The organism is Streptomyces sp. Ru73, assembly GCF_002920575.1.
Lineage (GTDB): Bacteria > Actinomycetota > Actinomycetes > Streptomycetales > Streptomycetaceae > Streptomyces.
The window spans coordinates 56,413-113,439 of record NZ_PQSQ01000002.1 but is presented as its reverse complement, the minus strand read 5'-3'; the positions used below and the strand labels follow the sequence as shown (position 1 = coordinate 113,439).

At 72.3% G+C, this 57,027-nt stretch carries 50 protein-coding genes and 3 pseudogenes (2 of these 53 cut by a window edge); 22 read left to right on the top strand and 31 right to left on the bottom strand.

What is annotated here, in order from left to right; genetic code table 11:
- The 3 genes from C3486_RS01570 to C3486_RS01560 all read right to left on the bottom strand — a co-directional run.
- A protein-coding gene (locus C3486_RS01570; protein ID WP_103830678.1) for a mechanosensitive ion channel family protein crosses the window boundary here: on the bottom strand, positions 1-916 show its 5' portion. Its footprint begins 107 nt before the window's first position; only the first 916 of its 1,023 coding nucleotides appear in the window; its start codon is at positions 914-916; its stop codon lies beyond the left edge, outside the window.
- 119 nt (positions 917-1,035) lie between these two features.
- Positions 1,036-3,192, bottom strand: coding sequence for an NB-ARC domain-containing protein (locus tag C3486_RS01565; protein WP_107501205.1), 2,157 nt, complete (start codon positions 3,190-3,192; stop codon positions 1,036-1,038).
- A 170-nt stretch (positions 3,193-3,362) separates the two neighbouring features.
- Positions 3,363-3,965, bottom strand: a complete 603-nt coding sequence (locus tag C3486_RS01560; RefSeq protein ID WP_103830676.1) for a TetR/AcrR family transcriptional regulator — start codon at positions 3,963-3,965, stop codon at positions 3,363-3,365.
- A 70-nt stretch (positions 3,966-4,035) separates the two neighbouring features.
- Between C3486_RS01560 and C3486_RS01555 the strand changes: the two are divergent.
- Positions 4,036-4,928: pseudogene (locus C3486_RS01555) on the top strand (NADP-dependent oxidoreductase).
- Positions 4,929-5,016: 88 nt separating this feature from the next.
- On the opposite strand, the gene C3486_RS01550 reads toward C3486_RS01555, so the two are convergent.
- The 6 genes from C3486_RS01550 to C3486_RS01525 form a co-directional block, all read right to left on the bottom strand.
- Entirely contained in the window at positions 5,017-6,180 is a 1,164-nt protein-coding gene (locus C3486_RS01550; protein WP_103830675.1) for an NAD(P)/FAD-dependent oxidoreductase, read from the bottom strand.
- Positions 6,181-6,558: 378 nt separating this feature from the next.
- A complete protein-coding gene (locus tag C3486_RS01545) occupies positions 6,559-7,836 on the bottom strand; it encodes a Gfo/Idh/MocA family protein (RefSeq protein ID WP_103830674.1) in 1,278 nt (425 codons plus the stop codon).
- A gap of 6 nt (positions 7,837-7,842) precedes the next feature.
- The gene (locus C3486_RS01540; protein ID WP_103830673.1) at positions 7,843-8,742 is read right to left on the bottom strand and encodes a carbohydrate ABC transporter permease; all 900 of its coding nucleotides are present in this window, start codon (positions 8,740-8,742) and stop codon (positions 7,843-7,845) included.
- Between the two features lie 19 nt (positions 8,743-8,761).
- Positions 8,762-9,760 (bottom strand): carbohydrate ABC transporter permease, encoded by a 999-nt coding sequence (locus C3486_RS01535; protein ID WP_103830672.1) that lies wholly within the window; start codon positions 9,758-9,760, stop codon positions 8,762-8,764.
- Positions 9,757-11,052: a sugar ABC transporter substrate-binding protein gene (locus C3486_RS01530; RefSeq protein WP_103830671.1), complete on the bottom strand. Its 1,296-nt coding sequence runs from the start codon at positions 11,050-11,052 to the stop codon at positions 9,757-9,759. The genes C3486_RS01535 and C3486_RS01530 overlap by 4 nt, the downstream gene beginning before the upstream one ends.
- A gap of 263 nt (positions 11,053-11,315) precedes the next feature.
- On the bottom strand, positions 11,316-12,668 hold the full coding sequence (locus C3486_RS01525; RefSeq protein ID WP_103830670.1) for an APC family permease: 1,353 nt from the start codon (positions 12,666-12,668) through the stop codon (positions 11,316-11,318).
- A 229-nt stretch (positions 12,669-12,897) separates the two neighbouring features.
- Here C3486_RS01525 and C3486_RS01520 point away from each other — a divergent pair, with 229 nt between their 5' ends.
- From C3486_RS01520 to C3486_RS01505, 4 genes are all read left to right on the top strand, one after another.
- Positions 12,898-14,010, top strand: a complete 1,113-nt coding sequence (locus tag C3486_RS01520; protein WP_103830669.1) for a hypothetical protein — start codon at positions 12,898-12,900, stop codon at positions 14,008-14,010.
- Positions 14,011-14,365: 355 nt separating this feature from the next.
- On the top strand, positions 14,366-14,854 hold the full coding sequence (locus C3486_RS01515) for a DedA family protein (RefSeq protein WP_103830668.1): 489 nt from the start codon (positions 14,366-14,368) through the stop codon (positions 14,852-14,854).
- Between the two features lie 353 nt (positions 14,855-15,207).
- Positions 15,208-16,314: a tryptophan dimethylallyltransferase family protein gene (locus C3486_RS01510; protein WP_258052529.1), complete on the top strand. Its 1,107-nt coding sequence runs from the start codon at positions 15,208-15,210 to the stop codon at positions 16,312-16,314.
- 19 nt (positions 16,315-16,333) lie between these two features.
- A complete protein-coding gene (locus C3486_RS01505) occupies positions 16,334-17,521 on the top strand; it encodes a pyridoxal phosphate-dependent aminotransferase (RefSeq protein ID WP_258052528.1) in 1,188 nt (395 codons plus the stop codon).
- Between the two features lie 44 nt (positions 17,522-17,565).
- Here C3486_RS01505 and C3486_RS01500 read toward each other — a convergent pair whose 3' ends face one another.
- The 7 genes from C3486_RS01500 to C3486_RS01470 form a co-directional block, all read right to left on the bottom strand.
- Positions 17,566-19,056: a cytochrome P450 gene (locus tag C3486_RS01500; RefSeq protein ID WP_103830665.1), complete on the bottom strand. Its 1,491-nt coding sequence runs from the start codon at positions 19,054-19,056 to the stop codon at positions 17,566-17,568.
- Entirely contained in the window at positions 19,050-19,673 is a 624-nt protein-coding gene (locus tag C3486_RS01495) for an ATP/GTP-binding protein (RefSeq protein WP_103830664.1), read from the bottom strand. Before C3486_RS01495 ends, C3486_RS01500 begins: the two co-directional genes overlap by 7 nt.
- Positions 19,654-20,025: a DUF742 domain-containing protein gene (locus tag C3486_RS01490; RefSeq protein ID WP_103830663.1), complete on the bottom strand. Its 372-nt coding sequence runs from the start codon at positions 20,023-20,025 to the stop codon at positions 19,654-19,656. Before C3486_RS01490 ends, C3486_RS01495 begins: the two co-directional genes overlap by 20 nt.
- On the bottom strand, positions 20,022-20,408 hold the full coding sequence (locus C3486_RS01485) for a roadblock/LC7 domain-containing protein (RefSeq protein ID WP_181138404.1): 387 nt from the start codon (positions 20,406-20,408) through the stop codon (positions 20,022-20,024). The genes C3486_RS01490 and C3486_RS01485 overlap by 4 nt, the downstream gene beginning before the upstream one ends.
- Before the next feature lie 54 nt (positions 20,409-20,462).
- Complete coding sequence (locus tag C3486_RS01480; protein ID WP_258052526.1) at positions 20,463-21,905, bottom strand: sensor histidine kinase KdpD; 1,443 nt, start codon at positions 21,903-21,905, stop codon at positions 20,463-20,465.
- 580 nt (positions 21,906-22,485) lie between these two features.
- Positions 22,486-22,695 carry a hypothetical protein gene (locus tag C3486_RS01475; protein WP_103830660.1) on the bottom strand — a complete coding sequence of 70 codons (210 nt, stop codon included), beginning with the start codon at positions 22,693-22,695 and terminating at the stop codon, positions 22,486-22,488.
- 500 nt (positions 22,696-23,195) lie between these two features.
- Complete coding sequence (locus C3486_RS01470) at positions 23,196-23,597, bottom strand: DUF5997 family protein (RefSeq protein WP_181138402.1); 402 nt, start codon at positions 23,595-23,597, stop codon at positions 23,196-23,198.
- 58 nt (positions 23,598-23,655) lie between these two features.
- On the opposite strand from C3486_RS01470, the gene C3486_RS01465 reads away from it, so the two are divergent.
- Entirely contained in the window at positions 23,656-24,513 is an 858-nt protein-coding gene (locus C3486_RS01465) for a LysR family substrate-binding domain-containing protein (RefSeq protein WP_103830658.1), read from the top strand.
- 57 nt (positions 24,514-24,570) lie between these two features.
- Here C3486_RS01465 and C3486_RS01460 read toward each other — a convergent pair whose 3' ends face one another.
- The gene (locus tag C3486_RS01460) at positions 24,571-25,125 is read right to left on the bottom strand and encodes a TetR/AcrR family transcriptional regulator (RefSeq protein WP_103830741.1); all 555 of its coding nucleotides are present in this window, start codon (positions 25,123-25,125) and stop codon (positions 24,571-24,573) included.
- Positions 25,126-25,791: 666 nt separating this feature from the next.
- Between C3486_RS01460 and C3486_RS01455 the strand changes: the two genes are divergently transcribed.
- The 5 genes from C3486_RS01455 to C3486_RS01435 all read left to right on the top strand — a co-directional run bounded on the left by C3486_RS01455 (position 25,792) and on the right by C3486_RS01435 (position 31,564).
- The gene (locus tag C3486_RS01455) at positions 25,792-26,364 is read left to right on the top strand and encodes a (2Fe-2S)-binding protein (RefSeq protein ID WP_103830657.1); all 573 of its coding nucleotides are present in this window, start codon (positions 25,792-25,794) and stop codon (positions 26,362-26,364) included.
- On the top strand, positions 26,361-27,353 hold the full coding sequence (locus tag C3486_RS01450) for a xanthine dehydrogenase family protein subunit M (RefSeq protein WP_103830656.1): 993 nt from the start codon (positions 26,361-26,363) through the stop codon (positions 27,351-27,353). Before C3486_RS01455 ends, C3486_RS01450 begins: the two co-directional genes overlap by 4 nt.
- Positions 27,350-29,485: a xanthine dehydrogenase family protein molybdopterin-binding subunit gene (locus C3486_RS01445; protein ID WP_103830655.1), complete on the top strand. Its 2,136-nt coding sequence runs from the start codon at positions 27,350-27,352 to the stop codon at positions 29,483-29,485. The genes C3486_RS01450 and C3486_RS01445 overlap by 4 nt, the downstream gene beginning before the upstream one ends.
- 139 nt (positions 29,486-29,624) lie before the next feature.
- On the top strand, positions 29,625-30,887 hold the full coding sequence (locus C3486_RS01440) for an XdhC/CoxI family protein (RefSeq protein WP_103830740.1): 1,263 nt from the start codon (positions 29,625-29,627) through the stop codon (positions 30,885-30,887).
- 218 nt (positions 30,888-31,105) lie between these two features.
- Positions 31,106-31,564: a Pycsar system effector family protein gene (locus tag C3486_RS01435; protein ID WP_103830739.1), complete on the top strand. Its 459-nt coding sequence runs from the start codon at positions 31,106-31,108 to the stop codon at positions 31,562-31,564.
- 28 nt (positions 31,565-31,592) lie between these two features.
- Here the strand turns inward: C3486_RS01435 and C3486_RS37800 are convergent, their stop codons facing one another.
- On the bottom strand, positions 31,593-32,063 hold the full coding sequence (locus C3486_RS37800) for a carboxyl transferase domain-containing protein (RefSeq protein WP_258052524.1): 471 nt from the start codon (positions 32,061-32,063) through the stop codon (positions 31,593-31,595).
- A 62-nt stretch (positions 32,064-32,125) separates the two neighbouring features.
- Positions 32,126-34,942 (bottom strand): annotated as a pseudogene (locus C3486_RS37105) (carboxyl transferase domain-containing protein); the annotation flags it as partial.
- Between C3486_RS37105 and C3486_RS01415 the strand changes: the two are divergent.
- Both C3486_RS01415 and C3486_RS01410 read left to right on the top strand, forming a co-directional pair.
- Complete coding sequence (locus C3486_RS01415) at positions 34,888-35,646, top strand: TetR/AcrR family transcriptional regulator (RefSeq protein ID WP_103830654.1); 759 nt, start codon at positions 34,888-34,890, stop codon at positions 35,644-35,646. The pseudogene C3486_RS37105 and the gene C3486_RS01415 overlap by 55 nt on opposite strands.
- A gap of 2 nt (positions 35,647-35,648) precedes the next feature.
- Entirely contained in the window at positions 35,649-37,301 is a 1,653-nt protein-coding gene (locus C3486_RS01410; RefSeq protein ID WP_103830653.1) for an AMP-binding protein, read from the top strand.
- Here the strand turns inward: C3486_RS01410 and C3486_RS01405 are convergent.
- Together C3486_RS01405 and C3486_RS01400 are read right to left on the bottom strand one after the other, a co-directional pair.
- Positions 37,249-37,947: an HAD family phosphatase gene (locus C3486_RS01405; protein WP_103830652.1), complete on the bottom strand. Its 699-nt coding sequence runs from the start codon at positions 37,945-37,947 to the stop codon at positions 37,249-37,251. The genes C3486_RS01410 and C3486_RS01405 overlap by 53 nt on opposite strands.
- 24 nt (positions 37,948-37,971) lie before the next feature.
- Positions 37,972-38,451, bottom strand: a complete 480-nt coding sequence (locus C3486_RS01400) for an Lrp/AsnC family transcriptional regulator (RefSeq protein ID WP_103830651.1) — start codon at positions 38,449-38,451, stop codon at positions 37,972-37,974.
- A 310-nt stretch (positions 38,452-38,761) separates the two neighbouring features.
- Here C3486_RS01400 and C3486_RS37100 point away from each other — a divergent pair, with 310 nt between their 5' ends.
- A complete protein-coding gene (locus tag C3486_RS37100) occupies positions 38,762-38,899 on the top strand; it encodes a hypothetical protein (RefSeq protein WP_181138401.1) in 138 nt (45 codons plus the stop codon).
- Between the two features lie 7 nt (positions 38,900-38,906).
- On the opposite strand, the gene C3486_RS01395 is transcribed toward C3486_RS37100, so the two are convergent.
- The 9 genes from C3486_RS01395 to C3486_RS01360 form a co-directional block, all read right to left on the bottom strand.
- Positions 38,907-40,265 (bottom strand): MFS transporter, encoded by a 1,359-nt coding sequence (locus tag C3486_RS01395; RefSeq protein ID WP_103830650.1) that lies wholly within the window; start codon positions 40,263-40,265, stop codon positions 38,907-38,909.
- Between the two features lie 5 nt (positions 40,266-40,270).
- A complete protein-coding gene (locus C3486_RS01390) occupies positions 40,271-41,422 on the bottom strand; it encodes an LLM class flavin-dependent oxidoreductase (protein WP_103830649.1) in 1,152 nt (383 codons plus the stop codon).
- A gap of 195 nt (positions 41,423-41,617) precedes the next feature.
- The gene (locus C3486_RS38690) at positions 41,618-41,698 is read right to left on the bottom strand and encodes a putative leader peptide (RefSeq protein WP_374936830.1); all 81 of its coding nucleotides are present in this window, start codon (positions 41,696-41,698) and stop codon (positions 41,618-41,620) included.
- 84 nt (positions 41,699-41,782) lie between these two features.
- Positions 41,783-42,439, bottom strand: coding sequence for a lipoyl(octanoyl) transferase LipB (gene lipB / locus C3486_RS01385; protein WP_258052523.1), 657 nt, complete (start codon positions 42,437-42,439; stop codon positions 41,783-41,785).
- 101 nt (positions 42,440-42,540) lie between these two features.
- Entirely contained in the window at positions 42,541-42,819 is a 279-nt protein-coding gene (locus tag C3486_RS01380; RefSeq protein ID WP_103830648.1) for a Rieske 2Fe-2S domain-containing protein, read from the bottom strand.
- On the bottom strand, positions 42,819-43,649 hold the full coding sequence (locus C3486_RS01375; protein ID WP_103830647.1) for an iron-containing redox enzyme family protein: 831 nt from the start codon (positions 43,647-43,649) through the stop codon (positions 42,819-42,821). The genes C3486_RS01380 and C3486_RS01375 overlap by 1 nt, the downstream gene beginning before the upstream one ends.
- Before the next feature lie 72 nt (positions 43,650-43,721).
- On the bottom strand, positions 43,722-44,558 hold the full coding sequence (locus C3486_RS01370; RefSeq protein ID WP_103830646.1) for a dihydrodipicolinate synthase family protein: 837 nt from the start codon (positions 44,556-44,558) through the stop codon (positions 43,722-43,724).
- The gene (locus tag C3486_RS01365; protein WP_103830645.1) at positions 44,545-45,057 is read right to left on the bottom strand and encodes a DUF6190 family protein; all 513 of its coding nucleotides are present in this window, start codon (positions 45,055-45,057) and stop codon (positions 44,545-44,547) included. Before C3486_RS01365 ends, C3486_RS01370 begins: the two co-directional genes overlap by 14 nt.
- Positions 45,047-46,201: a pyridoxal phosphate-dependent aminotransferase gene (locus C3486_RS01360; protein ID WP_103830644.1), complete on the bottom strand. Its 1,155-nt coding sequence runs from the start codon at positions 46,199-46,201 to the stop codon at positions 45,047-45,049. The genes C3486_RS01365 and C3486_RS01360 overlap by 11 nt, the downstream gene beginning before the upstream one ends.
- A gap of 262 nt (positions 46,202-46,463) precedes the next feature.
- On the opposite strand from C3486_RS01360, the gene C3486_RS01355 reads away from it, so the two are divergent.
- From C3486_RS01355 to C3486_RS01330, 6 genes and pseudogenes are all read left to right on the top strand, one after another.
- Positions 46,464-47,135 (top strand): GntR family transcriptional regulator, encoded by a 672-nt coding sequence (locus tag C3486_RS01355; protein ID WP_103830643.1) that lies wholly within the window; start codon positions 46,464-46,466, stop codon positions 47,133-47,135.
- The gene (locus C3486_RS01350; RefSeq protein WP_103830642.1) at positions 47,132-47,830 is read left to right on the top strand and encodes a DsbA family protein; all 699 of its coding nucleotides are present in this window, start codon (positions 47,132-47,134) and stop codon (positions 47,828-47,830) included. Before C3486_RS01355 ends, C3486_RS01350 begins: the two co-directional genes overlap by 4 nt.
- 287 nt (positions 47,831-48,117) lie before the next feature.
- Positions 48,118-50,775 (top strand): pyruvate dehydrogenase (acetyl-transferring), homodimeric type, encoded by a 2,658-nt coding sequence (aceE, locus tag C3486_RS01345; protein WP_103830641.1) that lies wholly within the window; start codon positions 48,118-48,120, stop codon positions 50,773-50,775.
- Positions 50,775-52,172: pseudogene (gene sucB, locus C3486_RS01340) on the top strand (2-oxoglutarate dehydrogenase, E2 component, dihydrolipoamide succinyltransferase); the annotation flags it as partial. The gene aceE and the pseudogene sucB, both read left to right, overlap by 1 nt.
- 138 nt (positions 52,173-52,310) lie before the next feature.
- Complete coding sequence (locus tag C3486_RS01335) at positions 52,311-52,832, top strand: toxin-antitoxin system HicB family antitoxin (RefSeq protein WP_103830640.1); 522 nt, start codon at positions 52,311-52,313, stop codon at positions 52,830-52,832.
- A gap of 106 nt (positions 52,833-52,938) precedes the next feature.
- The gene (locus C3486_RS01330; RefSeq protein ID WP_103830639.1) at positions 52,939-53,781 is read left to right on the top strand and encodes a DUF4097 family beta strand repeat-containing protein; all 843 of its coding nucleotides are present in this window, start codon (positions 52,939-52,941) and stop codon (positions 53,779-53,781) included.
- Positions 53,782-53,858: 77 nt separating this feature from the next.
- Here C3486_RS01330 and C3486_RS01325 read toward each other — a convergent pair whose 3' ends face one another.
- Positions 53,859-54,659, bottom strand: coding sequence for a DUF4097 family beta strand repeat-containing protein (locus C3486_RS01325; RefSeq protein ID WP_103830638.1), 801 nt, complete (start codon positions 54,657-54,659; stop codon positions 53,859-53,861).
- Positions 54,660-55,018: 359 nt separating this feature from the next.
- Here C3486_RS01325 and C3486_RS01320 point away from each other — a divergent pair, with 359 nt between their 5' ends.
- The gene (locus C3486_RS01320) at positions 55,019-56,533 is read left to right on the top strand and encodes an FUSC family protein (RefSeq protein ID WP_103830637.1); all 1,515 of its coding nucleotides are present in this window, start codon (positions 55,019-55,021) and stop codon (positions 56,531-56,533) included.
- A gap of 109 nt (positions 56,534-56,642) precedes the next feature.
- On the top strand, positions 56,643-57,027 hold the start of the coding sequence (locus C3486_RS01315; protein WP_103830636.1) for a lactonase family protein. Its footprint extends 674 nt past the window's final position; the window shows 385 of its 1,059 coding nt (coding positions 1-385); it begins with the start codon at positions 56,643-56,645; its stop codon lies off the right edge, out of view.

The window sequence follows — 57,027 nt, the reverse complement described above, 5'->3', positions numbered from 1 at the left end:
CGGCATCGAGGGCTTCCTTGGCGCGGCGGCGCAGTTCGCGGGTGACGGCCCACTGCTTGAGGGGGGCGGTCTTGACGGCGACGCGTACGACGACACCGTCGGCGTCCATGGCCTGCACACCCCAGACCGACGGCTCCTCCAGGAGGACGTCCTTGAACTCCGGGTCCTGGCGCATGGCGTGACCCGTCTCCTCCAGAACGCTGTAGACCGTGTCCAGGTTGGACTCGTAGGCCACGGAGACGTCGAGGACCGCGCGGGCCCATTCCTGGCTGTCGTTCCGCACCCGCCGGATCTCGCCGTTGCGGATGTGCCACAGACCGCCGTTGAGGTCGCGGACCTGAGTGAGGCGGAGGCCGACGTGCTCGACCTCACCGATGGCCTCGCCCAGGTCCACGGAGTCACCGACGCCGTACTGGTCCTCGATCATGATGAGCATGCCGGACAGGTAGTCCGCGACCAGGTTCTGCGCGCCGAAGCCGATCGCCAGGCCCACCACGCCCGCGCTGGCCAGGATCGGGCCGAGGGCGATGCCGATCTGGTCGAGCACCATGGCCAGCGCCATGACGGACACGACAACGGTGACGATGCTGCTGAGCACCGTGCCGATGGTGCGTGCGCGCTGCTGCCGCCGTTCCTTCGCGCGGGAGTGATCGCGCTGCAGGACGGCGGGGCCGCGGCCGGTGCGGCGCGGCTCGTTGTCCCCGTCACCGGGCTGCAGGATGCGCTGCACGGCCCGGTCGATCGCCCGCTTGGCCACCGCTCGTACGATGACCGCCCCCGCGATGATCAGGAGGATGCGCAGCGGTACGCCTATCAAGGTGTCGACGTTTTCCTGGACCCAGCCAGGGACGGCGATGACCTGGTCGGGGACGCCGCTGCTCAGTACGTGAGACGCGGATGCGTCTAGGGGTGACACGGGAGTTGCTCCAGAGGATCGGGGTACGTGCTACTCGGCGCGTAGAACGTAGTTGTGCCCCTGAGCAAGGTCAAAAAGAGCCCGAGGAGCCACGGCGGGCCGACCGGCCGACCGCCGTCTCAGCCGCGGCGGTCTCGCGTGCCGTGCCCACTGGGCGGTGCCAGGGGACCGTGCCGGGTGAGGGCGTACGTGATTCCCGCGTGCAGATCGGCGTGGTAACCGGCGTCGAACGCGGCCTGGTAGGCGTCGTCGCCGAGTGCGGCGCGGGCCTGCTCCTCGCAGGCCCGGCGGGCGGCGACCCATTCGGGGACGCCGGCCTGCGGGCGGCCGAGCGTGTCCCAGATCTGCTGGGCCACCCCGAGCAGATGGGCGGCGCGCCGCTCCTGCCCCAGGCCGCAGGAGGCGGACGCGAGGACGTCGACGGCCGAGGCGCTGCCCTGGGGGTCGTGCAGCCGGTACTTGACCTCGGCCGCGGCCCGGGCGTGGACCTGCGCGGCGTGGAACCGGCCGCGCGCCAGCTCCGCCTGGGACTGGAAGATGTCGCCCCAGGCGCGTACCCATCGCTCGCCGTGCCGGTCGCAGACGGTGCGCAGCTGTTCCAGAGCGGCCACGGCGTCCGCGTGCCGGCCCGCGAGATTGTGCCCGTGGCTGCGGCCGAGGTGTGCCATGAGCAGGGGGAAGGTCGGCTTCTCCGCGCCTCGCTGCCCGGCGAGCAGACTCCGCACCAACGACAGCGTCTCGTCCGCCTCACCCCGTATCCCCGCCACACACATCGCGATGACCCTCGCATGGGCCGCCGCGTCTTCATCGCCGAGCTGCCCGGCGGCGGCCTCGCACTCACGGGCCAGGGCGGCCGCCGCTTCGGCGTCGCCCTGCGCCACCATCGCCAGGCCACAGGCCCACAGCGCCTGATCGCGCACCGCGCTGGGCTCCGTGTCCGCGGCCAGGGCGCGCTCCAGGTAGTGCCGGCCCTCCTGCGGGTGCCCGCAGGGGTACCAGAAGACCCACAGCGCCCCGCCGAGTTCCAGCGCGGAGTGGTCGTGCGGGCCGTCCGGCCGGGTCAGGCAGAACTCCATGGCGGCACGGAAGTTGTCGTGCTCGCCGGTCAGCCGGTCGTGCCAGGCCGGCTGGTCGGGACCGATCCAGGAGGCGTCGGCGTGCCGGGCCACCGCCAGGTAGTGGCGCAGATGGGCCCGGTGCACCTGCGCGTCCTCGCCCAGACCGCGCAGCCAGTGGGCCCCGTACTCGCGGAGTGTGTCCAGCATCCGGTAGCGCTCCCCGGCCCCGGTCGGCTCCCAGATCAGGATCGACTTGTCGGCCAGCGCGGTGAGCAGGGGGAGGACCGTGTGGTCCGGAAGGCGCTGGTCGGCACAGACCTGCCGGGCCGCCTCCGCGTCGAAGGAGCCGGCGAACACCGACAGCCGCGCCCACAGCAGGCGTTCCGCCGGACTGCACAGCTCGTGGCTCCAGCCGATCGCGGTCCGCAGCGCCTGGTGCCAGGGCGGATCGGCCTCGTACACGGCCTGCTCCGTCTCGCCCAGCACCGCGAAGCGGTCCTCCAGACGGTCGGTCAGCTCGGTCACCGACAGGTCGCGCAGCCGGGCGGCGGCCAGTTCGATGGCGAGCGGCAGCCCGTCCAGCCGGCGGCACAGCCGGACCAGGTCGGCGTGGCCGGCGTCGGCTACGGTGAATCCCGGTACGGCCTCGGCGGCGCGTGCCACCAGCAGGGCGACCGCGTCCGCTTCACCGCCCGTCGTGTGCCGGGGGCCGGGCAGGCCGGGTACGGGCAGCGGTGTGACGGTCAGCAGCTGCTCCGCGAACAGGTTCAGCCGGCGGCGGCTGGTCACCAGGATGCGCAGCCCGGGCGCCGCTGCCAGCAGCGTCTCGACGGTCAGCGCGCACTCGTCGATCAGATGCTCACAGGTGTCGAGCACCAGCAGCAGCTCGCGCTCCGCCAGGTAGTCGGCCACCACGTCGATCATCGGCCGTGTCGACCGGTCCGCCAGCGGCAGCGCCTCGGCGATGGTGTGCGCCAGCAGGCTGCCGCGGCGCAGCGGGGAGAGCTCCACCCACCACGTCCCGTCCCGCGGGGACGGCTGTGCCTCGTACGCGGCCCGCAGCGCCAGCCGGGTCTTGCCCACTCCGCCGACACCCGTCAGCGTCACCAGCCGGGCACCCCCGAACAGCCGCCGGATCTGCGCCAGTTCGGCCGACCGCCCCACCAGCTCCGTCGCCTCCGCAGGCAGGTTCCCCGCGTGCTGCCTCCGCCCGGTCACGCTCGCCCCCTCGGTCCGAAGGGGAGCAGCCTGCCGACTCCCGGCCCCCCGGCGTGACGGTGAGCAGGAAAGCGACCGACAATGACGACGGCTGACTGCGGCAGTGCGCTCTGCGTACGTTCAGTGGCAAGCCGGTGCCCCGCCCTGCAAGCCTCTGCCCGGCAGTTCGGTTACGGGCCGGTCGGGCCGATGGGTTCTGTGGGGCCGGCGGCGGTCCAGGCTGCCTCGATCATGTGGAAGATCTCGTCGAGCGCGGTTTCCGGGTCGGCGGCGTCGCAGGCCAGTGAGTAGGCGTCGATCGCGAACCTCGCGATCGTCCGGCAGGCCATTGGGGTCCGTGCCAGGCCGGGATCGGCGGCGATGGCCGTGGCCAGCGACTCCGCGTGGCGCAGCCGCATCGACTCCTCGTACTCCCGCAGCGCCGGCGATGCGTCGATCATGCGCCGGACAGGGGCGGCGCCGTCCGACGTGCAGTGGCGTACGAGGGCCCGGACCTCACGGTGCAGCGCGGGGATCAGCGGTTCGTCCGGCGCCCGTTCGGTGACCGCCTGCGTGAGACGCCGCTCGAAGTCCTGGTCCTGCTCGAACACCAGCGCCTCTTTGGAGGCGAAGTGGGAGAAGAGCGTCGTGACGGCCACGTCCGCCTCGGCGGCCACGTCACGGATGCCCACCGCGTCGTACCCGCGTTCCAGGAAGAGCCGCAGGGCGGCGTCGGCGATCTTCTGGCGGGTCGCGGCCTTCTTGCGTTCACGGCGTCCGGTGGGCACGGTCATGCGCTGACGCTATCAGATACGAAGCCGTAACCGTTCCAAAACCCTAACCGTTAGTGTTACGGTCGGCCGCATGAAGAAGATGAGCTTCGCCGAGTTCGGCGGTCCGGACGTGCTGCGGCTGGTGGACGCCGAGGAGCCCCACGCGGGCCCCGGCCGGATACGCATCGCCGTACGGGCGGCAGGCGTGAACCCCGTCGACTGGAGAATCCGTGAAGGGCAGTTCCTGGAGGCCCATCCGATCGAGTTGCCCGCCGGAGTCGGGCTGGACGCCGCCGGGGTGGTGGACGAGGTCGGCGAGGGCGTCGAAGGGATCGAGGTCGGTGACCGCGTCTTCGGCGAAGGGGCGGACACCTATGCCGAGTTCGCCGTGCTGTCGGCCTGGGCCCGCATGCCCGAGGGGCTGACCTTCGAAGAGGCGGCCGGGTACCCCTCCGTGGTGGAGACCGCGCTGCGCGTCATCCGTGAGGTCGGCGTGGAGCCCGGACAGACGCTGCTGGTCAGCGGCGCGTCCGGGGGATGGGATCGGCGGTGCTGCAGATCGCCCGCGAGCGCGGCATCGCGGTGATCGGCACGGCCGGGGCCGCCAACCAGGACTACCTGCGCAGCCTGGGTGCCCTCGCCACCACGTACGGCGAGGGCTGGGTCGAGCGGGTGCGGCGGCTCGGCCGCGTCGATGCGGCTCTGGACCTGGCCGGCTCGGGCGTGATCCGTGACCTCGTCGAGCTGACCGGGGACCCGCGGAAGGTGGTCTCCATCGCCGACCTCGCCGCGCCGGAGTTCGGCGTCCGGTTCTCCGGCGTGGCCGGGAGCATGCCCGAAGCGCTCGCCGAGGCCGTCGGCCTCATCTCACGGGGGAAGCTCCGCATCCCGGTCGAGAAGGCGTACCCGCTCGCCGAGGCCGCGGCCGCGCACGTCGACAGCCGTGCCGGTCACACGCGCGGGCGGCGGGTCCTGGTCGTCTGAAGGCCGGCCGCGCGTGGTCCTCGGAGCGGACTGCGAGGGCGACGCGCGGCCGCTTCGCCGGCGATGGCCGGCCCCTGCCTCGGTGCGCCTACCCGTGCTGGGTGAACGCGGCGATCAGGTCGTGCACCGGGTTGCTCCCCTTGGGGACGTCGGGGTCGCCGTTGGCGGGGTCGGCCCCGTGCACCTCGGCGTCCCAGAAGGCGGCGGCCTCCGCGCTGCGGGGGAACATGGCCTGCTCGTACGCGGTGAGCGCGGCCTCGGTGTCGTCGGGGTGCCCGGCGAGCGCCTTGCCGAGTTCGGCGCCGTCGAGCATGGCCAGGTTGGCACCCTCGCCGTTGGGGGCCGAGAGATGCGCGGCGTCACCGAGCAGCGTCACGCCCGGCACCCGGTCCCACCGGTGCCCGGCCGGCAGGGCGTAGAGGGGGCGCAGGACCGGCGCCACGTCGGCGTCGGTGATCAGCGCGGTGAGCTCCGGCGCCCAGCCGTCGAACTCGCGGGCGATCCGTGCGGTGGCCGCCGCGGCATCGGAGAAGTCGATGCCGTCGAACCACTCCCGCGGCTCGGTCAGCCCCACGTAGGCGTGCAGGGTGTCGCCCCGTTCCCGGTGGGCGAAGAGCTCCCGGCCCGGCGTGAGGGCCATCATCGACCCGCCGCCGACCGCATTCGCGGCGGCCGGGTGCCGGGTGTCGGAGTCGAACAGGTAGGTCTCGACGACCGACTTGCCGGTGTACTCGGGCGTGGCGGTGGTGAGCAGCGGCCGGACCCGCGACCACGCGCCGTCCGCGCCGACCAGCAGGCCGGTGTCGAGGGTGCTGCCGTCGGCGAAGGTCACCTCGTGGCGGGCGTCGCGGCCCTCGCCGAGGGTGCGGGCGCCGCGGACCTTGTGCCCCCACCGGACGGTGCCGGCCGGGAGCGAGTCGAGCAGGATCTGCCGCAGCTCGCCGCGCTGCACCTCGGGGCGTCCCCCTGTGCCGTCGTCGGCCTTGTCGAAGAGGACGGTCCCGTCCGGGTCGAGGATTCGCATGGCCTGCCGGCCCGCCAGGATGAGGCCACGGAACTCGTCCATCAAGTCGGCGTCCTGAAGGGCGAGTTGACCGTTGTAGTCGTGGATGTCGAGCATGCCGCCCTGCGCGCGGGCCGTCGGGGAGGCCTCCGCCTCGTAGACCGTGGCCGGTATTCCGTTGAGGTGCAGGACGCGGGCGAGGGTGAGGCCGCCGAGCCCGGCGCCGATGATCGTGACGTCCGTGGTCATGGGGGCTTCCTTCCTGGTCGTGGACCGCTGGTCGGACGCCACCCGGCAGGGCATGCCGGGAGCGCCGTCCAGTGGGCCGGGACGATGCGGTGCGGTGGCAGGCGCCGTTGAGGCCGCGCCGGCCGGCTCCACTGTCCCGGCCGACGTCGGCAGCTCACCGACAGACCACCGACCAGGTCCGACCACCACCGACAGCCGTCCGACAGCCATCCGACACAGGACCGATACCGGCCTCTACGCCGACACGCCGGACCGACGTGGGCCCCGAGACCGGACCGATAGCGGCCGCTGCACCGACCCGATACCGGCACGCCGGACCGACACCGGCCCCGGCACTGACCCCAGCGCTGTCCCCGGCCCCCTTCCCCGGTGACGCGGTCAGCTCTGGCCGCGTGCGAACCAGGCGGCCAGGTCGGGGGCGATCCGGGACACCGTGACGGGGCGGCCGTCGGACCGCAGTGACTCCGTGGCCGCGACGCCGGCGGCGACCGCTTCGCGGGCGGCGACCGGGCTGGTGTCCGTCGGGCCGCCGGAGCGGACGAAGCGCAGGAACTCGGCCACCAGCATCGGGTCCGAGCCGCCGTGCCCGCCCTCGCCGGGCGAGGGCATCGGTACGACGAGGTCGGCATCGGCGCGGTAACCACTGCGGTGCCGCCACACGCGCACCTCGGCGCTCTCCCCGTGATCGCCGAAGTTCTCCAGCCTGCCCTCGGTGCCGATGACCGTGTAGTTGCGCCAGTAGTCGGGCGTGTAGTGGCACTGCTGGTAGCTGGCGTGGATGCCGCCCTCCAGCCGCATCAGCATCATCGACAGGTCCTCGACGTCGACGACGGGGTTGAGGCCGGTGAGGGACAGCGGTGGCCAGTTGCGCTCCGGGTCGTACCAGTCGGGCATGACCGCACCGGGGGCCTGCCCCGAGCGGTCGGTGATGTCGCCGTAGACGGTGAGGCCGCCGAGTGCGGTGACGCGCTCGGTGTACGCACCGGCCAGCCAGTGGATGACGTCCAGGTCGTGGGCGCCCTTCTGCAGGAGCAGGCTCGTGGTGTTGCGCCGGTCGGCGTGCCAGTCCTTGAAGTAGAAGTCACCGCCGTGGCCCACGAAGTGGCGGCACCACACGGCCTTGACCTCGCCGATCTCGCCGCGCCCGATGAGGTCGCGCATGACCCGCACCACCGGCATGTGCCGCATGTTGTGTCCCACGTACAGCCGGGAGCCACTGGCCCGCGCCGCCTCCAGTACGCGGTCGCAGCCCTCGGTGGTGATGGCGAGCGGCTTCTCCACGAAGACGGCGACCCCGGCGGCCAGCAGGTCGACCGCGAGCGCCTCGTGGGTGTGGTCCGGGGTGATGAGGAAGACCGCGTCCAGGTCCTCGGCGGCCAGCATCCGGTGGTGGTCGGGGTGGACGTGGACGTCGTCGCCGAACCACTCGCGGGCCCGGGCGTGCATGCCGGGCGCGGTGTCGGCGGCGGCCACCACCACGGAGCCCTCGCCGGGGCGGTGCGCCTCCTTGGCCAGGGTGGCGCGCAGCCCGAGCCCGATGACGCCCAGCCGCAGGTCGCGGGTGTGCGAGCGGCCCGCCGGCGCGTCCTGCACCGCCGGCGCGTCCTGGTCCGCCGGTGCGACGTGGTCCGCCGGTGCGGCCGGGGTGTCGGTCATCTGTGCTCAGCCCTTCATTCCGGAGAACGCGATGCCCTGGATGAACTGGCGTTGCATCGCGACGAACACCACGATCACCGGGAGCGTGGCGAGGAGGGACCCGGCCATCAGCACCGGGTACTCGGTCAGGTGGGCGCCCTGGAGGGAGGCCAGCCCGGCCGACAGCGGCATCTTGGCCGGGTCGCTGTTGACGATCAGCGGCCACATCAGGTCGTTCCAGGACCACAGGAACGTGAGGATGCCCAGGGCCAGCAGCCCCGGCCGGGCCAGCGGCAGGGCGATCCGCCAGAAGACGGTGAAGGGGTTGGCGCCGTCCAGCCGCGCCGCCTCCTCCAGTTCTTCCGGCAGTCCCATGAAGAACTGCCGCAGCAGGAAGGTGCCGAAGGCGGAGAACATCCCGGGGACCACCAGCGCCTGCAGGGAGTCCAGCCAGCCGAGGCTCTGCATGATCTGGTACTGCGGCAGCAGGAAGAGCTGCCCCGGCACCATCAGTACGGCGAGGAACCCGAGGAAGATCGCCCCGCGTCCCGGGAAGCGGATGCGGGCGAAGGCGTAGGCCGCCATCGCGCACAGCAGCAGCTGGGCCGCGGTGCGCAGCAACGCCATCAGCACCGTGTTCACGAACTGCTGCCCGAACGGAATCGCCTCGAAGACCTTGGCGTAGTTCGACCAGTCCCACTGCGCGGGGAGGATCGTCGGCGGCACTCGTACGGACTCGCCGAAGCTCTTGAAGGAGGTCAGCACCTCCCACACCAGTGGGAAGACGGTGATCACCGCACCCAGCGCGAGGACGGCGTGGGCGGGCCACAGTGCGCCCTCCCGCTTCCCGCGCCGGGAGGAGGCCGGACGCCTGCCGGCGCCCGGTGCCGCCCCAGGCATACCGGTGCCCGGTGTCACCTCAGGCATACCGGTGCTCCGTGTCGCCTCAGGCATAGTGGACCCACCTCTTCTGCAACCGGAACTGGACGGCGGTCAGCGCCATGATCAGGACGAACAGCACACAGACGATCGCCGCGCCGTAGCCGCGCTGATTGTCGAAGAACGCCTTCTGGAAGAAGAGCATCACGACGGTCTGGCCCTCGCCGTACGCCGGGTTCTGCAGCGAGTTCTGCGTGTTGGCACCGATGATCAGGTACACCAGGTCGAAGACCTGCAGGGACTGGATGACCGACAGCACGGTGGTGAAGAACAGCGTGGGGCTCAGCAGCGGCAGGGTGACCGAGAAGAACTGCCGGACCCGCCCCGCACCGTCCAGCGACGCGGCCTCGTAGTAGTCGCTCGGAATGCTCTGCAGACCGGCCAGCAGCAGGATCATGTTGTACCCGACGGTCATCCACACGCCGACGACGGCGACCGCGAAGCGGATGGTGTCCGGGTCGGACACCCAGTGGGTGCCGTCGATGCCGACCGCTGACAGTGCGTGGTTGAGGATGCCGACGTCGCCGTTGTAGAGCCAGCGCCAGACCACCGCGACCGCGGCGGGCATCGTCACCACCGGCAGGAAGTAGAGCGTGCGGTAGAAGCCGGTGCCGCGCAGGCCCCTGAGGTTGAGCAGCACCGCCAGCACCATCGACAGCGGGATGCCGAGGAGCACCAGCGCGGTGTAGACGCCGGTGTTGGCCAGCGACTGCCAGAACTCCGGATCGCCCACGAGCGTGCGGTAGTTGGCCAGTCCGATCCAGGTCGTCCCGCCGAAGGCACCCCACTGGGTGAGGCTGTAGTACACCGTCTGCACCACGGGCCACAGGTAGAAGACCGCGAGCCCCAGTCCGGCCGGGGCGATGAGCGCGTACCCCCACCACTTGTCCCGGTGCCGGAAGCGGCGCTCACGGCGGCGCACGGCCCGCCGGTCCACGGCACCCGCGGCATCCGGCGGGATACGCCCTCCTGGTACGGGGGACACCGCACGCACATCGAGGCTCATCGGGACCCGCCCTTCTTCTCCTGCGCGAGGAGCTGGTTCATCGCGGTGGTGAGGGAGCCGGTCGCGCCGTTCAGGCTCTCGTCACCGCTCCACGCCCTGGCGAGCCACATCTGCTCCTTGTGCGACCAGGCGGCAGTGTTGGCGGAGATGGGGAAGGGCACCGCGTAGTCGAGCGCGTCCAGGTACACCTGGAGGTCGAAGCGCGGCATGCCGGCGGCCCAGGGCTCGGCGGTGCCGTTGCGTGCCGGGATGGCGGTGCCGTACTTGCCCTGGAGCAGCGAGGCGTGCTCGCTGCCGAGGAACCGTACGAAGTCCCGGGCCAGTTCGGGCTGCGGGGTGCGGGCGTAGATGACATTGGCCAGTCCGTGCAGCACGGTGGCGCGGTGCCGCCCCTTGGGCATCGGCGCGACGTCCACCTTCGCGCGCAGCTCCCGGTCGGCGTAGAACGTCGCCGCGTTGTACGACGCCTCATAGGTCATGGCCAGCGTCCCGGACTGGAACATCTGGGTGGGGTCGGTGTCGGTCATCTGCTGCAGGGTCGGCGAGGCGCCGTAACGGTGTATCAGGTCGAGCCACAGCCGCAGTCCCTCGCGGGTGCGCTCGTCGGAGTAGCCGGAGCGCGTCTTGTCGGGGGAGATGACCCAGCCGCCGGCCTGCGGTATCGAGTTGTAGTAGTTCTCCTGCGCGCGGACCGGGGCCCCGATGCCGTAGATCCCCCGCTTGCGGTCGGTGAGCCGCTGTGCGGTGGATATCAGGTCCTGCCAGGTCCATGTGGCGTCCGGGTAGCCGACCTTGGCCCGGTCGAAGATCTCCTTGTTGAACCACAGCGCGACCGTGTCGAAGTCCTTCGGTACGCCGTACTGGGTGCCCTTCCAGCGGTAGAGGGAGACGAGGTCGGGCGGGAAGTCGGCGGGCCGCAGCACCGCGTCGGGACCGTCGGTCGCCAGCGGGAGGAGCTGCCCGGCGTCCGCGTAGAGGCCGAAGTTGGGGCCGTTCATCCAGAAGACGTCCGGAGCGGAACCACCGGTGCACGCGGTACGGAGTTTGGTCCAGTACGTGCCGTTGGGGGTGAGCTGCACGTCGACGGTCACCCCCGGCCGGGAGCGCTCGAACTCCCGCGCCACCCGCTTCATGGCGGGCACTTGGTAGACGTCCCAGACGCCATAGGTGAGATGACCGCGCCGGGAGCCGCCGGCGGACGCCGAGGCCGAGGTGGGGCCGCAGCCGGTCGCGAGCGGGGCCGCCGCGAGCGCCGAGACGGCGGCCGCCGTAAGCAGGGAACGTCTACGCACACGGAGCCTTCCTGGGGGCGGTGCCGTCGGCCCCACCACACGGGGGAGGCCGCGAAACCGGCGGAGGCCGTCCGTGGGGGCGCCGTCCCACCGCCGAGTGATCCGGACGCTATTTGCTCAAAGTTGACGCGGTCAAGGCTCTTTCAATCATCTTTACGCAACGGGTGGTCCTGAGTCCGCTTCTGCCGGGCGCTGCGGCACGGCTGACGGGCGAGCCGGTGACGGGGCTCGCCCGGTGCGGGCGGGTGGCGCGGCGGTGCTGCTCACGCGCGGCCACCCGTGCGGCGGCGGGCCCGGGCGACCGCGCCGAGGACCAGGCCGACGGCGAGGACGAGGAGGCCGCGCAGCCACACGTCACGCGCGATCTGCGTGGCCAGCAGCACGCACGAGACCGCGCCGAGGACGGCCACCGGGGTGGGGGTGCGGAAGTGACCGCCCGCCACCCGGTCGCGGCGCAGCACCAGCACGGCCGTGTTCACGAGGAAGAACACGACGAGGAGCAGCAGCACGAGGGTGGACGCGAGCGACGACACGTCCCCGGTGAGAGCGAGCAGCAGCGCCAGGGCAGTGGTGGCGGTGATGGCGGCCCACGGCGTACGGCGCCCGGGCAGCACCCGGGCCAGAAAGCCCGGCAGCAGCCCGTCGCGTGCCATGCCGTAGGCGAGCCGCGAGCTCATGATGCCGGTGAGCAGCGCCCCGTTGGCCACGGCGACGAGCGCGACGGCGCTGAACAGCTGGAGCGGTACGCCACCGGCGGCCCTCACCACTTCGAGCAGCGGCCCGTCGGACGCCACGAGCGTGTCCGTGTCGACCGCCGCGGTGGCCGCGAGGCCGACCAGTACGTAGACGAGCCCGGCGGTGGCCAGGGCGCCGAAGAGGGCGCGCGGGTAGGACCGGCGCGGGTCGCGGGTCTCCTCGGCGACGTTGACGGAGGTCTCGAAGCCGACGAAGGAGTAGAAGGCGAGGACGGCACCGCTGAGGACCGCGGCCGCGGGCCCGTGCTCCGCGGTGCCGAGCTGCGTCAGCGCGTGCGCATTGCCGTCGCCGCGCAGGACGACCCAGGCGCCGAGGACGATGACGGTCACCAGGCCGCCCACCTCGATGACGGTGGCGAGGACGTTGGCCCGGGTGGACTCGCTGATGCCGCGCGCGTTGAGCAGCGCCAGCGCGGCCAGGAACAGGACGGCGACGAGGCCGGTGGGGAGGGAGACGAAGGCGGTGAGATAGTCGCCGCCGAAGCCGCGGGCCAGCGCCGCGACCGAGACGACGCCGGCGGCGAGCATGCAGTAACCGGCGAGGAAACCGGTGAACGGCCCGTACGCGAGCGTGGCGTAGTGCGCGGCACCGCCGGCCCGCGGGTATTTGGTGGCCAGCTCCGCGTACGAGGACGCGGTCAGCAGGGCGAGGCCGAGGGCCACCGCGAGCGGTACCCACACGGCACCGCCGGACCGGTCGGCGACCTGCCCGACCAGCACGTACACCCCGGCGCCGAGGACATCGCCGAGGATGAAGAAGTACAGCAGCCCCGTCGTCAGCGCACGGGCGAGCGGGGTGCCCTCCCGCGGTGCTCCCGCCGCCTCCGTCGACGCGCCGGATGCCGTCCCGTCCGAGGCCATGCGACCGCCTTTCCTCCGCCCCGGCCGACGTCACCGGACGGCCGTACTCCATTACCGCTCACGCGAGTGCCCCGGACACCGTCCGACACGCCTTCCTGCAGATCCCGTAGCGGCCCGGCCGGGAACGCCGGCCGAGTACAACCATCGCCGCGTGCCGCGGGTCTCGTACCTCGGCCGGCTCCCGAGCCCGGCCGCGAACCCCATTCCGAAGTGCAGGAAGGACCCGTCGATGCGCTCGAGGCATGCGCTGCGCACCACCACCGTCTCCCTGGCCCTCGCGGCGGCACTGCTCACCGCGGGAGCCACCGGTGCCGCGGCCACGACCCCCGGCTGGGAGCTGTCGCTCTCCGGCGACAGCGCCGCGGAGTCCCTGATGTCGGTCTCCGCGCCCGACGCCGACCACGCCTGGGCCGTCGGCAGGCAGGGCATGCGCGGCGTCATCATGCGGTGGGACGGGCGGAGCTGGCAGGCGGACACCACGCCGGGGCTGCCGGCCGTATGGCAGTGGTCGGCGGTGAGCGCCGTCGCGGCCGACGACGTGTGGGCGTACGGATCGGACGGCGACAGCCAGACCCTCGTGCACTACGACGGCGAGCGCTGGAGCACCGTGCCCACCACGGGCGCCTTCGACAGAACCTGGCCGGAGGTACCGCTCGACGCCGTCCCCGGACGCCTGTTCAAGGGGGGAGACGCGCTCTACACCTACGCCGACGGGGCCTGGCAGACCTTCGAGCTGCCGCCCCGCGTCGACATCAGGGACATCGACGCGCTGTCGGCCGACGACGCCTACGCGACCGGCATGCAGTACCCCGTGAAGGACGGCCACCCCGTCGTCTACCACTGGGACGGCACGACCTGGACCCTCCTGCCGCAGCCGCCCCTGAACCAGGGCACGGACGCCACCGAGATCGTCGCGGAGCCGTCCGGCAGTGTGTACGTCGGCGGCTGGGCCGCCGGAGCGGACGCCGGCCCGCCCGTCCCCGCCGTCCTGCGCTGGAACGGCACCGCCTGGCAGGACGTCACCGGCCCGCTCACCTCCATGTACCTCGAATCCCTCTCCTCCGACGGCAAGGGCGGTCTGTACGCCACCGGCTCGGACAAGAGCGACGACGTACGGTCCGACCCCTTCGTCTGGCACTACGACGGCAGCACGTGGACCAAGCAGGCCGCGGCACTCGCCCCCGACGCCGAGACCCGCTGGCCGTCGTACGCCTTCCACGACCTGGCACCCGCCGGAAACACCGGCACCTTCTGGGCCGTCGGCGACTACAGCACACCGATGGACTCGCACGGCGACACCGAGATCCACGCCTTGATCGAACGCTCCACCCCGGAGAGCTGAGCCCGGGCGGCGTTGCAGCCGCCGGCCCCTGCCCGTGACTGTCCCCGGGCAGGGGCTCCGCCCGGCTCTCACGAGCGGCTCCGTGTCTTCGGGTACGGACGTTCGGTTAACCTGGCTGGGCCGGGTGGGGCCGGTGAGAGCTTCGGCCCGGCATGGCGCAGGCGCGGCGGTACGCTGCGTCGGGCTCGGGGACCGGTGCCGGCCCGGCATGATCGCAGGGGCGGACCGGCTGAAGCAGACCGCAGGTGAGGTATGGAGACCAGGCTCGCGCCCGTCGTGTGCCCGCCGTGGCGGGCGGCGCTGGACCGGGTGACGGGGGCAGCGGGCAGCGGCCCGGCGCCGAGGGGGAGGCGCCGTGGATAAGGTCGCGCTCACGGCCGCCGGTCTCTACGTCATCGTCCTGCTGCGGGCCGGCGGGACGTTCGCCGTCGGATGGCTCGCCGGGGCCGGAGCCCGCCGCAGCAGGTACGCCGGGCGGATCGCCTCGGGCAAGTTCGCACGCGTCGAACGGGCCATCCAGCGGTGGGGCGCGCCCGTGGTGGCCGTCTCCTTCCTGACCGTAGGGTTCCAGACCGCCGCCAACTTCCTCGCGGGCAGCATGCGCATGCCCCTGCCGCGCTACCTCCCCGCACTGTTCATCGGCGGAGCCGCATGGGCGCTGCTCTACGCGACCGTCGGACTCGGCGCACTCGAAATGGTGAAGCGGCTCTTCGCCGAGCAGACGGCCCTCGGCGTGGCCGCGGTCGTCGCCCTCCTCCTCGTGGTCTGCGGCGTGGTCGTGCACCGGCGCAGGAACGCCGCTCCGGCCCCTCGCGACGCCGCGGTCGAAGAGTCCTCTTCCTGAAGGGACGCACCACGGAACCGCGCGTCCGCTGCCCTCTGGTGTCCCTGTGGCGTGCGGTGGGCCCGTCCGTCACGTGAAAGCGCGTGGGCGCTACGGGAAACGCTTCGCAAGCCCCCCGCACGCTCTGTCGGGGCGGAAGATCCTTCGTTATTTGTGAAGAGTTGAAAATCCGGGGTCCGGAGTCCGGAGAAAAATCGGCGGTTGCCGAGGAATACAAAGATCGGTATGCGGGCGGCGTGCGGCGGCCCGCGGCGGCGGATCATCCGGACGGAACGACGGCGATACGGGCCGATCGGCCGGCGAGGCACGTGTGCGGTACGGCGAGAACCGGTGAGAGATAGGGGAGGAATTCCATGTCGTCTCTGCTGTCGGACTCGCGGGGGCCTGCGGGCGCGACGTTCCTGGATTACGGGAGCGCCACTGCCGCGCGTCTTCTCGACGGTGCGGGAATGGATGCCGAAAGGGGGAGGGACGCGCTGCGGCGGATGTTTTCCCCATGGGGGAGGAGGGAAATAACCGAGCGCCCGGAATGGTACTCGGACGTGTGTGCCGACGGTTCGCCGATAGAATTCTCCGCGGCCTTTTCGGCCGACAGTGTGGAGATCCGGGTGCTCGTGGAGGCCGTTCCGGACGAGCCGGACACCCGGGCCGCACAGAGGTCGGCGGCCGAGGCCCTGCACGGGCTGACGCGGGGCTGCGGCGCGGCCGGTGAACGGCTCGCCGCGGTATGGGACCTGTTCCTGCCGGACGAGCAGCCGACCGGTTTCGCCGTGATGTACGCGGGCATCTTCGCCGCCTCCGGCGCACCCGAGTTCAAGGTCTATCTGAACCCGACCGCCAATACCCGGATGACCGGTGCAGCACGCGTCCGCGAGGCCATGGACCGGCTCGGATTCGGCAAGGGCTGGGAAGCGGTCCGCGCCTACGCGCGCCGGGGCTTCGACCTCGACCGCATCGTCTACTTCGGCCTCGACCTGCTCGACGGTCCGGAGTCGCGCATCAAGGTGTACTTCCGGCATTACGACATCGCCCCGGCGGAGCTGGACGCCCGTATGGAGGTGTCCGACGAGCATGAGGCCGGCCACCTCAGCGCACTCTGCCGCCAGTTGACCGGCCGGCCGGGAAACCTCCGGGAACAGCCGCTCGTCAGCAACCTGACCTTCACGGCCGCCGGCGGACACATTCCCGTCTCCGCCACGGTGTACGTCCCGCTGTGGCTGTATGCGGAAAGCGACCGAATAATACGGGACCGCATCAGCGCCGTCATGGCCGAACTGGGCCTGCCCGACGACCGCTACCGCGAGCTGCTGAGCCGGGTGGCGCGCCGCCCCCTGTCGGACGGGCGCGGCATCCACACCTACGCGTCGGCGCGGGTCCAGCGCGGCCGCCCGCGCATGTCCACGTACTGGTCATCGGAGCTGTACGACCGGTATCCGCCCGCCCGCTACCAGGGGCGGTGACCCGATGACGCTCCAGGACGTGAGGCGGCCGCCCGGGTCGCTGTTCGACGACGCACGGGTCAGGCCGGACGTACTCCGGGACCGCTCCCCGATGCGCTGGGGCGCGCATCCGCCCGGCGTCATACCGCTCACGGCCGCAGAACCGGATTTCCCCGGCCCCCAAGAAGTCCGGGACGCCATCGTCCTGGCCGTCGCCGACGGCTATTTCCCCTACGCGTCCCCCGCGGGACTCGGCGAACTCCGGGAAACCTTCGCCGACGTGGCCAGGGCACGTCACGGCATCCGCGCGGACGCCGATTGCGTCGTACTGACCCCGGGCACGGCCTCGGCGCTCTGGGGAGTGGTGCACCTGCTGTGCGGGGGAGGCGACGAGTGCATTCTGCTGGACCCCGTGGACCTGCTCTTCGGACAGGCCATCGATGCCGTGGGGGCGCGCCGGGTCTATTGTCCGGTCGACAAGCGCACCGGACAGCTCGATCCCGAGCGGCTCGCCTCCCTGATCACTCCGCGCACCGCGCTGATCTGTCTCTGCAATCCGCACAATCCCCTCGGTACGGTCCTTCCCGAGGAGACGGTACGGGCCATAGCGGAGACGGCCGGCGCGCACCGGGTGCCGGTCCTCTCCGACGAGGTCTGGAACGAGATCGTGTACCCGCCGGCCGAGCATGTCAGCATGGCGAGCCTGGACACCCGGCACAGCCGGCGCGTCTTCACTGTCACCGGGCTGTCCAAGACCTTCGCGCTGCCCGGGCTCCGCATGGGATGCGTCATCGCGCCGAACGCACGCGAGGCGCACGCGCTGCAGCTCACCTTCCAGCGGCTCGGCGCCACCTACAGCCTGACCCCCTTCGCACAGGCCGGTGCCCTGGCCGCGCTGCGGCACGGCTGGCCCTGGCGGGACGACTTCCTGGCGCACCTCCGGGAAACCCGGGACCACTGCGTGGCACGGCTGAATGCGATACCGGGAATGTCGTGCCGCCGCCCGGACGGGACGTTCGTCCTCTTCCCCGACATCTCCGCCACCGGCCTGGACAGCCGCGCGATGACGCAATTCCTGCTGGCGGAGGCCGGAGTGGCGGTGGTGGCCGGTACGCGGGAGTGGTTCGGCCCCGCCGCCGAAGGCAACATCCGCCTCAGTTACGCGACGTCCCGGCGGGTGCTGGACGAGGCGTTCGACCGTATCGAGGTGGCCATGGCTCGCCTCTGACCCATTCCACGAGGTGCTGAGCGGCGGCACGGACGTGTCCGTCCTCAGCCGCGCAGCCATTTCCGCAGTGCGTACCACCAGCGGCCACGCTTCTTCGGAGCCGGCGCTGCGGAGGGCGGAACAGCGGGCAGGACGGCGAGGCTCGACGGACTGGCCGTGCCGCTCAGCGCGGGGCCCTCCGTCTCCCCGACTGTCCCGATCGGCGTGCCCGAGGTCACGGCGGCCGCCGCACGGGTACCGGCGGTCCGCTGCCCGGGCGGGGTGAACGTCACCGGGAGGCTGATCAGGTGGCGCGTCATCCAGCCCGACTTCCAGGCCAGCTGCTCCTCGGGGACGGCAAGGCTCACGTCCGGCAGCCGCGCCAGCAGCGTGTCGATGCCGGTGTCGGTGATGGCGCGGCCGATGTTCTGGCCCGGGCACTCCTGCGGGCCGCTGCTGAAGGCGAGGTGCGAGCGGTTGCCGTGGAGCGGGACCGTGGGGTCGGGGCGGACGGCCGGGTCGTGGTTCCCGGCGGCCAGACCGAGCAGCAGCATGTCGCCCGCCTCGACCTTCTGGCCGCCCACCTCGGTGTCCACGGACGCCCAGCGGCCGGGAATGGTCATCAGCGGTGGCTCGCTCCACAGCACCTGCTCCACCACATCGGGCAGTGTCATCTGCCCGCCCGCCAGCGAGGCGTGACAACGGGGGTCGGTCAGCACCATCCGCAGGGTGCTCTTGATGAGGTTGACCGTGGTCTCGTTCGCCGCGATGAGGATGACCCGCAGGTGGTTCCACACCTCCTCGTCGGTGAGCATCGAGGAGTGCTCGATCAGCCAGGACGTGATGTCGTGGCCGGGGTTGCCGCGCTTGCGCCGTACGAGCTGCTGCAGTGTCTCCACGATGAACTCGTTGCTGGCCACCGACGTCTCGGTGCCCGCCACCATGTCCCGGCTCGCCTCGACCAGCCGCGGGCCGTACTCGTCCGGCATGCCCAGCAGCTGCGTCAGGACGAGCATCGGCAGGCGCTCCGAGAACTCGCTCACCAGGTCCGCCTCGCCCCGGGCGGCGAAGCCGTCGACCAGCTGGTGGGTGAAGCGGGTGATCTGGCGCCGGATGCCCCGTCGGTTGAAGCGCTCCAGGCTGTCGGTGACCGCCAGGCGCAGCCGGTCGCGCTCCGCGCCGTCCAGGAACAGGCACACCGGCTGCCAGGCGATCATCGGGAGCAGCGGCGAGTCCGGCGGCACCTTGCCCTCCCTGAACCAGCGCCAGGTACGGGAGTCGCGGCTGAACCGGGTCGGCGTACCGGCGACCTCCAGGATCTCCCGGTAGCCGAGGACGAGCCAGGCCGGCAGGTCACCGTCCAGCAGGACGGGCGCGACGGGCCCGTGCTTGGCGCGCAGCTGCTCGTACAGTCCCATCGGGTCCTCGGACGCCTCGGGCCCGAGGAGCCGCGCGAGCCCGGCGGGATCCCCGAAGCGGGCGTGCGCCGGACACTCCGGAGGCGGCGCGGCGGCTGACGCGGTACGAGTGGGGTCGGGGCGGGAGGCACTCACCATTGCTCCGGAGGGTTGTGGATGAGGGTGTGCAGGTAGCGCATGAGGGTCAGCAGGGTGTCGCGGCTGGAGCCCCGGTTGCGGGCGTCGCAGTCGACCACGGGTACGGAGTCGGGGATGTCCAGGGCCGCGCGCAGCTCGGAGACCGGGTAGAACGGCGCGTCCGGGAAGGCGTTGACGGCGACGACGAAGGGCACGCCACGCTCCTCCAGCCGGCCCATCACATCGAAGCTGTCCTCCAGCCGCCGGGTGTCGACCAGGACGACCGCGCCCAGCGCGCCCTCGAAGAGGCCGTTCCACAGGAACCAGAACCGCTGTTGGCCGGGGGTGCCGAACAGGTACAGCACCAGCTCGTCGTTGAGGGTGATCCGGCCGAAGTCCATGGCCACGGTGGTCTCGGACTTGCGCTCGATGCCGACGAGGTCGTCCACCCCGGCGCTGGCCTGGGTCATCGTCTCCTCGGTGGTCAGCGGCCGGATCTCGCTGACCGAGCCGACCAGTGTGGTCTTGCCGACCCCGAAGCCGCCGACGACCACGACCTTCACCGCCGAGGTGACCGAGGCGGGCAGGGTGTCTTCGCTGCGGGGGCCGACGACGGGCTCAGAGATTCTGGAGTCCATGCATCACCGCCTCCAAGAGTTCGATGTCGGGCAACGACTTGGCCGGGGCCGGCGACCTGGCTTCGATGTGGCCGGTCGCCAGCAGGTCGGCGAGGAGCACCGTGATCACACTGACTGGGAGGTGGAGATAGGCGGAGATCTCGGCGACGGAGAGCGGGTAGTCGCATATCTGGACGATGGAGGCGAGCTCCGGCTGCATGCTCGAGCCGGCCTCCATCCGGCTCACGATCAGCGTGATCATGTCCAGCGGGGTGCGTGTCTCGGGCTTCTTCCGGCCCGACGTGACGACGTAGAGCCGTTCGGGGCCGCCCTCTTCCCAGTCGGAGCGCTGGGGCTCTTCCGGCTCGCTCATGGAACCTGCCGGTCCGACCGCGGCGGGCTGCTGAGGTGCTGGCCGATGCGGGCGACCAGGTCCCGCATGCGCTGGCCCACGAGCCCGGCGTCCACGTCGTCGTCGGCCAGCACCGCCAGGTACGCGCCGGCGCCGGCCGCCATCAGGTAGAAGAAGCCGCCGTCGACCTCGATGACCACCAGTTTCATCCGTCCGTCGCCGTGCGGGAACTCCGTAGCGACGGCCGCCGACAGGCTTTGCAGTCCGGCACAGGCGGCGGCGAGACGGTCCGCGGTGTCTTTTTCCGTACCGAACTGCGCCATGCACAAGCCGTCCGAGGACAGCACCACGACATGACGGGTCTGCGGGACACTGGACGCCAACTCCTCCAGCATCCAGTCCATATTGAGCCGCTGCTGTGTCGCCACTTGCTTACTCATCCTTACCTAATGGCTCAGTTACTGCTCGGACTCGTCATCGCTCAGGCCATCGGGACGATGCGCTGGGGACTCGGCCCGGGAATCGCCGTACACGCCTTCGTGGAAGGCGGCCAGCCACATCCCGGCCTGTGGGGGCTGCGCGGCCGGCTCCGGGGGCCGGGAGTCGGCGGGGGCGGCCGACGTGCGCCTCGGCCGTCCGGGCTGCACCGCGCGGGAACGGCGCCTGCGCTGCGGCAGGCCGTTGCTGACGCGCGGCGCCTCGGTGGTCACCGGTTCCTCGACCACCACGCCGTAGCGGCGCTGCGGCCCGAGGGTGTGCCGGGGCGGCGGCAGGGTGGCGGCCTTGGCCACCGCGCCACCGGGCACCGGGGTCACGGTGATCAGCTCGGGCGGGACGATGAGCACGACGCGCACACCGCCGTACGCCGAGGCCCGGAGGGACACCTTGAAGTTGTTGGTGTGCGCGAGGCGGCCGACCACCGCGAGACCGAGGCGCGGGGACTCGCCCAGGTCGTCGATGTCCAGCCCGCTGGTGGAGTGCTGGGCCAGCGCCCGCTCGGCGCGGATGCGGGCCTCGTCGGTCAGGCCGAGCCCGGCGTCCTCGATCTCGACGGCCACGCCGGACTGGACCTCGGTGGCGGTCAGGTGGACGCGGGTCTGGGGCGGTGAGTACCGCGTGGCGTTGTCCAGCAGCTCGGCCACGGCGTGGATCAGTGGTTCCACCGCACGTCCGATGACACCGACGTCCGCCACTGAGTGCAGTTCGACGCGCTGGTAGTCGGTGATCCGGGACATGGCGCCGCGCAACACGTTGAACAGCGGGATCTTCTTCTGCCACTGCCGTCCGGGGCGGGCCCCGCCGAGTACGGCGATGCTGTCCGCGAGCCGGCCGATCAGCGCAGTGCGGTGGTCCAGGTGCAGCAGGTCGTGGAAGACGTCCGGGTCGTCGCCGTGCCGGTCCTCCATCTCCCGCAGTTCCTGGGCCTGTTGGTGGACGATGGCCTGCACCCGGCGGGCGATGTTGACGAAGGCCCGCTGGGCGGAGTCGCGCAGGTCCTCCTCGGCCTCGACGGCCTGCAGGATGTAGCGGAGCACCGCGTGGTGGGCGGCCTCGAAGCGGGGACTGACGCGGGAGACCGGGGCGACGTTGCGGAGTACGTCGTCGACCTGGAGGCCGCGCTGCAGCTCGGCCATGGCCGCCGGCAGCAGCTCCTTGGCCATCCGTACGGTCTCGGTCTCCTGATCGGCCAACTGCCGTTGCAGCGCGGCCTCTTTCTCGGCGCACCGCTTGCGCAGCACGCCGATCGCACGGCCCCGGCGGGCCGCCTCCCCGGCCGCGACGGCCACCGCCGCCGTGGCGACGACGCCGATCCAAAGGGTGTGGGTGCGGGCCACCGCGGGGGTGAGCGGGACGGCAACGGCCGTACATATGGCCAGCAGGGCGGCGGGCAGCAGCCACATCGCAGTGGAAGCGCGCCCCGGCCTTCCGGGTGACGAATCAGCACGAACCATCGGCATCCTCAGAGCATTAAGGGAGGGAACGGGGTGTTCATGCACGGCATTTACGGATGCCAAAAGAAGGGGCGCGAACAAGACCGACAATCGTCGTCCGCGCTCACCGACGCTTGGCCGCAGCGCATTTCGATTTCGCGTGACGCGCGGGGGCGGGTCCCAGGACGCCCGGGCCCCGTGCGACGGCGGCATCGCAACAGCCAGCAGGGACGCGGAATTCCGCCTCAACTCGCTGCGCGGCAGTGAGCATAGCGGGGCCCGAAGGGGTTTGTGTGATGAGTGCATATAACACATGGATGTACGCGCGTGCGAAATTCAGCAGAATCGTTCTGTGCTGGCTATTCGGCGAAATCGCGGAACGCGGTGAGCGGAAATTCCCGAAGCCGGAGCGGAGTGCTCGTGCTCGACAAAACTGTGCGCGCCGAATGTGTATTCGCATGCGTCGCGGTCGCGGCGCTTCTTCCGAAGCCGCTGACGCGGTGGCGCCCCGGGCGGGGTGTACGGCGGACGGGCCGGGGCGCGGGTGCGCTCACCAGCCGATCCGCGAAATCCCCAGGGCGAGCTGGTTCATCCCGTTGGCGATGCTCTGGCCCAGCCCCGTGGGGGCGATCAGTATGCCCAGGATCACGGCCAAGATCACGAGGACAACCTGGTCGATGCGCTTCCTGGGCTTCACAGGGCGGCACAGCAGCAGGATCAGGATGATGGCGAGCAGTACGGCGACATTGATCGTCAGCACTCGACCGGCCCTCCCGTCAGGAAAGAGCGTCCGTGAGCGTCCTGTGTAACTCACCTCGGTCGCCGTGACCGGTCACTGCCGGTAGTTGGCGGCAAAGCGCTTCTCCGGCCGGATCGGGCCGGAACGCGGGCGGCACGCGGGGGAGGCGCCGCTCACCTGGTACGCCGCACACGGACGGGCCGGATCCGCGGGCGGTGCGCAGGGCGGTCAAGGGGAATGCCGGTCCGTTCCGACCAGGACGGGCGATGGTCCTGCAGTACGGGGGAGGCGGGCGGCGGCGTGGCGCGACCACGTGCACCGGGCCGAGGGGCCGGTCGGACATCTGCACGCGTCTGTCCAGTGCGAGCTGTCCCGTGCGGAGCGGGATGCCGAAGCCGGGCGTTGCGGGGGGGGGAGGGGCGCCGGCCCGCGGAGGCGCGGGCCGTCCGCGCGCGGTCGCCGCCGGAGTACCGGAGCGCACCCCCTCCCGGCCGCCGAAGGGACCGTTCGCGGTCCGGGTGTCAGTCCTGCGCGTCCTTCTGGGCCTGCTGGGCCTTCTTCTCCTTGAGGCGGACGGCTTCCTTGCGGACCTCGGCCTGGGTGGCGCGCTCCTTCTGCAGCCACTCCGGGTTCTCGGCCTTCAGCGCGTCGATCTGCTCCGTGGTGAGGGCCTCGGTGATGCCGGCGCGCGCCAGTCCGGAGATGGAGACGCCCAGCTTCGACGCGACCACCGGGCGGGGGTGCGGGCCGTTGCGCCGCAGGTCGCGCAGCCACTCCGGCGGGTCGGCCTGCAGTGCGTTCAGCTCGGTGCGCGAGACGACACCCTCCCGGAAATCGGCGGGGGTGGCCTCGAGGTACACACCCAGCTTCTTCGCCGCGGTGGCGGGCTTCATGGTCTGGGTGCTCTGGTGGTGCGACGTCATGGTGACAAGGGTATCGAGCATGTGCACTGCTGCTGACCACGCCCGGTAGCCTGGCGTAGTGACAGGCTCGGCAGTTCCCCCCTCGGTACCCACCTCCTCCGCACCGGCGGCGCCCCCGGCGTCCCCGTGTTTCCGGCTCGCGTACGTGCCGGGCGTGACCCCCGGCAAGTGGGTGCGGATCTGGCAGGACCGCCTGCCGGACGTACCGCTGGAGCTGCGCCAGGTGACCGCGGCGGAGGCCGCCGACGTGCTGCGGGACGGCGGCGCCGACGCGGGGCTGGTGCGGCTCCCGGTGGACCGTACGGTCTTCAGCGCGATCCCCCTGTACACGGAGACGACCGTGGTGGTCGTGCCCAAGGACCACATCGTGGCCGCCGTCGACCAGGTCTCCGCCGAGGAGCTGGCCGACGAGATCGTGCTGCACCCGCTCGACGACACCCTCGGCTGGGAGCGCCCGCCGGGGCAGCCGGCCTTCGAGCGGCCGGCCACGACCGAAGACGCGATCGAACTGGTCGCGGCGGGGATCGGGCTGCTCATCGTGCCGCAGTCGCTCGCCCGGCTGTACCACCGCAAGGACCTCACGTACCGGCCGGTCACGGACGTGCCCGAGTCCAGCGTCGCGCTGTCGTGGCCCGAGGAGGCGACCACGGACCTGGTGGACGACTTCATCGGCATCGTCCGCGGGCGGACCGTCAACAGCACCCGGGGCCGCCGCGCCACCGCCGAGGCGGAGGCCAAGGACGGCAAGGGGTCCAAGGAGGGCAAGCGGCCCGGCAAGGACGGCGCGCGGAAGCAGCCGGCGGGCGGTAGGACGGCCGGCAGGAGCACCGGCAAGCCGAAGCCCGCCCGCGGTGCGCGGGGCGGCCAGGCCAGGACCGGAGCCGCCAAGCGGGGCAAGCCGCGCCGCAGGTCGTAGCGGGTTCCGTACGGTCGCTCAGCCGCGCCGCAGGTCGTAGGGGTTCCGTACGGCTGCTCAGCCGCGCCGGGCGCCCGCCCGCAGGCCGTCCATGACGAGGTCCAGCAGCCGGGCGGCGCGGGTCTGCCAGTCGCCGTGCGGGTCGATCTGCCAGAGGCCGGCGATGGCGAGGAGGAAGTCGTCCGGGGTGACCCCCGGGCGGATCGTGCCCGCCTCCTCGTTAGCCGTCAGGAGGAGGGTGATGGCCGAGGTCAGCGGCGCGTGGCCCAGACCGGCGAGGCTGCCGCGGGAACAGGTGGCCCTGCGCATCGCGTCGGCGAGCCCGGCCTTGGCCATCGCGTACTGGGCGAGGCGGTCCATCCACTCGCGCAGGGCCCGGTCGGGCGCGCGGGTCGCCAGCAGCTGGGCCGCGGTGTCGGCGACCTGCTGCACCTCGTAGCGGTAGACCTCCAGGACGAGGGCCTCGCGGTTGGGGAAGTTGCGGTAGAAAGTGCCCTGGCCGACGCCCGCCTTCTTCGCGATCGCGCTGAGCGGGGCGTCCGCCGAGTGCGTCAGCTCGGCGAGCGCCACCTCCAGGATGCGCTCGCGGTTGCGCTGCGCGTCCGAACGCAGGGGTGCGTCCTTCCGCGCCTCCGTACCCGCCTCCGGCCTCGCGGACCCATGGGGCTCGCCCCCGTGCGTCTCGCTCCCGTGCGTCTCGCTCCCGTGCGTCTCGGTCCCGCGCGTCCCGGCTTCCGTGTCCGGCCGTCCCGCCGTGTCCGCTTCCCGCCGTTCCGCCGCGTCCGCGCAGGTCTGCGCGTCGTCCCGCGCGTCCCTCCTCCGGTGCACTCGCCCTCCTTCCCGAGCAGCCGTCGGTCGTAGGGAATTACCCCGGAACGGCCTTGCTAAGCGGACAACTGTCCGCTAGGTTCAACGCTAACGGACAGCTGTCCGCTTGGGCTCACCATAGCGGCAGACGCGGTCGGAGGGGGACGGCCGGTGGTTCGCCGTGACCCGTTCCTCGCCCCTCGCGTGGGCCGCCGGTTCCGCACCGGGCGCAGCTCCGCACCGTGCCAGCCCCTTCCCGGACCGTTCGAGGGACCGCCCGACCATCGCCCCAGCTCGACCCAGCCTCACACCATCGTCACCTCGATACCTCGACCTCGCGACATCTCGACAATCAGAGATTTGGCAATTCAGGCACCCCGATCATCAGGCACCTCGACGTCACGACACCTCGACACCCGCCGCGCACTCCGTGTCCGGCCCTCACGACCCACAGGCGAAAGAAGGCTGCCCATGCCCCCATCGACGTCCAGCGCCATCACCTTGCACATCAACGGAGAGAAGTACACGCTGCCCGTCGATCACCGCACCACCCTGCTCGACGCCCTGCGCGAGCGGCTCGACCTGACAGGTACGAAGAAGGGCTGTGACCAGGGCCAGTGCGGTGCCTGCACGGTCCTGATCGACGGCCGCAGGGCCGTCTCCTGCCTGCAGCTCGCGGTGGCCGCCGAGGGGCGCGAGATCACCACCATCGAGGGCGTGGCCGACGGCGACGAACTGCACCCTGTGCAGCAGGCGTTCCTCGACCTCGACGGTTACCAGTGCGGCTACTGCACGCCGGGGCAGATCTGTTCGGCCCTCGGTGTGATCCAGGAGCACGCGGCCGGCTGGCCGAGCGCGGCCACCGACGACGTACGGCCCGAGGCCGGGCCGCCGCCCCTCACGGCGGAGGAGATCAGGGAGCGGATGAGCGGGAACCTGTGCCGCTGCGGCGCGTACGTGTCCATCGTCCAGGCGGTCGCGCGGGCGGCCGAGGCCGAGGCCGCCGACGGCGGCGCCAAGTCCGAGGCGGGTGCCGCGGTATGAGGGAATTCGGATACCAGCGGGCCGTCGACGTCTCCGGCGCGGTCGCGCTGCTCGACGCGGAGCCCGACGCACGGTACCTCGGCGGCGGCACCAACCTAGTCGACCTGATGAAGACCGGTGTGGAGCGCCCCGCCGGCCTGATCGACGTACGTGAACTGCCGCTGAACACCATTGAGTTGACGGACGACGGCGGGCTGCGCATCGGCGCCACCGTCACCAACAGCGACCTCGCCGCGCACCCCGAGGTGCGGCGCCGCTACCCCGCGCTGGCACAGGCCGTGCTCGCCGGTGCGTCCGGTCAGCTGCGCAACATGGCCACGGTCGGCGGGAACCTCCTCCAGCGCACCCGCTGCGGCTACTTCACCGACCTGGCCAAGCCGTGCAACAAGCGCACCCCCGGCAGCGGCTGCTCCGCCATCCAGGGCGAGCACCGCAACCACGCGATCCTCGGCGCCAGCGCACACTGCGTGGCCACCCACCCCTCGGACATGGGCGTGGCGCTCAGCGCGTTCGACGCGGTCGTCTCCTACGAAACGACCGAAGGACCCGGTGAGTTGGCGCTCGCGGACTTCTACCTCCCGGTGGGGGAAACCCCGCACCTGGAGACCGCGCTGCCGGCCGGCGCGCTGATCACCGCCGTCACGCTCCCGCCGGCCCCGGTCGCCGCCGTCTCGCGGTACCGCAAGGTGCGCGAGCGTGCCTCGTACGCCTTCGCGATCGGCTCGGTGGCCGCCGCGCTCGACGTGCGGGACGGCCACGTGCACGACGTGCGGCTGGCGTTCGGCGCTGTCGCGTCCCGGCCCTGGCGGGCGCGCGAGGCCGAGGCCGCGCTGTGCGGCGGCCCCGCGACCGCCGAGGCCTTCGCCGCCGCGGCGGACGCCGAGCTGGCCGCCGCCGAGCCGCTGCCCGACAACGCGTACAAGGTGACGCTCATGCGCAACCTCGTCGTGTCCGTACTGACCGAGCTCGCCGAGGAGGCCACCCGATGACCACTGCGACCGGAACGCCCGCGGTGACCGGGGCCGTCGGCACCGCGCGCACCCGCGAGGAGGGCCTGGCCAAGGTCACCGGCGCGGCGCGCTACGCGGGCGAGATCCCCTTCGCCGAACTCGCGCACGGCTGGCTGGTGCTGTCCACCATCGCGCGCGGCCGCATCCGCTCCGTCGACGTGGACCCCGTACTGGCCATGCCCGGCGTGCTGGAGGTCCTGCACCACGGCAACGCACCCCGCGTCGACACCGACTACGTGGGCCTGCTCGGCAAGCCCGACCCGACCATCGCGGTCTTCCAGGACGACCGGGTGCCGTACGTGGGCTGGCCGGTAGCACTGGTCGTCGCCGAGACGTCCGAGCAGGCCAGGGAGGCCGCCGAGGCCCTGGTGGTGGAGTACGACGAGGAGCCGCACGACGTGGCGTTCGAGGCCGGCAGGCCCGATGCGTACACACCGGACGGCTCCGTCGCGGAGAAGGGCGACATCGAGGCCGAGCTCGCCGCTTCCGCCGTCGTCGTGGACGAGGAGTACACCACTCCCGAAGAGCACCACGCCATGCTGGAGCCGCACGCGGCGACGGCCCGGTGGGACAGCGGCCGCCTGGAGGTCTTCGACTCGAACCAGGGCACCACCTGGGTGGTGGGCGAGCTGGCGAACCTCTTCTCGCTCGACCCGTCCTCGGTGCGAGTGCGGTCCGAGCACGTCGGCGGCGGTTTCGGCTCCAAGGGCGTACGCGTCCACCAGGTGTGCGCCGTGATGGCGACGACCGTCCTGCACCGCCCGGTCCGCGTCGTGCTGACCCGCCGACAGATGTTCTCGCTGACCGGCTACCGCAGCCCCACCGCACAGCGGGTCCGGCTCGGTGCCGACGCCGACGGGCGGCTGCGCGCCTTCGGGCACGAGGCCCACAACCTCACCTCGACGGTGCACGACTTCGTCGAGCCGAGCGCCAACGTGGGACGCGTGATGTACGAGGCGGACGCGCACCACAGCGTCAACCGCGTCGTACGGCTCGACGTGCCGACGCCGACCTTCATGCGCGCGCCGGGCGAGGCGCCGGGCTCCTTCGCGATGGAGTGCGCGCTCGACGAGCTCGCCGAGAAGGCCGGCATCGACCCCATCGCGCTCCGCGTCCGCAACGAACCGGACGTCGGGCCGCTGTCCGGCCTGCCGTTCAGCAGCCGCAACCTGCTCTCCTGCTTCCAGGAGGGCGCCGACAGGTTCGGCTGGGCGGACCGCGACCCCCGGCCCGGGGTGCGCCGCGAAGGGCGCTGGCTGCTCGGCACCGGCATGGCGGCGGCCGCCTTCCCGTCCAACGCGATGCCGTCCACGGCGTCCGTGACGGCGGAGGCCGACGGCACCTTCACCGTACGGATCAACGCGGCGGACATCGGCACCGGTGCGCGCACCGCGATCACCTCGATCTCCGCCGACGCGCTGGAGGTGGCGCCGGAGCGGGTCCGCGTACGCATCGCGGACAGCGACTTCGGCCCGGCCGGTATCGCCGGCGGCTCGATGGGCACCCGCTCCTGGGGCTGGGCCGTCACGGTCGCGGCACGCGAACTGCGGGAGCGGCTGGCCCTCGGCGGTGCCATCCCGCCGGAAGGCATCACGGTGCGCTCGGACACCACCGAGGCCATCGGCGCGCTGGCGAAGAAGGAACGCCACTCCTTCGGCGCCCAGTTCGCCGAGGTGGCGGTGGACGTCAGCACCGGCGAGGTACGCGTACGGCGGATGCTCGGCATCTTCGCGGCGGGCCGCATCATCAACCCGCTGACCGCGCGCAGCCAGCTCATCGGCGGGATGACCTGGGGCCTTTCGATGGCCCTGCACGAGGAGGCGGTACGTGACGCCGCCTCGGGCGGGCACGTCGGCCCCGACCTCGCGGGCTACCACTTCGCCGCCAACGCCGACGTGCCGGTGATCGAGGCGGACTGGGTGAGCGACGAGGACCCGGACGACCCGGTCGGCATCAAGGGCGTCGGCGAGATCGGCATCGTGGGCGCCGCGGCCGCCATCGCCAACGCGGTCTGGCACGCCACCGGCGTACGCCACCGCCACCTGCCGATCCGCCCGGACCGCGTCCTGCTCGCGGGGGCTCCGGCAGCCGAGGCCGCCGTGCAAGGCTGAGTACCGGCACCGAGTGGATGCGGGCCCGGGGGCTTCCGGCCCCTGGCCCCGCACCCACCCCACCACCCACCAACTCACCCACCACCCGCTGACCGTCGTTCCGTCGCGCCCCGATCCGCAGACCGACGAGGAGACCACCATGCTGGACATCGCCGAGGAACTGCACCGATGGGCCGAGCAGGGCCGGGACTTCGCCGTCGCCACCGTCGTGGCCGTCGGCGGCAGCGCACCGCGCAGCCCCGGCGCGGCCCTCGCCGTCGACAGCGAGGGCACGGCCATCGGCTCCGTCTCCGGAGGCTGCGTGGAAGGCGCGGTGTACGACCTGTGCACCCAGGCCCTCCAGGACGGCACCACGGTGCGCGAACGCTTCGGGTACAGCGACGAGGACGCCTTCGCCGTCGGCCTGACCTGCGGTGGAGTCGTCGAGGTACTGGTCACGCCGGTACGCGCCGACGCACCGGACCGGCCGGTCCTCGCGGCGGCGCTCGCGGCCGCCGCGGCGGGCGGTACGGCGGCGGTCGTCCGCGTCGCCGAGGGCCCGGCTCACCTGCTCGGCCGCGCACTGCTGGTACACCCCGACGGCTCGTACGAAGGCAGCCTCGGCGAGGGGCCCGACCTGGACCGGGTGGCGGCTGCGGAGACACAGGCCATGCTGGCCACCGGCCGCACCGGCACGTTCCCCGTCGCAGCGGACGGAACCCACTGCGAGACGGACCTGACGCTCTTCGCCGAGTCCAGCGTGCCCCCGGCCCGGATGATCGTCTTCGGCGCCATCGACTTCGCCGCCGCACTGGTGCGCGTGGGCAAGTTCCTCGGCCACCACGTGACGGTGTGCGACGCCCGCCCCGTCTTCGCCACCCGGGCCCGCTTCCCGGAAGCCGACGAGATCGTCGTCGACTGGCCGCACCGCTACCTCCGCCGCACCGGCACCGACGACCGCACGGTCCTCTGCGTCCTCACCCACGACGCCAAGTTCGACGTCCCCCTGCTGGCGGAGGCGCTGAGCATGCCCGCCGCCTTCATCGGCGCGATGGGCTCCCGCCGCACCCACGAGGACCGCAACCGCCGCCTCCGCGAAGCCGGCGTCACCGAAACCCAGCTCGCCCGCCTCCGTTCCCCCATCGGCCTCGACCTCGGCGCCCGCACCCCCGAGGAAACCGCCCTCTCCATAGCCGCCGAAATCATCGCCACCAGGCACGGAGGCACAGGCGTCCCCCTCACGGGAGCAACCGTCCCGATCCACCGCACGCGCGAACGGGGGGAGGGGCGGCGGCGTGAGGGACCGGCGAGCGTGACGGGCCTCCTGGTGCCCGGGCCGGCGCTGGCGTACAACTCCTCCGGACGGGCCGGCCGGGCGAGCACCAGGAGGACCAGGGATGCTGACGGAAGACAGCTGGCGTGAGTTACAGGACCAAGGGACGTTACGACGGTTCCCGGCGCGCAGTGTGATGCTCAGGCAAGGGGCCCGCAAGGCGCCGAAGTCCTTCAGCGGCTGAATGGCGACCACCACGCCGGAGTGAACGGCACATCCCGGGAGCACTGGTGACGTGCGCGGGGCCGGTCGGGCCCAGGGCAGGGACGGAGGCCCGGCTCCCGTCGGCGGCCCGGGCGGGCGTACCGGTGCTGACGCGGGAACTCATCGCCCAGAACCACACCGAGATCGGGCGGGCCGACGGCAAGGCGTCCGTCCTGCTCGCGACCGGCGGCTCCCTGCTCGGGCTGCTGCTCATGCGCCGGCCGGCGGACGCCTCGTGGGCCCTCCCGCTGTGGTGGGCGGCGGTCATCGGCGCGACCGGTGCGCTGCTGCTGATCCTGATGGCCCTCGTGCCACGCCGGGGAGCCACGCTGCGCGGCAGCACACAGGTACTGGCGTACTACGAGGACGTGGTCAGGGCCGAGAGCAGGGCGGAGCTGTCGGTGGCACTGCGGCGCGACGGGGACGACCCGCAAGCACGGCTGTCCCGTGCGCTGACGGACACCAGCAGGATCGCCCACGTCAAGAACCTGTACGTGCGCTGGGCCGTGCTGTTGCTCCTCCCGGCGGTCACGGCCATGATCCTGGCGCTCGCACCCGGCTGACCCCCGGGCGGGGCCAGCCGGGCGCTCGTCACCACGTATCCACAAACCCCCGCCCCCGCCCCGCCATGTCCACATCAGCGTGCTCCGCGCGGTATCCCTCCAGTGCCGACGTGATCCAGTCGCGTGAGGAGGCCGGGTCGATGACGGCGTCGATTTCGAGGGCGGCGGCTGCGTTGACGGCTTTGCCGTGGTCGTAGAGTTCGGCGACGCGGGCTTCGAAGGCGGCTTGGCGGGCCGCCGGGTCGGGGATGGCTTCGAGTTCCTTGCGGTAGCCCAGGCGGACGGCGCCTTCCAGGCCCATGCCGCCGAGTTCGCCGGTGGGCCAGGCGGCGGTGGCCAGAGGGGCGCGGGTGGAGCCGCCCATCATGGCCATCGCGCCCAGGCCGTAGGCCTTGCGGAGGACGAGGGAGACGACGGGGACGCGGAGGTTGGCGCCGGTGACGAAGAGGCGGGCGAAGTGGCGTACGGTGGCGTCGCGTTCGGCGTCGGGGCCGACCATGAGCCGGGGGTGTCGCACAGGGCCAGGACCGGCAGGCCGAAGGCGTCGCAGAGCTGGAGGAAGCGGGCGGCCTTGTCGGCGGCGTCGCGGTCGATGGCGCCGCCGAGGTGTTCGGGGTTGTTCGCCACCAGGCCCATCGGTCGGCCGGCGATGCGGGCGAGGGCGGTCACGATGCCGGTGCCGAAGCCGGCGCGGAGTTCCAGTACGGAGTCGGTGTCGGCCAGGCCGTCGATGACCCGGCGGACGGGGTAGGCGCGGCGCCGGTTCTCGGGGATGGCGTGGCGCAGGAGCCGCGGGTCGGGCGCCTCCCACTCCTCGGCCGGGCCGCGGAAGTAGGAGAGGTAGCGCTTGGCGGTGCGGACCGCCTCCGCCTCGTCGGCGACGGGGAGGTCGACGACGCCGTTCGGCACCTGGACCGAGAGCGGGCCGACCTCCTCGGGGGAGTACACGCCGAGGCCGCCGCCTTCGATCATTGCCGGGCCGCCCATGCCGATCGAGGCCTCGGGGGTGGCTATCACCACGTCGCAGCAGCCCAGGAGTGCGGCGTTGCCGGCGAAGCAGCGTCCGGAGGCGATGCCGACCAGGGGGACGAGGCCGCTGAGGCGGCCCATCTGATGGAACGTCATGATGTCGAGGCCGGCGATGGATGCGGTGTCGGTGTCGCCGGGGCGGCCGCCGCCGCCCTCGGCGAAGAGGACGACGGGGAGCCGGCGTTGCTCGGCCACGGACAGCATGCGGTCGGTCTTGCGGTGGTTGTTGTGGCCCTGCGTGCCGGCCAGCACGGTGTAGTCGTACGACATCGCCACGCACGGCGCGCCGTCGACCGTCCCGGTGCCGGTGACCATGCCGTCGGCCGGGGTCGAGGCGATCAGGTCGTCGAGGGAACGCCGCCTGCGCTGCGCCGCTATCGCCAGCGCGCCGAACTCGGTGAAGCTGCCCTCGTCGCAGAGGTCGTCGATGTTCTCGCGGGCCGTGCGGCGGCCGAGGCGGTGTCGCTTGGCGACTGCCTCCGGGCGTTGCGCGTCCAGGCCGATGGCGTGGCGCGCGAGTGCCTCGGCGAGGTCCGGGCGGATGGTCTCCGGGTCGATCTCGGCTGCCGTGGTGTCGTTGGTTGCGCCGCCTTCGGCCGGTTCGAGGGCTATGAGTGGCTGTCCCTCGGTGGGTGTGTCGCCCACCGCGGTGCGGACGGCGCGGATGATGCCCGCGGTCGGGGCCGTCACGACGTGCTCCATCTTCATCGCTTCGAGGACGAGGAGGGGATGGCCGGCCGGGACGGTGTCGCCGGGTGCGACGTTGACGGTGATCACGGTGCCGGACATGGGGGCCGTGACGGAGTCGTCGTCGGCGGGGACGGTGGGCTGCGGTGTACCGGTGGGTTCGGTGACGAGTTCCGGCAGGTGTTCCGTCACCCAGGAGGTGTGCGTGCCGCCCGCGGCGAACTCCGGGTGGGCCAGGATCGCGCGCAGCAGCGGGATGCCGGTGCGTACGCCCTCGACCGTGAACTCCGCGAGCGCCTGGCGGGTGCGGTCGCACGCGGCGGTGAAGTCCGGTACCGGGACCCGCGTGACGACCTTGGCGAGGAGCGGGTCGTAGCGTGCGCCGACGGTCAGTCCACCGCGTGCGCCGGTGTCCACCCGTACGCCGGGGCCGGTCGGCACCTCGAAGCGGGTGAGGGTGCCGGCGGAGCCGCGTACGGTGCCGTCCGCCGTCGTCACCTCGGCGTTCACCCGGGCCTGCACCGCGAAGCCGCGGGGCGCCGGAGGGCCGTCGGCCAGGCCCAGGTCCGCCAGGGTGGCCCCGGCCGCCAGCCGCAGCTGTGCGTCGACCAGGTCGACGCCGGTCACCTCCTCGGTGACCGTGTGCTCGACCTGGAGGCGCGGATTGGCCTCCATGAAATGGAACTCCTCGCCGCGTACGAGGAATTCGAAAGTGCCGACACCGGAGTAGCCCACCTCGCGGGCCAACCGCAGGGCGCATTTCAGGAGTTGGTCGCGGACGTGCGGCGGCAGTGCGGGTGCGGGGGCGATCTCGATGAGCTTCTGGTGGCGGCGCTGGGCCGAGCAGTCCCGCTCCCACACGTGGGTGACCGCGCCCGTGGCATCGCCGATGACCTGCACCTCGATATGGCGGGCGCCGGTCAGCAGCCGCTCGACGTACAGGTCGCCGCGGCCGAAGCCGGCGGCGGCCTCCGAGCGGCAGCGCTCCCAGACCTCGGCAGCTCGGCGGCGTCCCGCGCCACGCGCATGCCGCGGCCGCCGCCCCCGCCGAGCGCCTTGACCATCACCGGGCCGCCGGCGCCCGGTCCCTCGGTCAGGAAGGCGCGGGCCTCGTCGAGCGTGGTGGGGCCGCTGGTGCCGGGCAGGACCGGTACGCCCAGGGAGTGTGCCAGGGCGCGGGCGCGTGCCTTGTCGCCGAAGAGGCCGAGCACGTCGGGGGAGGGGCCGACGAAGACCGGGCCGGCCTCGGCGCAGGCCCGCGCGAAGCCGGCGTCCTCGCTCAGGAACCCGTAACCCGGGTGCACGTACGCACAGTCCGCGGCCTGCGCGACGGACAGCAGGGCCGCCGCGTCGAGGTAGGCGGCCGGGCCGGAGCCGGGCAGCGGACGGGCCTCGTCGGCGAGCCGGACGTGCGGGGCCGCCGCGTCGTCCTCGGCGTACACCGCGACGCTGCGCAGTCCGGCCGCCGCGGCGGCGCGCACCACCCGGACGGCGATCTCCCCGCGATTGGCGATGAGTACGGCTGACCCCATTGAGCGAGCACCTCCACGCTGAGACGGCGCTGTCATGCTCATTGACATTGGCGTCAACGTCAATATGGTCGAGACGTGGCAGACACAGAGCGCTCCGCGTCCGGAGAGGCGCCGCGGCCCGGCAGGGCACCGGCGCGCGGGCACCGGCCCTGGGCGACCCGCACCGCCCGGGACCGCAGCGACACGCCGGTACGGCACCGGCTGCTGGACGCCGCCGAGGCGGTCTTCGCGCGCCGCGGCTACGGGCCCGCCACCATCGCCGACATCGCCGCCGAGGCCGAGCTGTCCCGCGCCGGCTTCTACGTCTACTTCGCGTCCAAGGAAGAGGTCTTCCGGGTGCTCGCCGTGCGGGTACGGGACGCCTTCCTCGCCGCGCAGGAGGTGCCGGACACCGATCCGGACGACGTCCGCGCGGTCGCGCGCGACTCCACCGCCGCGTTCATCGCCGCGTACGCCGGCCACCTGCCGCTGCTCCGGCTCATCGAGCAGCAGGCGCAGGGGGACCCGGAACTGCGCGAGCTGTGGCAGGAGATCAGCCGGCGGCCCACCCGGCGCACCGCCCGCTACATCCGCCGCCTGACGGAGGCCGGCCGGCTGGCGCCGGTGGCCGATCCGCTGGCCGTCGCGCACGCGGTGGGCGGGATGAGCGTGCAGTTCGCCCGGCTGGTCGCCGAGGACCCGGCCGCGTACGACGCCGCCGTGCGCGACGTCACCGCCATGTACCTGCACTTGCTCGGCGTCACCGGACCGGCGCCCGAGCAGTGTGCCGCACCGCCGCACGACGACGAGGGACACCAGGCGACAGAGGGACACCAGGCGATACCGGAGGAGTAGCAGTGAGCCGCGCGACGCGTATCGAGCACTACCTGACCGATCTCCGCACCCGGCAGGACCGGGCCCGCAGCGGCCGGCAGCCGGCCGTGATCCGGCCGCGGGCCGGCGAGCGGACCGTACCCGGTTACGTGCACCACTGGGCGACGACGGCACCCGGCCGCACCGCCCTCGTCTTCGACGGCCACGAGACGACCTACCGGGAGCTGGACGAGGCGTCCGACCGGCTCGCCGGATGGCTGGCGGCGCGCGGTGTGCGGCCCGGCGACCGGGTCGGCGTCCACCTGCCCAACTGCCCGCAGTTCCTCGTCGCGATGCTCGCCGTGCTCCGGCTGGGCGCGGTCCACGTACCCGTCAACCCCATGTTCAAGGCGGCCGAACTCCGGCACGAGCTGGCCGACTCCGGTGCCTGCCTCGTCATCTCCCGTACCGAACTCGCCGCTGCCGTCGAGGAGATACGCCCGGACACCCCGGTGCGCGAGGTGCTGCTCGCCGACACCGACGACTGGCGCGAGGCCCTCGCGCACGCCCCGCACGGCAGCATCGCCGACGACCCCGACGCGCTCGCCGCACTGAACTACACCGGCGGCACCACGGGTATGCCGAAGGGCTGCGAACACACTCAACGCCACATGGTCTACACGGCCACCGCCATCGACTCGGGGCGCGCCCTCGACCCTGCACCCGACGGCATCGTCTCCCTCTGCTACCTGCCCGTCTTCTGGATCGCGGGCGAGAACCTGGGCATCCTCGCACCCCTGGTCTCCGGCGGCACCAGCGTGCTGCTGCCGCGCTGGGACCCGGCGGCGGTCCTCGAGGCGCTGGAGCGGTACCGCGTCACGACCATGGCCGGCACCGTCGAGAACTACCTCGCACTCCTGGACCGCCCGGACCTCGCCGCACGTGACCTCGGCGCCTTCACCGCGCCGCTCACCGTGTCCTTCATCCGCAAGCTCACGGCCGAGGTGCGCGAGCGCTGGCGCCGCGCGGTGGGGGAGCACAGCGTGCTGCGCGAGGCGTCGTACGGCATGACCGAGACGCACACCAGCGACACCTCCACCCTCGGCTTCCAGGACGGCGACCGGGACCTGCTGAGCGAGCCCACCTTCTGCGGGCTGCCCGTGCCGGGCACGGACATCATGGTCACCGACTTCGCGACCGGCGAGCCGCTGCCGCTGGGCGAGCGCGGCGAGATCGTCGTACGCGGCCCGTCCGTCCTGACCCGCTACTGGCGCGCGCCCGCGGCCACCGAAGCGGCGCTGCGCGAGGGCTGGCTGCACACCGGCGACATCGGCAGCATCGACGAGGAGGGCTGTCTGCACTACCTCGGCCGCGACAAGGACATGATCAAGGTAAGCGGGATGAGTGTGTTTCCGACGGAGGTGGAGACGCTGCTCGGGCGCCACCCGGACGTGCTGGCCGCGGCCGTCGTCGCGGTGCCGGACGAGCGGCGCGGCCAGCGCCCGTACGCGTACGTGCGCACCGTGCCCGGCAGCACGCTCACGGCGGAGGAGCTGGGGGAGTGGGCGGGCGCCTCGATGGCGGCCTACAAGCTGCCCGTCATCGAGCTGACGGACGAGCTGCCGCTCACCGCCACTGGAAAGATCAGGAAGACGGAGCTCGCCGCGCGAGCCACGCGTACGCGGCCTGTGCCGTGAACTCCCGCTGACCGCCCTTGAAGAGGAGCCCGGCGGCCTCGAACGCCGGGTCTCCCGCGGTCTCCGGCACGTACGGGATCGCGATGCAGCGCATGCCGGCGCGGCGGGCCGCCTCCGCGCCGGGCGGCGCGTCCTCCAGCACCACACAGCTCTCCGGCGCCACCCCGAGCCGCAGCGCCGCCTCCAGGAAGACGTCCGGCTCGGGCTTGCCGCGCCCCACTTCCTCGGCCGACACCCGGGTGGTCAGCATCGCGTCGAGGTCCGTGCCGCCCAGCACGGCGTCGATCGCCGCCCGGGACGAGCCGGACGCCACGGCCATCGGGTGGCCGGCCGCGTGCAGCTGCTCCACGAAGGCCCGCATCTCGGGGAAGACCTCGGTGTGCGCCCCGGCCAGCTCCAGGTAGATCTCGTTCTTCCCGGCCAGCAGCTCCGTGACGGGCGCCTCGATCCCGTACTCCTTCTTCAGGATCTCCAGCGTTTCGCGCGTCCCGATGCCGATGAACCGGGTGTGGTGTTCCCAGGTGAAGCCGGTGATCCCGTACCGGGCCAGCAGCCGGCGCCCGGCCTCGTAATAGTTGGGTTCGCTGTCGACGAGGGTGCCGTCGAGGTCGAAGACGACGGGGGTGCGGGAGGGGTCGCTGCTCATGCCCCCAGGATGCCAAGCCCGCGGTCAGCGCGCCGCCGCGGCCCCGCCCACGTCCTCGACCAGTGGCAGCAGCCGGTGCGGCACGCGTTCGCGCAGCGCCACCTCCGTACGGGTCCGCACCACCCCCGGCATGTTGATCAGCCGCTGGATCACGTCCTCCAGATGCGCCGCGTCCCGCGCCACCACCTTGGCCAGCAGATCGCCGCCGCCCGTGGTGGAGAACGCCTCGATGATCTGCGGCACCTCGGACAGCAGGGCCGCGACCTCCTCCAGGTGCCCCTGCGTGACCTCGATGTGCGCGAAGGCGGTGACCGGGTGCCCGAGGGCCGCGGGCGACAGCCGCGGCCCGTACGCGGTGATCACGCCGTCCCGCTCCAGCCGGTCCAGGCGCGCCTGCACCGTGCCGCGCGCGACGCCGAGGATGCGCGCGTACTCGCGCACGCTCGTCCGCGGCTGCTCCAGCAGCAGCCGGAGGATCCGGGCGTCGAGTGCGTCCACGGCCATGGGTGCGGCCTCCTTGCAGGCGGTGCGAGGGCGGCCCGGCCGGCCGCCGCCTACCAGTCTGCGGGGTGCCGCGAGGAGCTGCGACAGCGGGTGCCCAGGTCGAAGGGCTGCGACAGCGGGTGCCCAGGTGGCCGGACCGGCGGACGGACGCGAGCCGGAAAAAATCAGTCGAACGTCCGTTCACCTGTACGTCACCGGTCGTTGGCCCGGAGTCACCCGGCCGTCACCTCGGTAGGGGATGGGTGGAACAGGGAGCGACGTGGCCCCGGCCGGGGCCACGCGCACATGACCGAACAGGAGTGTGATCCCGGTGGGTGACTTCCTCTGTGCCGTACTGGCGAAGGCCGGCCTCGCCCTCGCCGAGGCCCTCATCGCCAAGGTCGTCATGGAACTCTGCACCGCCTACGTACGGAAGTACCGGACGGAGGCGGCGCCGGCAATGGCCTGAGCACCGGCTAGGCGCCGCCCGCCGCCCGCCCGGTCGGGAGGTGCAGCTCGCCCTCCCGCAGCCGGCCGGTGGCCCACATGCTCACCAGGCCGGTCAGCGCCAGGTAGCCGCAGGCGAACCACGGCGTGCCCGAGCCCAGGGCCAGCAGCGCCGTCATGATCAGCGGGGTGATGCCCGAGGCGAAGATGCCGGACATCTGGTAGACGAACGACATGCCCGTGTACCGCACCGGCGTGGCGAACAACGAGGCGAAGAGCGTGCCCTGCGCCCCGTAGAACGAGGCGTGCACCAGACCCAGGGTGACCAGCAACGCCACCGCGAACGCCCAGGCACCGCCCGTGCCGAAGAGCCAGAACGCCGGGAAGACCGAGACGGCGAAGGCGGCCATGCCGGCGAGGTAGACGCGGCGTGCGCCCAGCCGGTCCACCGCCGCGCCGGACACCGGTATCAGCGCCGCCATCAGCAGCGCTGCGGCCGTCACCGCGAGCAGCACCGGCGTACGGCCGAGCTGCAGCGTCCCCGTCGCATACGTGATCGCGAAGACGCCCCAGGTGTTGAACGCGGCGCCCTCGCCCCACCGTGCCAGCATCCCGAGCACCACGTGCCGCCGGCCGCCCCGGTCGCGTACCAGCTCCACCAGCGGTGCCGAGCGCGGCAGTTCCTGCAGCCGGCGCACCGCGCGGAAGGCCGGCGTCTCGTCGATCCTCAGCCGGACGGCCAGCCCGACGCCGACCAGCACCAGGCTGATCAGGAAGGCGATCCGCCAGCCGTACCCGAGGAACGCGGCATCGCTGAGCACGTTGTTGAGGAGCGCGAACACCCCGGTGCCCAGGGCGAGTCCGAGCGCCAGCCCGATCTGCGGATAGCTGCCGAACCTGCCCTTGCGGCCGGTGGGCCCGTACTCGACGGCCAGCAGCACCGCCCCGGCCCACTCGCCGCCCAGCGCCACGCCCTGCGCGACCCGCAGGACCAGCAGCAGCGCAGGAGCGAGGACGCCGACCTGCTCGTACGTGGGCAGCAGGCCGATGAGCGAGGTGGAGACGCCCATCAGGCCCATGGTGAAGGCGAGGGTCCGCTTGCGGCCGATGCGGTCGCCGATGTGCCCGAAGAGCAGACCGCCCACCGGCCGCGCGACGAAACCCACCGCGAACGTGGCGAACGCCAGCATCGTGCCGACCGTCCCGTTCGCCGTCGGGAAGAACAGCTTGTCGAAGACCAGCCCGGCGGCCGTGGCGTACAGGAAGAAGTCGTACCACTCGACGGTCGTGCCCAGCAGGCTGGCCAGCACCACCGTCCGCAGCCGCGCGGCCGGGGCCGCCTCCTGCTCCTCGGGCGACCGCGGTGGCGCGTGCGAGGGCGCGGACACGCCGCTCACCGCCCGGCGAACGGGACGATGCCCGCCTCGACGGTGCGCGGGCCGGCCGGGTGCTGCCACAGACCGCGCTGCTCCAGCAGCGGCAGCACGCCCTCACCGAACCAGTACGCCTCCTCCAGGTGCGGCACCCCCGAGAGCACGAACTCCTCGATGCCGAGCCGGGCGTACTCCTCGATGAGGTCGGCGACCTCGGCGTGGCTGCCCACCAGGGCCGTGCCGGCGCCGCCGCGGACCAGCCCGACGCCGGCCCACAGGTTCGGGTAGATCTCCAGCTTGTCGGTGGACCCGCTGTTGTGCAGCTCGCGCATCCGCCGCTGGCCCTCGGACTCGCTGGTCGCCAGCCCCTGCTGCACCGCCTTGATGCGCTCGGGGTCCATGCCCTTCAGCAGCCGCTCCGCCTCGGCCCACGCCTGCTCCGAGGTGTCCCGGCTGATGGTGTGCAGCCGGATGCCGAACCGCACCTCGCGGCCCTGCGCGGCGGCCAGCGACCGCACCCAGTCGATCTTCTGCTTCACCTGCTGCGGCGGCTCGCCCCAGGTCAGGTACACATCGGTGTACCGCGCTGCCACCTCGCCGGCCGCGGGCGAGGAGCCGCCGAAGTAGACCCGCGGCACCGGGTCGGGCAGCCGGTTCAGCTTCGCGCCCTCCACCCGCAGGTGCTCGCCGTGGTGGTCGACCGTCTCCCCGTCCCACAGCCGCCGCACGATGTCCAGGAACTCACCGGTGCGCGCGTACCGCTGGTCCTTGTCCAGGAAGTCACCGTAGGCGCGCTGCTCGGCCGACTCACCGCCGGTCACCACGTTGAGCAGCAGCCGGCCGTGCGACTGGCGCTGGTACGTCGCGGCCATCTGCGCCGACAGCGTCGGGCTGATCTGGCCGGGCCGGAACGCCACCAGGAACTTCAGCCGCTCGGTGACCTGGGTGAGCATCGCCGTGGTCAGCCAGGCGTCCTCGCACCACGCCCCCGTCGGCGTCAACGCGCCGACGAAACCGAGCTGTTCGGCGGAGCGGGCGATCTGCCCGAGGTACTCGATCGAGGCGGGACGGTCCCCGCCGGCGGTGCCGGGGGTGGAACCGTGGCCGCCGCCGACGATGTGCCGGCTGTCACCGGTCGTGGGCAGGAACCAATGGAACGTCAGAGCAGACATGAGGACTCCGGGAAGGGCGGCGGGCCACGTCCGGGGCAGGGCACAGTGGCCCGGCGACGTACGTGACGGGGTACCGCGGAGGGCGTGACGAGGCGCCGCGGGAACGACGGCAACGCGCCGCTCAGTGCGGGGGAAGAAGGAGAAGCTTCGGCAGCACGGCCCCGGAAGAGGCGGAGTCCGTGGCCGGAAGGCGCGTCAGGCGCGACAGCTGGCGCTGGACTGGCGACACAGATCGACGTGGAGACGTCCCACGAGGAGGTCGGCAGCAGCAGTCATGCCTGGCATTCTGCTTCGGCCACCCCACCCGGTTCAAGCGGATGAGACGAGTGTTTCAGCAGGTGAGACGGCGGCGCGCAGGCGTCACCGCTGGGACGCCGCCCCGAGCGCCCGGGCCACCGCGTCCCGCACCTCGTCCTCGCCCGGCGCGGCGCGGCCCTGCTCGGCGGCCATCTCCGCGAGCGAGGTCATCGCCACCTCGGGCAGCCCGCACGCCGTGAACCTGGTGAATTCGTCCAGGTCGGACGCGATGTTGAGCGCGAAGCCATGGCTCGTCACACCGCCGCGGATGCGCATCCCGATGGACACCAGCTTCTCGTGGCGCGGCGTCCACACGCCCACCAGGCTCTGCGCGCCGGGCGGGGTGTCGCGGCGCACCGTCCCGAAGCCGAGCGAGTCCAGGGCGCGGATCAGCCCGTTCTCCAGCCAGCGGACCACGTCGCCGGGGCCGCGTTCGCGCAGGTTCAGCACCAGGTAGCCGACGAGCTGGCCGGGGCCGTGGTACGTCGCCTGGCCGCCCCGGTCGACCTCGACCAGCGGAATCGGCGAGTCGGCGCGCGGCAGCTCGTCCGCCGGAGTCCGCGAGCCGTAGGTGATGACGGGCGGATGCGTCAGCAGGAAGAGCCGGTCGCGGGCGAGCCCGGCGCGCCGCTCCTCGACCCAGCCCCGCATCGCCTCGACGGCCTCGGTGTAGGGCACCTCGCCCAGGTCGACGCGGTCCATCCGCTGCTCGTACGGCACGGTGCGGGCTCCTGTCGGGGAAGGGGAGTCGTTGAACGGAGGGTGGGGCGGACCGCGTCGTTGCGGTCCGCCCCACCGGGACGGCCGGCGGGCGCCGGGTGTCAGGCCTCGCCGGGTGCCGGTGCGTCGCCGGGGATCTCCCGGACGCACAGGGGGTCGGAGGTCGGGCCGGTGATCGCCTCGCCCGTCTCCAGGGAGTAGCTGGAGTGGTGCAGCGGACAGGTGATCCGCAGCCGGGCGGCGTTCACATAGCCGTGCGCGAGGTGGCCGCGGCGGTGCGGACAGTACGCGCCGACCTCGAACTGCCGGTCGCCGACCGTCACTCTGATGCGGTCCTCGGAGATCTGCTCGACCGAGGCCGGCGGCGTGGGACCGGGCATCAGGCCACCTTCAGCGCGGAGGCGACGGCCGCTTCGGTGGCGCCGCCGATGACCTCGCTGGCGAGCTTGAAGCCGGTCCACACCTTGGCCGGGTGCAGCTCCGCCTCCGCGTCCAGCTCCCGGATCGCGACCTGGAGCTCCTTGGCGTGGAAGTGGTCGATGTGCAGGTGCTCCGTGTAGTACCGGGGGTTGAGCCCCAGCCGCTCGGCCGCCGCGGCGAACGGCTTGAAGGCGTACAGGATGCTGCACTCCAGGTAGCACAGGGTGCCGAGGAAGTACTCCGGGTACGGGGCGCGCGCCGCGGCCCAGAAGAAGGCGTTGACGAAGTCGAACGTCTCCTCGTTCGTGGTGTCGAGGTAGTCGTTCACGTCCACCGACATGCCGAGTTCGAGCATCAGCTCGCGGTAGATGTGGAAGTGCGCCTGGTCCAGGTTGCCGCAGCCGAACTCGTCCACCAGCACCCGGAAGACGGCCATCTTGGCCTTCTTCGGCAGCCGCCAGACGATGGGCAGGAAGGACTCGGACTCGGTCAGCCCGTCCACGGCGAACTGCGCGACGACCTCCTTGAACTGATCCCGTGTCAGGTCCTCGGCGAGGACCCGCTCGAAGGGCGGCGGGTCCGCCTCCTCGGCGGTCAGCAGCGCTTTCATGTGCCGGTTCAGCGCGGCCCGGTCGGGCATGTCGGGCGCCGCCGCCTCGATCGCGTCGGCACGGGCGACGATCAGCCGCTGCTCCAGGTCGTGGAGTTCGCGCAGCTCGTCGGGGGTGGGGATGGTGCGGTTGAGGACGAACAGCCGGCTGCCGGCCGTACGCGTCGTGGTCGTGCTCACTCGTGACTCCTGTGGTGGTGGCGCGGCCGGGCCGGCCGGATGGACCGGCCCGGCCGCGCCGGTCGGCTCCGGTCAGCCGGCCGCGAGCGCGGTGCCGAGGACACCGCGCCGGACCAGTTCGGTCTTGACGTGCAGATACCACTCGTCGGCCAGCAGCTCGTACTCCTTCGAGAGCACGTCCACGCGGGCCTGGGCCTCCCGCGAGAAGCCGTCCAGCGCGGCGTTGCACGCGTCCGGTTCGAGGTTGGCGAGCGGACCGACGAAGCCGTGCACGCCGGGCGCGTCGGCGATCAGGTGCTCCCAGCCCTGGAAGACCGGTACGTCCGTGCCGCCGGCCAGCAGCTCGCGGGTGAACTCCGCCGAGCCGCTGGACTCCTTGACGCCCACGACGCCCGGCAGCGCACACACCTCGCGCAGCGCTTCCACGTCCAGCGGCGCCTTGGAGATGGCGTTCTCGTGGTAGACGAAGACCGGCAGCGGGCTGTTCTCGGTGATGACCCGGAAGTGCTCCAGGAGGGAGACCGGCGGCACGTCGGCGGCGGGGAAGGGCGGCGGCACGACGATCGCGTCGGCCCCCAGCTCGGCGGCGAGCCCGGCCCTGGCGAGGATCCCGGCCGTGCGGCCGATTTCCACGCCCGCCAGCACCGGGGCACCGTCCGCGTGTGCCACGGTGAGGTGCACGATGTCGATCCACTGCTTGAGCGACAGCCGCCAGCCCTCGCCCGTGCTCAGCGCCGGCATGAAGCCGGTGACCCGGCCGCGCAGCGACTCGATCAGCCGGACGGTGCTCTCCTCGCACACCTGGCGGCGCTCATTGACCGGGGTGACGAGCGGGACGACCGTACCGCGCAGCCGCGTGAGCCGTTCGATGCGTTCCGTCAGGCCGGTCCGCGGTTCAGACTGCGGCATGGTCCACCACCAGTTCCAGGGAGACGTCGTAGAGCTTGTCGAGCGTGCCGGTGCCGTCGGGGAAGCGCACGGGGCCGGCGGCCGGCTCGGGCCCGCGCACCGGCAGGCCCGGCGTGGTGAGAGCGAGCAGCCGCGGATTGACCGTGACCAGCTCCCCGCCGCCGGCCGAGACGGCGGCCAGCAGCATGCGCTCCCGCGGCGAGAGCGCGGTGGCGGGGGCGGGTAACCGGTCGAAGGCCAGCCAGTCGTCGGCGGTGTAGGCACGCCGGCGGACCGGCATCACCGAGTGCAGCAGGTCCATGAACGGGTAGTACGCGTCCTGCGCGGCGCGCGGGTATCCCCACACGACGTCGTCGCAGCGGCCCACTTCCTCGTACGTCATCACCAGCGGCCGCTCCAGGTGTGCGGCGAAGAAGGCGGCGCAGGCGTCGCGCACCGCGGTGTCGGTGCTGTGCATGCCCATGAACAGGGCGGCGTCGACGTAGAGGTCACGCGCCATAGGAGTCCACCCCCTCGCGCAGCCGGGCCACCGAGGCGCGGAACTCCTGCGGGTCGCGGGCCAGGGCGAGGCGGACGTACCGCTCGCCGCGCTCCGGCTCGCTCCAGAAGAAGTACGTGCCCGGGAGCACGTAGACCTCGTACTGCGCGAGGTGCGCCTGCAGTTCGGTGGCCTTGACGTGCTCGTCGCGGATGCGGAACCAGGCGACGCTGACGTTCACGGCCGGTTCGATGTGTTCCAGGAGGCTGCCGTCGAGCGTCTTCAGCGCGGTCTCGCGGTTGCGGGTGATGACGTCGCGCACCGAGGCCATGCCGTCCTCGATGGAGTCCTCGACATAGCGGGCGAGGAAGTTGAGGACGAACGGGGAGACGTCCAGCAGCACGCTGGTGTGGATGTTGTAGACGTCCTCGTACAGGTCACGGCTGCAGGTGAGCAGCGCGCACTTGGCGTCCTGGAGCGGCCAGGTCTTGCCGGTGTCCTCCAGCGCGATGTACCGCACGCCGGAGGAGTCCAGCAGCTCGTAGAGGTCGAAGCGGCCGAAGCGCGGATCGGCCAGCGCGAACGCGGCGAAGCAGAGGTCGACGACGAAGAGCTTGTCGTGGTCGACGCAGTAGCGGACGACCTCCTCGAAGCCCTTGCGGCCGTGCGAGAGCAGCGAGAAGCCGGTGGGGTTGTTCGGGTCGACGAGGAAGAGCGCGTCGGTGGTGACGGCCTCGGCCAGCCGCTCGTAGATGCGGTCGGCGTCGTGCAGGGCGTCCTCGGGGATCGGTACCGGCTGGACGCCGACGTTGCGCAGCACGTCGGGCAGGTTGTCGAAGCAGGGCTCGACGAGGCTCACGCTGATGTCGTGCCGGCGCAGGTACATGCCCGCGACCAGGGTGGAGATGGACGCCGCGTACGACAGCATCGTGGTGTCGGCGCGCACGCTGTTCTGGCCGTGCAGCCGGAAGAAGACCTCCTTGAAGCGGTCCTCCAGATCGGCCTGGCGGGTCTCCTCCGCCTCGTACCACAGGGCCGGCAGGGCGGCGACGATCTCGCGCTGGCCGGGCGACTGCTGCTGGTGGGTGTGGGCGTCGGCGAGGTTGAAACGGGTCTTGAGTGCCTGGATCTCGTGCTGGGTGAGGTCGAGAAGCTGCTCGGGCACAGGGCTCCTTGGAGGAGTCGGACCATGCGGGCGGACGGCATGTGATCGATCACAGGGCCGGCCCGCAGGCGAAGGGAAAAGTCGGGAAAGGCGGCTCAACGACGCGGAGAACACGCGCGTCGTGCGGTACTGCCGGGCCCGCACCCGGCCGGTGACCGCATCAACTGGCTTGAGAAGCAACGGAACTGATGCGGTGTGGCCACCTGATGCCGTACGTTAATCGATGATCGATCAACGCTCAAGAGCCCCCGGAGATTCGTCCATGGCCGGCATCAGTCCCCCAGAACCACCGCACAGCGTCGTCCCGGTGGCACGCGTACCGCTGAGTGAGCAGGTCAGGCGCCATCTGCTGCAGCAGCTCCTGGACGGGCGGTGGGAGCCGGGGGACCGGATCATCGAACGGCGGGTGGCCCACGAACTCGGCGTCAGCCAGGCGCCGGTGCGGGAAGCCCTGCGCGACCTGCAGGCCATGCAGCTGATCGAGTCCACGCCCGGAAAGGGCGTCCGCGTACGGGAGTTGACCCCCGACCAGCTCAGCGAGGTCTATCCCGTACGGGCCGCACTGGAGCGGCTCGCCGCCGAACTGGCGGTACCGCGGCTCGCCGGTGACGTCTCCACGCTCGAACCGCACCTGGAGCGGATGCACCAGGCGGCCCGCGAGGGCGACACCGACGCCCAGATCACCCATGGCGTCGAGTTCCACCGGGAGATCGTCCGGGCCGCAGGCAACCACGTACTGTTCCGCAACTGGGAGTCGCTGGCCATCGAGCTGTGGACGCGACTGTCCCTGAAGTGGCTGCGCACCGGACTGCACGAGAACGCGGCCGACCACGAGGCCATCGTGCAGGCCTTCCGTCGCCAGGACCCCTACGCCGGGCGCTTGGTGCAGCTGCACGTCCTGGATTACGCCAACAAACCGATCGGAGCCCCATGACCGGCACGCCCCATCCCCGTACGCAGACCGAACCCGGCACCATCACCGTCTTCTCCGACATCTGGTGCTCGTTCGCCCACGTGGGCATCCACCGGCTGCACACCACCCGCCGGCGCCTGGGCCTCGAGGACCGGGTGCGCTTCAACCACCGGGCATTTCCCCTGGAGTTGTTCAACAATGGGCCGAGCCCGCGCCCCGGAACCGACTCCGAGGTCGGCGGCATCGCACACCTCGAACCGGACGCCGGCTGGCAGCTCTGGCGCGCGCCCGACTGGAAGTTCCCCTCCTCCTCGCTGCCGGCCCTGGAAGCCGTCCAGCTCGCCAAGGCGCAGGGCCTGGCGGCGTCCGAACGGCTCGACCTGGCGCTGCGCCGGGCTTTCTGGGCCCAGAGCCGATCGATCGGCGCGCGGGCCGTGGTGGTCGCCGTCGCCGAGGAGACCGAGGGCGTCGACGCCGAGGCCATCGCCGCAGGTCTGGACGACGGGCGGGCCCGCCGGACGGTGACCGAGGACTTCCGCTGCGCGCAGGAGCACGACGTGCGGTGCAGTCCGCACCTGTACCTGCCGGACGGCTCCGACCACCCCAACCCGGGCGTCACCGCGCGCTGGCACGGTGCGTACGGCACCGGATTCCCGCAGGTGACCGGCGATGACCCCACCGTCTACGAGGAGTTGCTGAAGCGCGCGGCGGGCTGACGCCGCCCCCGGCACGGACCGGGGGAGCGGAGGCTCACGCCAAGTAAAAATGATCGATCATCAATCATTACCGGTCGGTAATGGTTGACCCTGGCGAGTGCGGGTCTCTACGTTTTGTTGTGCGGAATGGAGATTCCGCAGTCCGAAAGTCACTGCGAAGTGATGCCAGTTGAGGTCGCCTCCGACCGGTCCACCCGCATCGCCGGTCGTCCGCCCGACCACCGGAGGTGCCGCAGAAGCGCGCGGCACCTCCGGTTCCTCACCCAGGAACGTGAAAGGGGATCACCGTGTCCCAGCTCGACCAACTGCCCGACAGCGACCCGTCCGAGGTCGCCGAATGGCGCGAATCGCTGGACGGCGCCGCCCGCGCCGGCGGTCCGCACCGGGCCGCCTACCTGCTGCGCCGCGTCGCGGAGCACGCCGAACGCACCGGGGTCGGCCTCCCCCCGCTCCTGGAGACGCCGTACATCAACACCATCCCCACCGCCGCCGAGCCGGACTTCCCCGGCGACGAGGCGATGGAGGCCCGGATCACCGCCTGGAACCGCTGGAACGCGGCCGCCATGGTCACCCGCGGCAACCAGCGCGGCGGCCTCGGCGGCCACATGGCCACCTTCGCCTCGGCCGCCTGGCTGTACGAGGTCGGTTACCAGCACTTCTTCCGCGGCAAAGAGGCGGACGGCAGCGGTGACCAGCTCTACGTCCAGGGCCACGCGTCCCCCGGCGTCTACGCCCGCGCGTTCCTCGAAGGGCGCCTGACCGAAGGGCAGTTGGACCGTTTCCGGCAGGAGGCCGGCGGCGAGGGCCTGCCGTCCTACCCGCACCCGCGGCGGCTGCCCTGGCTCTGGGAGTTCCCGACCGTGTCGATGGGCCTCGGCCCGCTCTCCGCGATCTACCAGGCGCGCTTCAACCGCTACCTGCACCACCGCGGCATCAAGGACACCTCGCAGTCGCACGTCTGGGCGTTCCTCGGCGACGGTGAGATGGACGAGCCCGAGTCCACCGCGGCGCTCGCCCTCGCGGCGCGCGAGGGCCTGGACAACCTGACCTTCGTCATCAACTGCAACCTCCAGCGCCTCGACGGTCCCGTCCGCGGCAACTTCAAGATCGTGCAGGAGCTGGAGCGGCAGTTCCGCGCGGCCGGCTGGCACGTCATCAAATCCCTCTGGGGCCGGGCCTGGGACGACCTGCTCGGCCAGGACGTGGACGGCGCCCTCGTACGTCACCTGGGCAGCATCCCCGACGGGCAGTTCCAGACGTTCGCGGCGCGCGACGGCGCGTACATCCGCGAGCACTTCCTCGGCGAGCGGCCCGAGCTGGCCCGCCTGGGACAGCAGCTCACCGACGCCCGGCTGGAGGAGATCGTCGGCACCTCGCGCGCCGGCCACGAGCCGCGCAAGGTCTACGCCGCGTACAAGGCCGCCGTCGAGCACAAGGGCGCGCCGACCGTCATCCTCGCGCAGACCGTCAAGGGCTGGACGCTCGGCCCCGGCTTCGAGTCCCGCAACGCCAACCACCAGATGAAGAAGCTGTCGGGCAAGGAGTTCCGCGCCATGCGCGACCTCCTCGAACTCCCCATCCCCGACAGTAAGTTGAACGACGAGCTGGTGCCGTACGCACACCCGGGCCCGGACTCGCCCGAGGTCGCGTACCTGAAGGAGCGGCGCGCCGCACTCGGCGGCCCGGCACCGGCCCGCAAGGTGACTCCCAAGCCGCTGCCGATGCCCGCCGACAAGGCCTTCGACGCGCTGAAGAAGGGCTCGGGCAGCCAGGAGATCGCCACGACCATGGCGTTCGTCCGCCTGGTGAAGGACCTGATGCGGGACAAGGAGACCGGCAAGCGCTGGGTCCCCGTCGTCCCCGACGAGGCCCGCACCTTCGGCATGGAGTCCCTCTTCCCCTCCGCCGGGATCTACTCGCCGCTCGGCCAGACCTACGACCCGGTCGACCGCGACCAGCTCCTGTATTACAAGGAGGCCAAGAACGGCCAGATCCTCAACGAGGGGATCACGGAAGCCGGTTCGCTCGCCTCGCTGACCGCGGCCGCGACCTCGTACGCGACGCACGGCGAGCCGATGATCCCATTCTACATCTTCTACTCGATGTTCGGCTGGCAGCGGACCGCCGACCAGTTCTGGGCACTGGGCGACCAGCTCGGGCGCGGTTTCGTGATCGGCGCGACCGCCGGCCGTACGACGATGACCGGCGAGGGCCTGCAGCACGCCGACGGCCACTCGCACCTCATCGCCTCCACCAACCCGGCCGCCGTCTCGTACGACCCCGCCTTCGCCTACGAGGTCGCGGTGATCGTCAAGGAGGGCCTGCGCCGGATGTACGGCGAGGACCCGGAGGACGTCTTCTACTACCTCACGGTCTACAACGAGACCAAGGTGCAGCCGCCCATGCCCGAGGGCCTGGACGAGCAGGGCATCCTCAAGGGCCTCTACCGGTACAAGGCGGCCGGGGAAGCGGCGCCCGACGCCCCGAAGCTCCAGTTGCTGGCCTCCGGCACCGCCATCCACTGGGTGCTCGAAGCGCAGAAACTGCTCGCCGAGGACTGGGGCGTGGCGGCCGACGTCTGGTCGGCGCCGTCCTGGACGGAGCTGCGCCGCGACGCTCTGGAGTGCGACGCCGCGCGCCTGAAGGGCGAGGACCGGGTGCCGTACGTGACCCGCGCGCTGAGCGACGCGCCGGGGCCCGTGGTCGCGGTCAGCGACTGGATGCGCGCGGTGCCCGACCAGATCGCCCCCTGGGTCGAGCAGGAGTGGGTCTCCATCGGGACCGACGGCTTCGGCCTCTCGGACAGCCGGGAGAACGTCCGCCGGTACTTCGGGGTGGACGCCCCGTCGATCGCCGTGAAGGTGCTGGCCACGCTGGCCCGCCGCGGCGAGGTCAAGCCGGAGACGGTGCGCAAGGCCGCCGCGCGTTACGGGCTGGAGGGCTGACGGTGAGCACGGACGTCGTACTGCCCGCACTGGGCGAGAGCGTCACCGAGGGCGTCATCACCCGCTGGCTGAAGGAGGTCGGCGAGGCGGTCGAGGCCGAGGAGCCGCTGCTGGAGGTGTCGACGGACAAGGTCGACACGGAAATCCCGGCCCCGGCCTCCGGCACGCTGCTGGAGATCCTGGTGAAGGAGGACGAGACGGCGGAAGTGGGGGGCCGGCTCGCGGTCATCGGTGAGCCGGGTGCGGCTGGGGCTCCGGCACCGGCACCGGCACCGGCTGCGGCAGCGGCGCCGGCACCGGGCGAAGCACCTGCTGCTCCGACTCCCGCCCCTGCCCCTGCTCCGGTTGAGGCGCCCGCAGCGCCGGCGCCCGCAGCGCCGGCGCCCGCCGCCCCGGTCGCGCAGCCCGCCCCTGCCGTCCCGGCCGGCGAGCCCGACGGCGCCTACGCCGGTGTGCCCGACGGCGCCTACGTCACCCCACTCGTCCGCAGGCTGGCCCGGCAGCACGGGGTGGACCTGACGACGGTGCAAGGCACCGGTGTCGGCGGCCGCATCCGCAAGGAGGACGTCCTGGCGGCGGCCGAGGGGCGGTTCCCGGCGGCCGGTGACGCCGTCACAGCCGCTCCCGCCACCGTTCCTGACGCATCGTCGACTGCGGTCGAGGACGGGCCCGCATTGCGTGGCCGCACCGTCAAGATGCCGCGGATGCGCAAGGTCATCGGCGACAACCTGATGAAGGCCCTGCACGGCCAGGCGCAGCTGACCTCCGTGGTCGAGGTGGACGTCACCAAGATCATGCGGATGCGCAACAAGGCCAAGGACGCCTTCGCAGCGCGTGAGGGCGTGAAGCTGTCCCCGATGCCGTTCTTCGTCAAGGCGGCCGTCCAGGCGCTGAAGGCCCACCCGGTCATCAACGCCCGGATCAACGAGGACGAGGGCACCATCACCTACTTCGACTCCGAGAACGTCGGAATCGCGGTGGACAACGAGAAGGGCCTGATGACCCCGGTCATCAAGGGCGCCGGTGACCTCAACATCGCGGGCATCGCGAAGAAGACCGCCGAGCTGGCCGGCAAGGTCCGCGAGAGCAGGGTCAGCCCGGACGACCTGTCGGGTGCGTCCTTCACCATCAGCAACACCGGTTCGCGCGGTGCGCTGTTCGACACGGTCATCGTGCCGCCGAACCAGGTCGCCATCCTGGGCATCGGTGCCACCGTCAAGCGTCCGGTGGTCGTGGACCACCCGGAGCTGGGCGAGACCGTCGCGGTCCGTCACATGACGTACCTGTCGCTCTCCTACGACCACCGTCTGGTGGACGGCGCGGACGCCGCCCGCTACCTGATCACGGTCAAGCAGATCCTGGAGGCCGCCGAGTTCGAGGCCGAGATCGGCCTCTGACCGGCTGTTTTCCACGCGCGCAGGCGAGGGGCGGGACCTTGGTTTCGGGGTCCCGCCCCTCGCCTTTGGATGCGGATGGTGCCACCTGGCGTCGTACGGGCCTTGCGCATGGCGCCATAATGGTGCCACCATGGCGTCATGGACCTCACCCCGTATGTCGACACCCTCCGCCGGGAGCTGGCGGTGGCCGCCGAGGCCGGCGGCGAGGACGCCCGTGCGCTGGCCGAGCGGCTGACCGCCCCGCTGGAGTCGGCGACCCGGCTGACCCTGCTCAACGTGCTCTCCGCGGCGATGGATGAGATCACCCGGGAGCTGGCCCCCGGCTCGGTGGAGGTGCGGCTGCGCGGCCTGGACCCCGACTTCGTGGTCACGGCGCCGCCGGCCGAGGCCGGTCCCGCGCAGCCGGCCGCCGCGCCCGCCGAACCGCTCAAGCCTCCGGCCCCGGCGGCGGAGGGGGAGGAGGGCGGCACCGCCCGGGTCAACCTGCGGCTGCCGGCGCCGTTGAAGGCCAGGGCGGAGGAGGCCGCGGCCCGCGAGGGCCTGTCCGTCAACGCCTGGCTGACCCGCGCCGTCGCCTCCGCCGTCGAGACCGGCGGCCCGTCGCACCCGCCGCAGCAGGCCCGCACCCTCGGACAGAGCTTCACCGGCTGGGTCCGCTAGCCGCCCGTACCCCGTACGCGCGGGACCTGCACCCCGTACCACCTCACACCTAACACCACGTCCGACCAGCGCGGACGTGACGGAGACTCCTCAGGACGGGACCGCCATGCCTACTTTCGACACGCCCCGGCCCATCGCGGTGACCGCGCACGTGGACGCCGGGTCGCTGCAGTTCACCGCGACCGACCGCGCCGACACCCAGGTCACCGTGCGCCCCCGCGATCCGCGCAAGGACAGCGACGTGCGCACCGCCGAGCAGACCCAGGTGGCCTGCGCCGGCGGCACGCTGACCCTCCGTACGCCCAAGCCGGGGCTGTTCGGCCGCACCGGCACCGTCGATGTCACCATCGAGCTGCCGGCCGGCTCCGCCATCGAGGCCACCGGCGCCTGGACCCAGATCCTGGGCGAGGGCCGGCTGGGTGAGACCCGCATCAAGACCTCCGCCGGCGATGTGCGCCTGGAGACCACCGGGGCGCTGCGGCTGACCGCCGCGCACGGCTCGCTGACCGTGGACCGGGTGGAGGGACCGGCGGAGATCACCACCAGCTCCGGCAGCCTGCGCGCCGGCCATCTGGGCGGCCCGGCGGTGCTGAAGAACTCCCACGGCACCACGACCGTCGGCGCCGCCTGCGGTGAGCTGCGGGTCAGCGGCGCCAACGGTGACATCGACATCGCCCGCGCCGAGGACTCCGTGACCGCCACCACCGCGCACGGCACCCTCCGCCTGGCCGACGTCGCCCGTGGCAGCGTCCAGTTGGAGACCTCCCACGGCGCCATCGAGGTCGGCATCCGCCACGGCACCGCCGCCTGGCTGGACGTCCACTCCACCGCCGGGCAGGTCCGCAACACCCTCACCACCACCCCCGCCCCCGACCATGCCGAGGACACCGTCCGGGTCCGCGCCCGCACCCGCCACGGCAACATCGACATCCGCCGCGCCAAGGGCTGACCGCCAGAACCGGACCGCCGCTCGCATGAAGGGCTGAGCGAACGGGCCGGAGACGCGACACCGCGACGGGCCGTCGCTCACCGGGACGGTCCGTCACCCGCCCGTACGGTGATGCCCCCGTTGGCGGAGTGCGCGTCGAGGACGTGCCGGCTCCTGTCGGCGCGCGGGACGTCCACCGACACGCCGCCGTTGCGGCCGGCGGCGGTGACGCGGTAGGAGGTGTCCGGGACCGTGAGGGTGATGTCGCCGTTCTCGGTCCTCGCCGTCACCCGGTCCGGCGTCCGCGCGGCGGAGACCCGTACGTCGCCGTTGGCGGATTCGGCGCTGATCCGCCGGGCCGTGTTGCCCGTGGCGTCGATCCCTCCGTTGTGCGTACGGAGGCCGAGCGGGCCACTGGACCCGTGCACGCTCACGTCGCCGTTGTTGCTGCTCAGCCGCAGCCTGGCCGAGAACCCCGAGGCGCGTACGGAGCCGTTGGACTCGCTCGCCCGTACCTCGACGCCGCGCGGTACGCGGATCTCGTGGCGGGCCGCGCAGTTCGAGATCAGCCCGCCGCACTCGACGCGCAGGGACAGCGTGCCGTCGTGCATCGACCACGTCGGCCGGTCCACCGTGCCGAACACCGACCACCCGTCGAACCACCGCGTCACCTGCACCTCCCGCACGTCGGCCGGCACCAGGACGAGGTCGGAGTTGCGCGAGTCGATGGTCAGCGTCCGCCCCGCCAGGGCGAACGACCGCTTCTCGGGTTTCGCGTCGTCGGCGGCGGCACCGCCGCAACCCGCCACCGACAGCGTCAGCGCCACGGCCCCGCAGACGGCGAGCGAGCGGCGCGGGGTGCACCGGGCACCGGTACGGGAAGGGGCGGGAGGGGTCACGGGAGTCTCCTCGGAGAACGCGTCGGCCGGTGGGAAAGCGCTGCTCGGACGGACGGAAATGACCCTAGGGAGGTACGGCCGCCGGCACGATCCGGCGGGCCACCGCCGTGGGGGTGGGGCTGTCCCCCCTGTCCCCCCTGCCGTCGCCGTCGTGCGGTGAGTGCGCGGGGCAGTGGTCCGTTGGCCCGCTCGCAACGGCGCCCGAGCCGATCGTGCTGGGCCAATGGCCCAGTCGATCCCGGCTCTGTTGAGCCAGTGTGGGCCCGGGTGTTCTCATGGGCCTGTCGATGGCGCTGCGGATTCCGCGGCGCCTTTTTCATGCCGTGTGAATGACCGGAACGCAGAAGGGGCGGGGATCTGTGCTCAAGAGGGTGTTCGTGGCTCCGGATCCGGGGCGGCTGCGGCTGCGCAGCGCCCTGCGGGCGGTGCTCGGCATCGGGTCGGCCGTGGCCCTGTGCGGGCTGACCGGCCACTCACTGGTCGCGGCCGTCTTCGGCGGGCTGGCGGCGCTGCTCGCGCTCTTCACGGTGCTGGACCCGACGGTACGCGGCCAGGCGGTCACCACCGCGCTGCTCCCGGCGGCCGGCGTGCCCGTGCTCGCCCTCGCCGCCGTGCTGCACGACGCCCCACTGGCGCGCGACGCGGCCTTCCTCGCCGTGGTGGGCGCCGGTGTGTACGCCCGCCGCTGGGGCCCGCGCGGGCACTCCCTCGGCGTCTTCGCCTTCATGACCTACTTCGCCTCGCAGTTCCTGCACACCGTGCCCGGTCAGCTGCCGGAGCTGTACGGGGCGATGCTGCTGTCCCTGCTCGCCTCCTCGGCCGTACGGTTCGGGCTGTGGTGCTACGAGCGCCGGCTGCCGCCCGCCGCCCCGGCGCCGCCCCTGAGCGGTGGCACCGGGCTCGCCCGGCCGACCACCCGGCAGGCCGTCCAGGCGATGGCCGGCGGCGCCTTCGCGCTCGCGGCGGGGCAGCTGCTCTCGCACGACCGCTGGTACTGGGCCGTCGGCGCGACCTGGTGGGTCTTCGTGAACACGGCGTCCAGCGGCGAGACGCTGGTACGCAGCTTCCGGCGGGTGCTCGGCACGGTCATCGGGATCGCGGTCGGGCTGGGCGTCGCCGTACCGCTGCACGGCGCACCGGTGCCCACCGCCGCCCTCCTCGCCGTCTGCGTCTTCGGCATCTTCTACTCGGCCGCCGTCTCGTACACCTGGATGATGCTCGCGGTGACGGTGCTGGCCGGCCTGCTGTACGGGCTCCTCGGAGTGCTGGACCCGGGCCTGCTCGTGCTGCGGGTCGCGGAGACCGGCGTCGGGGCGCTCGGCGCGGTCCTCGCGGTCCTGCTCGTCCTGCCCGTCACCACGCACGCCACGACGGACGCCTGGATCCAGCGCGCCCTGCACTGCGTGCACGCCTGCACCGCCGAGGCAGCGGCGCGCCTCGCGGGCTCCGGCACCGCCGACCCCGCGGCGCGCGTCGCCGAACTGGAGCCGCTGCTCGGCCGGGTACGGGCCTCCCTCGCCCCGCTGGTCCACCCGCTCAGCCCCGCCCGCGCCCGCAAGCAGCGGGCCCGCCGGGTGCTCGCCCTGCTCGACGACTGCGCGCGCGAGGTGCGCGGGCTGGCCGCCGTCGCCGCGGACCCGGAGGCGTCCCACGACGACCGGCTCACCGCCGCCTGCCAGCGCGTGGAGGCCGCGGTCGCGGCGCTCACCGCACCGGGAACGGCAGCCGGCGCCGCGCGGCATGCCGTGGCCGCGCCGGAGCACGCGCACGCGGCCGAGCCGGCCCTCGCCCACCTGCACGGCCTGGAGCGGGCGCTCGCCGAACTCGCGGTGCCGCTGCGCGCCGCGGGCCGCCCGCCGCTGATCGGTGCGTGACGGCAGCGGGAGATCACGGGCCGCCGTGATCTCCCGCGCCCCCGCGGCGCGGCTGTTAGCGTCGGAGCCCGACCAGTACGGGCGGACGAACGAGAAGCGGGGTAAGAGCGTGAACGGTGACGGCCGGAACGACCACGGGTGGCGGGCGTACATCGGATCGACGGCCGGCGGGGCCGGTGTGGTGACCGCCGAGACCGACCCGGAGAGCGGCGCGCTGAAGGAGGCGCACCGCACCGACGCGGTCGCCCACCCCTCCTACCTCGCGGTGTCCGGCGACCGGCGGCTGCTGTACGCGGTGAGCGAGACGCCGGACGGCGCGGCGGCGGCCTTCTCGCTCGCGGGGGAGCGGCCCGTACTGCTCGCGCCGCCCGCGCCCGTACACGGCTCGGCCCCCACCCACCTCACCCCGCACGCCGGGCACCTGCTCACCGCCAACTACCGCTCCGGCAGCGTGAGCGCGCTGCCGCTGCGGGCGGACGGCGCGCCCACCGAGC

Excerpts from the sequence above, each read along its gene's own strand:
- C3486_RS01560 (WP_103830676.1), bottom strand. The coding sequence starts at position 3,965 with ATGACCGTGCCCACCGGACGCCGTGAACGCAAGAAGGCCGCGACCCGC.
- C3486_RS01550 (WP_103830675.1), bottom strand. The coding sequence starts at position 6,180 with ATGACCACGGACGTCACGATCATCGGCGCCGGGCTCGGCGGCCTCACC.
- C3486_RS01545 (WP_103830674.1), bottom strand. The coding sequence starts at position 7,836 with ATGACCGACACCCCGGCCGCACCGGCGGACCACGTCGCACCGGCGGAC.
- C3486_RS01540 (WP_103830673.1), bottom strand. The coding sequence starts at position 8,742 with ATGCCTGAGGTGACACCGGGCACCGGTATGCCTGGGGCGGCACCGGGC.
- C3486_RS01535 (WP_103830672.1), bottom strand. The coding sequence starts at position 9,760 with ATGAGCCTCGATGTGCGTGCGGTGTCCCCCGTACCAGGAGGGCGTATC.
- C3486_RS01525 (WP_103830670.1), bottom strand. The coding sequence starts at position 12,668 with ATGGCCTCGGACGGGACGGCATCCGGCGCGTCGACGGAGGCGGCGGGA.
- C3486_RS01520 (WP_103830669.1), top strand. The coding sequence starts at position 12,898 with ATGCGCTCGAGGCATGCGCTGCGCACCACCACCGTCTCCCTGGCCCTC.
- C3486_RS01510 (WP_258052529.1), top strand. The coding sequence starts at position 15,208 with ATGTCGTCTCTGCTGTCGGACTCGCGGGGGCCTGCGGGCGCGACGTTC.
- C3486_RS01500 (WP_103830665.1), bottom strand. The coding sequence starts at position 19,056 with ATGGTGAGTGCCTCCCGCCCCGACCCCACTCGTACCGCGTCAGCCGCC.
- C3486_RS01495 (WP_103830664.1), bottom strand. The coding sequence starts at position 19,673 with ATGGACTCCAGAATCTCTGAGCCCGTCGTCGGCCCCCGCAGCGAAGAC.
- C3486_RS01490 (WP_103830663.1), bottom strand. The coding sequence starts at position 20,025 with ATGAGCGAGCCGGAAGAGCCCCAGCGCTCCGACTGGGAAGAGGGCGGC.
- C3486_RS01485 (WP_181138404.1), bottom strand. The coding sequence starts at position 20,408 with ATGGACTGGATGCTGGAGGAGTTGGCGTCCAGTGTCCCGCAGACCCGT.
- C3486_RS01480 (WP_258052526.1), bottom strand. The coding sequence starts at position 21,905 with ATGTGGCTGCTGCCCGCCGCCCTGCTGGCCATATGTACGGCCGTTGCC.
- C3486_RS01470 (WP_181138402.1), bottom strand. The coding sequence starts at position 23,597 with ATGACGTCGCACCACCAGAGCACCCAGACCATGAAGCCCGCCACCGCG.
- C3486_RS01455 (WP_103830657.1), top strand. The coding sequence starts at position 25,792 with ATGCCCCCATCGACGTCCAGCGCCATCACCTTGCACATCAACGGAGAG.
- C3486_RS01450 (WP_103830656.1), top strand. The coding sequence starts at position 26,361 with ATGAGGGAATTCGGATACCAGCGGGCCGTCGACGTCTCCGGCGCGGTC.
- C3486_RS01445 (WP_103830655.1), top strand. The coding sequence starts at position 27,350 with ATGACCACTGCGACCGGAACGCCCGCGGTGACCGGGGCCGTCGGCACC.
- C3486_RS01440 (WP_103830740.1), top strand. The coding sequence starts at position 29,625 with ATGCTGGACATCGCCGAGGAACTGCACCGATGGGCCGAGCAGGGCCGG.
- C3486_RS37800 (WP_258052524.1), bottom strand. The coding sequence starts at position 32,063 with ATGGTCGGCCCCGACGCCGAACGCGACGCCACCGTACGCCACTTCGCC.
- C3486_RS01405 (WP_103830652.1), bottom strand. The coding sequence starts at position 37,947 with ATGAGCAGCGACCCCTCCCGCACCCCCGTCGTCTTCGACCTCGACGGC.
- C3486_RS01400 (WP_103830651.1), bottom strand. The coding sequence starts at position 38,451 with ATGGCCGTGGACGCACTCGACGCCCGGATCCTCCGGCTGCTGCTGGAG.
- C3486_RS01390 (WP_103830649.1), bottom strand. The coding sequence starts at position 41,422 with ATGTCTGCTCTGACGTTCCATTGGTTCCTGCCCACGACCGGTGACAGC.
- C3486_RS38690 (WP_374936830.1), bottom strand. The coding sequence starts at position 41,698 with ATGACTGCTGCTGCCGACCTCCTCGTGGGACGTCTCCACGTCGATCTG.
- C3486_RS01380 (WP_103830648.1), bottom strand. The coding sequence starts at position 42,819 with ATGCCCGGTCCCACGCCGCCGGCCTCGGTCGAGCAGATCTCCGAGGAC.
- C3486_RS01370 (WP_103830646.1), bottom strand. The coding sequence starts at position 44,558 with ATGCCGCAGTCTGAACCGCGGACCGGCCTGACGGAACGCATCGAACGG.
- C3486_RS01365 (WP_103830645.1), bottom strand. The coding sequence starts at position 45,057 with ATGGCGCGTGACCTCTACGTCGACGCCGCCCTGTTCATGGGCATGCAC.
- C3486_RS01355 (WP_103830643.1), top strand. The coding sequence starts at position 46,464 with ATGGCCGGCATCAGTCCCCCAGAACCACCGCACAGCGTCGTCCCGGTG.
- C3486_RS01350 (WP_103830642.1), top strand. The coding sequence starts at position 47,132 with ATGACCGGCACGCCCCATCCCCGTACGCAGACCGAACCCGGCACCATC.
- C3486_RS01335 (WP_103830640.1), top strand. The coding sequence starts at position 52,311 with ATGGACCTCACCCCGTATGTCGACACCCTCCGCCGGGAGCTGGCGGTG.
- C3486_RS01330 (WP_103830639.1), top strand. The coding sequence starts at position 52,939 with ATGCCTACTTTCGACACGCCCCGGCCCATCGCGGTGACCGCGCACGTG.